We start from the raw sequence: 57,671 nt of genomic DNA, 5'->3' as shown, positions 1-57,671 counted from the left end.
TTCCTCTCGGGGATAAACTGAAGATTGGCAAGTTTCACGCAATAATTGGGGTTGAAAGTCATGAAATTCGTCTGGCAAACCTGGTTCCTCCGGATTTTCACTGGGTAGGTCATACATGGTGGGCAAGGTTTCCCAGGGTGGACGGGGATGAATTGTAGAGTCTAATTCTTCATCAATATCCTTATCAATATCCTGACTGGGTAAATCCGTGGATATGGTTTTTAGTGGAGGTGCTTCACTTTGATACATGATTCATTATCTCCTTATTTAGAACTCTTGTGTAGACTTTGTATGTATGGTCTCTACAAAATTTCTATGGTCGTTATCAACACTATACTGTATTATACCGTAGGTTGAGTTTAATAACCCAACATTTGTACACCTGATAATTACCACATTTTTTTGAGTCACACATTAAGCGATCGCATTTTATTTTAACTTGAATCAAGTTGGTTTCTACCCCACTCAACTACTGAGGTTGTTTATGTAAGTTTATTGGCGATCGCACATTTCAAAGATTCAACTGCTTCATTCATCGCACGGTGTCCATTGATTGTGGGAACATCATCTGGGTCAGTTTTGCCAAAATTGAGTTAATTGGGGGTAGTGGATATTCATTAAGGTCTATAGTTACGGTTTGCTCCTGTAATTTGAGAAATCGCCACACTGTGCCAGTGGTTACGACACCATAAATGCAACTGATGGTACTGTTGCGCTCTGTATTAAACTTCCAAGCGGCAACCATTTCAGCAATACACTGCCCTAATCCCCCTTTGAGATTTTCCTTTTTCGCTTCCACCACCATTGTTACAGGAGCAGTAACATACAACTGCTCGGCGGATTGGCTCAAAATGTAATCACAAACCCCATTTAAACCTAAATCGGCATCAACGTTAAATTCTTCCCCAGAAAAAAAGCTAATACTGGGTAAGGTTTCTTTGATTGCTAACAAAACAGGGCAAATAATTAATTCAGAACGGGCTTTTTCGGTATTCAGCGCAATGGCGAGTTGTAAATTTTTAGTAATAAATTCCTCAAGATAAGGACTGAGGGTGACAGTTTGAGTTGCATTGAGAAATGCCCCACTTTCAATCAAGGTGAGTCCAAAATCTTCCACAACTTTAGGGATTGTAAACTGGCTATATGGCATAAGTAAAATTCCACAATCAAAAATCTTTCTCTGACTTAATTAGACTCACAAATACACTAATAATTTTTTCTGGTTGATTTATATAGTACTCATCTAAATCAACTACTACTAGATTACCAGTTAATTGCAAGAACACCCACTGATTACCATTGGTAACACAACCATAAATATTTTCCACATTATTTCCCTCCGATTGATTTAATTGGGCAGCAGCAATCATTTCCGCAATACATTGAGCGAATCCTTGTTTAAGATTATCATTTTTCGCTTCCACCAAAGCAATCACAGGAGCTGTTACATATAACTGTTGAGATGATAACCCAATTAAAAAATCACAAAATCCATTTAAACCCTGCTCAATATTAACATTAAAATCAATTCCTGAAAATAAACTAATTTTATTATTTAATAATCTTCTTACTTCAATCAAAACGGGCGCAATAATCATTTCTGATTTAGCTTTTTCTGTACCAATTGCTTGCGCTAAGGGAATATTATTTTGTAAGTATTTGATAAAAAAATCATCAACTCTTAACTGGTCAAAGGCCGTAAAAACATTTGTTCTTTCTTCAATGTTAATGCCAAATATTTTTGTGATTCTTTCTAGAGTAAAGTCACTATAAGCCATTTTTTATAACCCTTTTTTTAGAATGAAATAGCCCTCACATTAGCCTAACACTGAAGTCTTGCTGCTTAATCTGTGCTAGGGTTAAATATAACCAAGGGCGTTTATACCATTGTGTATGCTTACTGTCATAGTATAAATTTAATTCACTACCTATGAATACATTATCTTTTGGATAAGAATGTGGACAAAAGGTGCTACGCAATAATTCTGGTTGTAAAAGGTGAAATTCGTCTGGCAAGCCTGGTTCCTCCGGATATTCGCTAGGTAGCTCATACATTGTTGGTAATGTTTCTTGAGGAGGTAAGGGCTCATAGCTGGGTTTGCTATACACATCACTTTGATACATTATTAAACATCTCCTGTATTTAATCGCCGTTACCAAGATTCAATTATCTGCTTGTCTCTTCTAAGGAAATTGTAACATCCTAGCGAGGATAATGTTCACGCATTTTTATTAAATCAGAATACTGTGAGAAAAATCTAGAGGAAATCGGTTAACCTATGGTAAAAATAGATCACTGAGCAATTGTTCTGGACTGTAGGGGCAATCTTCAGGATAGTTAGACAGGCCCGTTTCTCTCTCGGCACTTATTACTGCTAAAGGATAGGCTGACAAAATAATCTCCGCCACCATGGGTTTTAAACTGGGGTTTTCTTGTAAAAGCTTGCCTAGTCGTAGGCGCTGTTCTTGGATAGTTAACTGGCAACTTCGAGATCTGAAATTGGGCTGATATTGCCACTTTAGCAGATGCATGATGAGCACCTCTAAGCGACTGGCAAGCTGACGTTTTTCTGAACGACCCATTGCTTCGATTTCTTCAGCGAGATTCATCCAGTCTAAATGATTTCCTTGCTGTTGTCGCAGAAGTTCTGCCTGCTGGTTAGCCCAAGCATAAAAGTCCGCCTCATAATCGACAATTCGCATTGTGTATACCTCAAAAATAAGAGGGGTTGAGAAAACCCACTATCCGTACTTACAAATTAATTCCTTGTTTTGCTAGTTACTTAATACTTGATTAACACTTTCAGAAAAAATAAAATCAATTACTCCCATTAATTCTAGTAAGTTTTCTAAAACATAATATTTGATATTTTTAGTAAAAATATCGTTCTGTAATTGTCCAAATTCCCAAAGTTTACCATTAGAAACAACACCAAATATTTTATGTTGTTGATTATTGTTTAGTTTTTGTGCTGCAATTAATTCAGCTAAACATTGTCCCCAGCCTTCATCAAAGTTATCTTTTTTGGCTTCAACTAAAATTAAGTAGGGTTGATATAATATCACTTTTCCTCTAGGAGAACGTTGAGCAATAATATAATCAGGCGTTCCTGATAACTTTTCATCATAATTTAAAGCCTGATGACTCCAAAGTAACAATTTATCTTTGTATTTGAGCCAAATTTCTACTAAAATTGGAGAAATAATATTTTCACAGATAGCATATTCTGAATTAAATACTACTCCCTCTTTGAGTATTAATTGTAATCGCTCAATGAAGTAAGGACTAATTTCGGAGACATTTTCTTTGATGAAAGTTTCCTCTTGATATATCAGAGGAAACTCATTTAAAACATCTGCAATACTTTTATAGTTATTAAAGGACATTATTCACCTTTCGCAACTAAATAATTTAGATTTTTTAATGGTAGCATTATTCTGAGATTTATTATAAATCAAGAGAGCGATTGGGAAGCGAAGACAGGGAATGAATTGTCTCAAAGCCTAATTCGGTTTTCAACCGACTGGTTTTATCGTGAGTGATTATATTTATCTTAATTTATTCCCAATCTGCTTGGATGAGGTTACGTTTGCTGCGACTGAAAACCAAGCCTACTTCATGAACGGTTTTACCTGGTTCTCCTCTATACTTTTGTGCATAGTTACATTCCCGTATTTGCTTTAGGGCTAGGTTCTCTTTTACGTTCTCCCCATCTACTACTTTGATTTCTATCACGTAAATATGATTACCCAAGATGGCTGTTATGTCCGCTTGACCGTAATTGGTGATATCTTCGGGAATGATGCGCGCATTTAAGGAACTCAGGAAAGCATATAGCACAGAAGCGTAGTAGCCCTCGAAATTAGCCAGGTTATTGTTGGTAAAATTACGCCAAGGGATAGAAGCAAACAGGCTTCTTACTGTGTCTATAAATCTACTAACATCACCTTGAAATAAGTTTTCATACAAGGGTCTCTGAATACCCAATTTCTCTTCAACGAAGTCAGTGTAGGCGTTGACTAATTGATCTCCCAAGGCGACTTTCACTTCCTGGTTGGGAATTTTCAGTCGGAACATGTAACGTTCCATAGCAGTAAAGGTGCTCTCAATGGTCAAATACCCAGATTGAAATAACAGGGTGACTGGATTAATTCGTTCTATTTCAAAGGACTTTAAAATCTCTTCGGTTACTTCTAGATGCTCTAATTTGGGGAGGAAGTAGCAGTTGGTCTGAAATAGCTTAATTAAGAAGGTGGGGTTTCCTGTCTCAAACCAGTAGTTGCCATACTCCATTCCCTCACGGATAAACAGTAAGATATCGTAGGGGTTATAAACGGAATCGCCACGCCACGAGTATCCATTATACCAGAGGCGCAGTTTATCCCAGTCTACCCCTTGCAAGTGCTGGGCAAAGGTTTGCTCCAAATCTTCCTGGGTGTACCCACAAATGGTGGAAAAATCCCTACTGATGGTAATGTCCGTGAGTTGATTTAACCCGCTAAAAAGGCTGACTTTGGAGAATTTGGTGACTCCAGTCATGAAGATGAACTGGATGTTGGCATCCTGTTGCTTGAGAACCGAGTATAGGTTCTTGAGTCCCTCTCTCATTTCAGCAGCAATAGGCGGGTTGTCGATGTTGTCTAGGATGGGTTTATCGTATTCATCCACCAGCACCACCGCACGTTCTCCATATTTTGCCATGGCCTTACGAATCAAAGTTCCTAATTTTCCTGGTATATCAATTGACTCGTAGGACACACCCAGATACTCCGCATTGTCGTGTAAAATATCCAGTATGCGCAGATCCAGTTCTTGTCGGTTTTTTAATACCCCACCAGCAAAGTCTATTTTAATCACTGGGAATTTTCTACTCCAGTCCCATTGATCATGGATATAAAGCCCCTCAAATAATTTTTGATTCCCCTCAAAAATCTCCTTGAGGGTATCTATAAACAAACTTTTGCCGAAACGTCGAGGACGAGATAGAAAGAAGCGTCCAGGAATGCGTATCAGACGGTGAGCTATTTCGGTTTTGTCCACATAGACACAATTGTTTTCCCGTAGCATACTCAGGGTGTTGATTCCCAACGGGAGATTTTTGGGGTTCATACTAATGCTTATTATCCTAACTCTAGTTTATCTCTAATTCAATCACCGGGGTTATTTATGTGAATTTATTTTAAATTAAAAGTGATTGCGAAGCACTCCTTATGGGATTAACTATAATTGTTTGAATTAACCCACATCTGGAGACTGTCCGTGGGAGAGCTTCGTAGGTTGGGTTGAGGAACGAAACCCAACAAACCCACAGGATATATATAAACGCGATTGCAAAGGATTACCCGTGATTTAGTTGAATTAACCCCTACCTGGAGACTGTTCGTGGGAGAGCTTCGTAGGTTGGGTTGAGGAACGAAACCCAACAAACCCACAGGATATATATAAACGCGATTGCAAAGGATTACCCGTGATTTAGTTGAATTAACCCACATCTGGAGACTGTCCGTGGGGGAGCTTCGTAGGTTGGGTTGAGGAACGAAACCCAACAAACCCACAGGATATATATAAACGCGATTGCAAAGGATTACCCGTGATTTAGTTGAATTAACCCCTACCTGGAGACTGTCCGTGGGAGAGCTTCGTAGGTTGGGTTGAGGAACGAAACCCAACAAACCCACAGGATATATATAAACGCGATTGCAAAGGATTACCCGTGATTTAGTTGAATTAACCCCTACCTGGAGACTGTCCGTGGGAGAGCTTCGTAGGTTGGGTTGAGGAACGAAACCCAACAAACCCACAGGATATATATAAACGCGATTGCAAAGGATTACCCGTGATTTATTAACCCCCTACCTGGAGACTGTCCGTGGGAGAGCTTCGTAGGTTGGGTTGAGGAACGAAACCCAACAAACCCACAGGATATATATAAACGCGATTGCAAAGGATTACCCGTGATTTAGTTGAATTAACCCCTACCTGGAGACTGTCCGTGGGAGAGCTTCGTAGGTTGGGTTGAGGAACGAAACCCAACAAACCCACAGGATATATATAAACGCGATTGCAAAGGATTACCCGTGATTTAGTTGAATTAACCCACATCTGGAGACTGTCCGTGGGGGAGCTTCGTAGGTTGGGTTGAGGAACGAAACCCAACAAACCCACAGGATATATATAAACGCGATTGCAAAGGATTACCCGTGATTTAGTTGAATTAACCCCTACCTGGAGACTGTCCGTGGGGGAGACAGGGAATTAATTGTCTCAAAGCCTAAGCCGGTTTTATCGTGACTGATTATGTTTATCTTAATTTATTCCCAATCTGCTTGAATGAGGTTACGTTTGCTGCGACTAAAAACCAACCCCACTTCATGAACGGTTCTCCCCGGTTCTCCTCTATACTTTTGCGCATAGTTACATTCCCGAATTTGTTTTAGGGCTAGGTTCTCTTTTACATTCTCCCCATCTACTACTTTGATTTCTATCACGTAAATATGATCACCTAAGATGGCCGTTATGTCCGCTTGACCATAGTTGGTGATATCTTCGGGAATGATGCGCGCATTTAAGGAACTCAGGAAAGCATATAGCACAGAAGCGTAGTAGCCCTCGAAATTAGCCAGGTCATTGTTGGTAAAGTTCCGCCAGGGAATCCCTGCAAATAGACGCTTTACTGCTTTCACTGTTGATTCTAAATCTCCACTACACATATACTCATATAATCTATCTTGGATAGCACTCTTTTCATTTACTATTTCCGTATACGCGTTGATAAAATGGTCATTTAATGTCAGACGAACTTCCATGTTGGGTATTTTTAGAGCAAACATGGAGCGATGGCGACGGATAAAGGTATGATCAATGGTCAAATACCCAGATTGAAATAACAAGGTGACGGGTTTATCCGTTCTACTTCAAAGGACTCTAAGATCCTCCTCAGTTACCTCTAGATGTCTAGGTTAGGGAGGAAGTAGCTGTTGGCTTGAAATAATTTAACCAGGAACGTCGGGTTCCCGGTTTCAAAACCAGTAGTGTAAAATTCGCCTATCGATAAACATGAGGATATCGTAGGGGTTATAAACGCTCTCGGAACCTGTCCAGTTATAACCATTATACCAAGAGCGTACTGCTTCTCGATCTGCTCCTACAAGATGTTCTCCGAAGGATTCGGTGAGGTCAGTTTCCGTGTAACCACAGATGGAGGAGTATCTAGTATCAATGGTGATGTCCGTGAGTTGGTTTAAACCGCTAAAAAGGCTGACTTTGGAGAATTTGGTGACTCCAGTCATGAAGACGAACTGGATGTTGGCATCCTGTTGCTTGAGGACGGAGTATAGGTTTTTGAGTCCCTCTCTCATTTCAGCAGCAATAGATGGGTTGTCGATGTTGTCTAGGATGGGTTTGTCATATTCATCCACTAGCACCACCGCACGTTGTCCATATTTTGCCATGGCCTTACGAATCAAAGTTCCCAATTTTCCCGGTATATCAGTTGACTTATATGACACATCCAGATGCTCTGCGTTTTCGTGCAAAATATCCAGTATGCGCAGATCCAGCTCTTGTCGGTTTTTTAATACCCCACCAGCAAAGTCTATTTTAATCACTGGGAATTTTCTACTCCAGTCCCACTGGTCATGGATATAAAGCCCCTCAAATAATTTCTGATTCCCTTCAAAAATCTCCTTGAGGGTATCTATAAACAGACTTTTGCCAAAACGTCGGGGACGAGATAGAAAGAAGCGTCCAGGAATGCGTATCAGACCGTGAGCTATTTCGGTTTTGTCCACATAGACACAATTGTTTTCCCGTAGCATACTCAGGGTGTTGATTCCCAACGGGAGATTTTTGGGGTTCATACTAATGCTTATTATCCTAACTCTAGTTTATCTCTAATTCAATCACCGGGGTTATTTATGTGAATTTATTTTAAATTAAAAGCGATTGCGAAGCACTCCTTATGGGATTAACTATAATTATTTGAATTAACCCCTACCTGGAGACTGTCCGTGGGGGAGCTTCGTAGGTTGGGTTGAGGAACGAAACCCAACAAACCCACAGGATATATATAAACGCGATTGCAAAGGATTACCCGTGATTTAGTTGAATTAACCCCTACCTGGAGACTGTCCGTGGGAGAGCTTCGTAGGTTGGGTTGAGGAACGAAACCCAACAAACCCACAGGATATATATAAACGCGATTGCAAAGGATTACCCGTGATTTAGTTGAATTAACCCCTACCTGGAGACTGTCCGTGGGAGAGCTTCGTAGGTTGGGTTGAGGAACGAAACCCAACAAACCCACAGGATATATATAAACGCGATTGCAAAGGATTACCCGTGATTTAGTTGAATTAACCCACATCTGGAGACTGTCCGTGGGGGAGCTTCGTAGGTTGGGTTGAGGAACGAAACCCAACAAACCCACAGGATATATATAAACGCGATTGCAAAGGATTACCCGTGATTTAGTTGAATTAACCCACATCTGGAGACTGTCCGTGGGGGAGCTTCGTAGGTTGGGTTGAGGAACGAAACCCAACAAACCCACAGGATATATATAAACGCGATTGCAAAGGATTAGCCGTGATTTAGTTGAATTAACCCCTACCTGGAGACTGTCCGTGGGGGAGACAGGGAATTAATTGTCTCAAAGCCTAAGTCGGTTTTATCGTGACTGATTATGTTTATCTTAATTTATTCCCAATCTGCTTGGATGAGGTTACGTTTGCTGCGACTAAAAACCAACCCCACTTCATGAACGGTTATCCCCGGTTCTCCCCTATACTTTTGCGCATAGTTACATTCCCGAATTTGTTTTAGGGCTAGGTTCTCTTTTACATTCTCCCCATCTACTACTTTGATTTCTATCACGTAAATATGATCACCTAAGATGGCCGTTATGTCCGCTTGACCATAGTTGGTGATATCTTCGGGAATGATGCGCGCATTTAAGGAACTCAAGAAAGCATATAGCACAGAAGCGTAGTAGCCCTCAAAATTAGCCAGGTCATTGTTGGTAAAGTTACGCCAAGGTATAGAAGCAAATAGGCGTCTTACTGTGTCGATAAATCCATTAACATCACCTTGAAATAAGTTTTCATACAAGGGTCTCTGAATACCCAATTTCTCTTCAACGAAGTCCGTGTAGGCGTTGACTAATTGATCTCCCAAGGCGACTTTTACCTCCCGGTTGGGGATTTTCAGTCGGAACATGTAACGTTCCATAGCGGTAAAGGTGCTCTCAATGGTCAAATACCCAGATTGAAATAACAAGGTAACTGGGTTTATCCGTTCTACTTCAAAGGACTCTAGGATCTCCTCGGTTACCTCTAGATGCTCTAGGTTGGGGAGGAAGTAGCACTTGGCTTGGAATAGCTTGACTAGAAAACTGGGACTACCTGTCTCAAACCAGTAGTTGCGAAATATCTTCCTCTTATCGATAAACATGAGGATATCGTAGGGGTTGTAAACGCTCTCGGAACCTGTCCAGTTATAACCATTATACCAGGAGCGTACTGCTTCTCGATCTGCTCCTACAAGATGTTCTCCGAAGGATTCGGTCAGATCGGTTTCCGTGTAACCACAGATGGAGGAGTATCTGGTATCAATGGTGATGTCCGTGAGTTGGTTTAAACCACTAAAAAGGCTGACTTTGGAGAATTTGGTGACTCCAGTCATGAAGACGAACTGGATGTTGGCATCCTGTTGCTTGAGGACGGAGTATAGGTTTTTGAGTCCCTCTCTCATTTCAGCAGCAATAGATGGGTTGTCGATGTTGTCGTAGGATGGGTTGTCATTCATCCACTGACCATCGACGTTGTCCATATTTTGCCATGCCTACGAATCAAAAAGTTCCCAATTTTCCCGGATATCAGTTGACTTATATGAACATCCAGATGCTCTGCGTTTTCGTGCAAAATATCCAGTATGCGCAGATCCAGCTCTTGTCGGTTTTTTAATACCCCACCAGCAAAATCTATTTTAATCACTGGGAATTTTCTACTCCAGTCCCACTGGTCATGGATATAAAGCCCCTCAAATAATTTCTGATTCCCTTCAAAAATCTCCTTGAGGGTATCTATAAACAGACTTTTGCCGAAACGTCGGGGACGAGATAGAAAGAAGCGTCCAGGAATGCGGATCAGACCGTGAGCTATTTCGGTTTTGTCCACATAGACACAATTGTTTTCCCGTAGCATACTCAGGGTGTTGATTCCCAACGGGAGATTTTTGGGGTTCATACTAATGCTTATTATCCTAACTCTAGTTTATCTCTAATTCAATCACCGGGGTTATTTATGTGAATTTATTTTAAATTAAAAGTGATTGCGAAGCACTACTTATGGGATTAACTATAATTATTTGAATTAACCGAAACCTGGAGACCGTCCGTGGGAGAGCTTCGTAGCTTCGTAGGTTGGGTTGAGGAACGAAACCCAACAAACCCACAGGATATATATAAACGCGATTGCAAAGGATTACCCGTGATTTAGTTGAATTAACCCACACCTGGAGACTGTCCGTGGGAGAGCTTCGTAGGTTGGGTTGAGGAACGAAACCCAACAAACCCACAGGATATATATAAACGCGATTGCAAAGGATTACCCGTGATTTAGTTGAATTAACCCACACCTGGAGACTGTCCGTGGGAGAGCTTCGTAGGTTGGGTTGAGGAACGAAACCCAACAAACCCACAGGATATATATAAACGCGATTGCAAAGGATTACCCGTGATTTAGTTGAATTAACCCACACCTGGAGACTGTCCGTGGGAGAGCTTCGTAGGTTGGGTTGAGGAACGAAACCCAACAAACCCACAGGATATATATAAACGCGATTGCAAAGGATTACCCGTGATTTAGTTGAATTAACCCACACCTGGAGACTGTCCGTGGGAGAGCTTCGTAGGTTGGGTTGAGGAACGAAACCCAACAAACCCACAGGATATATATAAACGCGATTGCAAAGGATTACCCGTGATTTAGTTGAATTAACCCCTACCTGGAGACTGTCCGTGGGAGAGCTTCGTAGGTTGGGTTGAGGAACGAAACCCAACAAACCCACAGGACAATATATAAACGCGATTGCAAAAGGATTACCCGTGATTTAGTTGGAATTAACCCACACCTGGAGACTGTCCGTGGGGAGACAGGTGAATTAATCAGAAGCCTAATCTTTTATCGTGAGTGATTATATTTATCTTAATTTATTCCCAATCTGCTTGAATGAGATTACGTTTGCTGCGACTAAAAACCAACCCCACTTCATGAACAGTTTTACTGGTTCTCCTCTATACTTTTGCGCATAGTTACATTCCCGTATTTGTTTTAGGGCTAGGTTCTCTTTTACATTGTCCCCATCTACTACTTTGATTTCTATCACGTAAATATGATCACCTAAGATGGCTGTTATGTCCGCTTGACCATAGTTGGTGATATCTTCGGGAATGATGCGCGCATTTAAGGAACTCAAGAAAGCATATAGCACAGAAGCATAGTAACCCTCAAAATTAGCCAGGTCATTGTTAGTAAAGTTCCGCCAAGGTATAGAAGCAAATAGGCGTCTTACTGTGTCGATAAATCCATTAACATCACCTTGAAATAAGTTTTCATACAAGGGTCTCTGAATACCCAATTTCTCTTCAACGAAGTCCGTGTAGGCGTTGACTAATTGATCTCCCAAGGCGACTTTCACTTCCTGGTTGGGAATTTTCAGTCGGAACATGTAACGTTCCATAGCAGTAAAGGTGCTCTCAATGGTCAAATACCCAGATTGAAATAACAGGGTGACTGGGTTAATTCGTTCTATTTCAAAGGACTTTAAAATCTCTTCGGTTACTTCTAGATGCTCTAATTTGGGGAGGAAGTAGCAGTTGGTCTGAAATAGCTTAATTAAGAAGGTGGGGTTTCCTGTCTCAAACCAGTAGTTGCCATACTCCATTCCCTCACGGATAAACAGTAAGATATCGTAGGGGTTATAAACGGAATCGCCACGCCACGAGTATCCATTATACCAGAGGCGCAGTTTATCCCAGTCTACCCCTTGCAAGTGCTGGGCGAAAGGTTTGCTCCAAATCTTCCTGGGTGATACCCACAAATGGTGGAAAAGTCCCTACTGATGGTAATGTCGGTGAGTTGATTTAACCCACTGAAAAGGCTGACTTTGGAGAATTTGGTGACTCCAGTCATGAAGATGAACTGGATGTTGGCATCCTGTTCCTTGAGGACTGAGTATAGGTTTTTGAGTCCCTCTCTCATTTCAGCAGCAATAGCTGGGTTGTCGATGTTGTCTAGGATGGGTTTGTCGTATTCATCCACCAGCACCACTGTTCTTTCTCCAAATCGTTGGTATGCACCAGCAATGATTTCTCCGAAACGACCTTGAATGTCCTCTAGTTCATAGTCCACTCCCAGGGACTGGGCAGTTTTTAAAAAAATACCATTAATTTTTTGGTCCAGCTCTTGTCGGTTTTTTAATACTCCACCAGCAAAATCTATTTTAATCACTGGGAATTTTCTACTCCAGTCCCACTGGTCATGGATATAAAGCCCCTCAAATAATTTCTTATTCCCTTCAAAAATCTCCTTGAGGGTATCTATAAACAGACTTTTGCCAAAACGTCGCGGACGAGATAGAAAGAAGGCTCCAGGTTGTTTTATCAACTGGAGTGCAAGTCGTGTTTTGTCCACGTAAATACAGTTGCTACCGCGTAGTTTATCTAGGGTGTTGATCCCCAGGGGGAGATTTTTGGGGTTCATAATAAAGAATATGTGCTTATTATCCTAGTTTATCTTAATTTATTCCCAATCTGCTTGAATGAGGTTACGTTTGCTGCGACTGAAAACCAACCCCACTTCATGAACGGTTCTCCCCGGTTCTCCTCTATACTTTTGCGCATAGTTACATTCCCGAATTTGTTTTAGGGCTAGGTTCTCTTTTACATTGTCCCCATCTACTACTTTGATTTCTATCACGTAAATATGATCACCTAAGATGGCTGTTATGTCCGCTTGACCATAGTTGGTGATATCTTCGGGAATGATGCGCGCATTTAAGGAACTCAAGAAAGCATATAGCACAGAAGCATAGTAACCCTCAAAATTAGCCAGGTCATTGTTAGTAAAGTTCCGCCAAGGTATAGAAGCAAATAGGCGTCTTACTGTGTCTATAAATCCATTAACATCGCCTTGAAATAAGTTTTCATATAAGGGTCTCTGAATACCCAATTTCTCTTCAACGAAGTCCGTGTAGGCGTTGACTAATTGATCTCCCAAGGCGACTTTTACCTCCCGGTTGGGGATTTTCAGTCGGAACATGTAACGTTCCATAGCGGTAAAGGTGCTCTCAATGGTCAAATACCCAGATTGAAATAACAAGGTAACTGGGTTTATCCGTTCTACTTCAAAGGACTCTAGGATCTCCTCGGTTACCTCTAGATGCTCTAGGTTGGGGAGGAAGTAGCACTTGGCTTGGAATAGCTTGACTAGAAAACTGGGACTACCTGTCTCAAACCAGTAGTTGCGAAATATCTTCCTCTTATCGATAAACATGAGGATATCGTAGGGGTTGTAAACGCTCTCGGAACCTGTCCAGTTATAACCATTATACCAAGAGCGTACCGCTTCTCGATCTGCTCCTGCAAGATGTTCTCCGAAGGATTCGGTGAGGTCGGTTTCCGTGTAACCGCAGATGGAGGAGTATCTGGTATCAATGGTGATGTCCGTGAGTTGGTTTAAACCACTAAAAAGGCTGACTTTGGAGAATTTGGTGACTCCAGTCATGAAGACGAACTGGATGTTGGCATCCTGTTGCTTGAGAACGGAGTATAGATTCTTGAGCCCCTCTCTCATTTCAGCAGCAATAGGTGGGTTGTCTATATTGTCTAGGATGGGTTTGTCGTATTCATCCACCAGCACCACAGCACGTTGTCCATATTTTGCCATGGCCTTACGAATCAAAGTTCCCAATTTTCCCGGTATATCAGTTGACTTGTATGACACATCCAGATGCTCTGCGTTTTCGTGCAAAATATCCAGTATGCGCAGATCCAGCTCTTGTCGGTTTTTTAATACCCCACCAGCAAAATCTATTTTAATCACTGGGAATTTTCTACTCCAGTCCCACTGGTCATGGATATAAAGCCCCTCAAATAATTTCTTATTCCCTTCAAAAATCTCCTTGAGGGTATCTATAAACAGACTTTTACCAAAACGTCGGGGACGAGACAAAAAGAAGGCTCCAGGCTGTTTTATTAACTGGAGGGCAAGCGGTGTTTTGTCCACATAAATACAGTTGCTACCGCGTAGTTTATCTAGGGTGTTGATCCCCAGGGGGAGATTTTTGGGGTTCATACTAATGCTTATTATCTTAATTTTAGTTTATCTCTAATTCAATCACCGGGGTTATTTATGTGAATTTATTTTAAATTAAAAGTGATTGCGAAGCACTACTTATGGGATTAACTATAATTGTTTGAATTAACCCACATTTATTCCCAATCTGCTTGAATGAGGTTACGTTTGCTGCGACTGAAAACCAAGCCTACTTCATGAACGGTTCTCCCCGGTTCTCCTCTATACTTTTGCGCATAGTTACATTCCCGTATTTGTTTTAGGGCTAGGTTCTCTTTTACATTGTCCCCATCTACTACTTTGATTTCTATCACGTAAATATGATTACCCAACATGGCCGTTATGTCCGCTTGACCGTAATTGGTGATATCTTCGGGAATGATGCGCGCATTTAAGGAACTCAGGAAAGCATATAGCACAGAAGCGTAGTAGCCCTCGAAATTAGCCAGGTTATTGTTGGTAAAGTTACGCCAAGGTATAGAAGCAAATAGGCGTCTTACTGTGTCGATAAATCCATTAACATCACCTTGAAATAAGTTTTCATACAAGGGTCTCTGAATACCCAATTTCTCTTCAACGAAGTCCGTGTAGGCGTTGACTAATTGATCTCCCAAGGCGACTTTTACCTCCCGGTTGGGGATTTTCAGTCGGAACATGTAACGTTCCATAGCGGTAAAGGTGCTCTCAATGGTCAAATACCCAGATTGAAATAACAGGGTGACTGGGTTAATTCGTTCTATTTCAAAGGACTCTAAGATCTCCTCGGTTACCTCTAGATGCTCTAGGTTGGGGAGGAAGTAGCACTTGGCTTGGAATAGCTTGACTAGAAAGCTGGGACCACCTGTCTCAAACCAGTAGTTGCGAAATATCTTCCTCTGAGGAACGAAACCCAACAAACCCACAGGATATATATAAATGCGATTGCAAAGGATTACCCGTGATTTAGTTGAATTAACCCACACCTGGAGACTGTCCGTGGGGGAGACAGGGAATTAATTGTCTCAAAGCCTAATTCAGTTTTATCGTGAGTGATTATATTTATCTTAACTTATTCCCAATCTGCTTGAATGAGATTACGTTTGCTGCGACTAAAAACTAACCCCACTTCATGAACAGTTTTACCTGGTTCTCCCCTATACTTTTGCGCATAGTTACATTCCCGTATTTGTTTTAGGGCTAGGTTCTCTTTTACGTTCTCCCCATCTACTACTTTGATTTCTATCACGTAAATATGATTACCCAACATGGCCGTTATGTCCGCTTGACCATAGTTGGTGATATCTTCGGGAATGATGCGCGCATTTAAGGAACTCAAGAAAGCATATAGCACAGAAGCGTAGTAGCCCTCAAAATTAGCCAGGTCATTGTTGGTAAAGTTTCGCCAAGGTATAGAAGCAAATAGGCGTCTTACTGTGTCTATAAATCCATTAACATCGCCTTGAAATAAGTTTTCATATAAGGGTCTCTGAATACCCAATTTCTCTTCAACGAAGTCCGTGTAGGCGTTGACTAATTGATCTCCCAAGGCGACTTTTACCTCCCGGTTGGGAATTTTCAGTCGGAACATGTAACGTTCCATAGCAGTAAAGGTGCTCTCAATGGTCAAATACCCAGATTGAAATAACAGGGTGACTGGGTTAATTCGTTCTATTTCAAAGGACTTTAAAATCTCTTCGGTTACTTCTAGATGCTCTAATTTGGGGAGGAAGTAGCAGTTGGTCTGAAATAGCTTAATTAAGAAGGTGGGGTTTCCTGTCTCAAACCAGTAGTTGCCATACTCCATTCCCTCACGGATAAACAGTAAGATATCGTAGGGGTTATAAACGGAATCGCCACGCCACGAGTATCCATTATACCAGAGGCGCAGTTTATCCCAGTCTACCCCTTGCAAGTGCTGGGCAAAGGTTTGCTCCAAATCTTCCTGGGTGTACCCACAAATGGTGGAAAAGTCCCTACTGATGGTAATGTCGGTGAGTTGATTTAACCCACTGAAAAGGCTGACTTTGGAGAATTTGGTGACTCCAGTCATGAAGATGAACTGGATGTTGGCATCCTGTTCCTTGAGGACTGAGTATAGGTTTTTGAGTCCCTCTCTCATTTCAGCAGCAATAGCTGGGTTGTCGATGTTGTCTAGGATGGGTTTGTCGTATTCATCCACCAGCACCACTGTTCTTTCTCCAAATCGTTGGTATGCACCAGCAATGATTTCTCCGAAACGACCTTGAATGTCCTCTAGTTCATAGTCCACTCCCAGGGATTGGGCAGTTTTTAAAAAAATACCATTAATTTTTTGGTCCAGCTCTTGTCGGTTTTTTAATACCCCACCAGCAAAATCTATTTTAATCACTGGGAATTTTCTACTCCAGTCCCATTGGTCATGGATATAAAGCCCCTCAAATAATTTTTGATTCCCCTCAAAAATCTCCTTGAGGGTATCTATAAACAGACTTTTGCCGAAACGTCGGGGACGAGATAGAAAGAAGCGTCCAGGAATGCGGATCAGACCGTGAGCTATTTCGGTTTTGTCCACATAGACACAATTGTTTTCCCGTAGCATACTCAGGGTGTTGATTCCCAACGGGAGATTTTTGGGGTTCATACTAATGCTTATTATCCTAACTCTAGTTTATCTCTAATTCAATCACCGGGCTTATTTATGTGAATTTATTTTAAATTAAAAGTGATTGCGAAGCACTACTTATGGGATTAACTATAATTGTTTGAATTAACCCACACCTGGAGACTGTCCGTGGGAGAGCTTCGTAGGTTGGGTTGAGGAACGAAACCCAACTATAATTGTTTGAATTAACCCACACCTGGAGACTGTCCGTGGGAGAGCTTCGTAGGTTGGGTTGAGGAACGAAACCCAACAAACCCACAGGATATATATAAACGCGATTGCAAAGGATTACCCGTGATTTATTTGAATTAACCCACACCTGGAGACTGTCCGTGGGAGAGCTTCGTAGGTTGGGTTGAGGAACGAAACCCAACAAACCCACAGGATATATATAAACGCGATTGCAAAGGATTACCCGTGATTTATTTGAATTAACCCACATCTGGAGACTGTCCGTGGGAGAGCTTCGTAGGTTGGGTTGAGGAACGAAACCCAACAAACCCACAGGATATATATAAACGCGATTGCAAAGGATTACCCGTGATTTATTTGAATTAACCCCTACCTGGAGACTGTCCGTGGGGGAGCTTCGTAGGTTGGGTTGAGGAACGAAACCCAACAAACCCACAGGATATATATAAACGCGATTGCAAAGAATTACCCGTGATTTAGTTGAATTAACCCACATCTGGAGACTGTCCGTGGGGGAGACAGGGAATTAATTGTCTCAAAGCCTAATTCAGTTTTATCGTGACTGATTATATTTATCTTAATTTATTCCCAATCTGCTTGGATGAGGTTACGTTTGCTGCGACTGAAAACCAACCCCACTTCATGAACGGTTCTCCCCGGTTCTCCCCTATACTTTTGCGCATAGTTACATTCCCGTATTTGTTTTAGGGCTAGGTTCTCTTTTACGTTCTCCCCATCTACTACTTTGATTTCTATCACGTAAATATGATTACCCAACATGGCCGTTATGTCCGCTTGACCATAGTTGGTGATATCTTCGGGAATGATGCGCGCATTTAAGGAACTCAAGAAAGCATATAGCACAGAAGCGTAGTAGCCCTCAAAATTAGCCAGGTCATTGTTGGTAAAGTTACGCCAAGGTATAGAAGCAAATAGGCGTCTTACTGTGTCGATAAATCCATTAACATCACCTTGAAATAAGTTTTCATACAAGGGTCTCTGAATACCCAATTTCTCTTCAACGAAGTCCGTGTAGGCGTTGACTAATTGATCTCCCAAGGCGACTTTTACCTCCCGGTTGGGGATTTTCAGTCGGAACATGTAACGTTCCATAGCGGTAAAGGTGCTCTCAATGGTCAAATACCCAGATTGAAATAACAAGGTAACTGGGTTAATTCGTTCTACTTCAAAGGACTCTAAGATCTCCTCGGTTACCTCTAGATGCTCTAGGTTGGGGAGGAAGTAGCACTTGGCTTGGAATAGCTTGACTAGAAAACTGGGACTACCTGTCTCAAACCAGTAGTTGTGAAATATCTTGCCCTTATCGATAAACATGAGGATATCGTAGGGGTTATAAACGCTCTCGGAACCTGTCCAGTTATAACCATTATACCAAGAGCGTACCGCTTCTCGATCTGCTGCTGCAAGATGTTCTCCGAAGGATTCGGTGAGGTCGGTTTCCGTGTAACCGCAGATGGAAGAGTATCTAGTATCAATGGTGATGTCCGTGAGTTGGTTTAAACCGCTAAAAAGGCTGACTTTGGAGAATTTGGTGACTCCAGTCATGAAGACAAACTGCAGGTTGGCATCCTGCTCCTTGAGGACGGAGTATAGGTTTTTGAGTCCCTCTCTCATTTCAGCAGCAATAGCTGGGTTGTCGATGTTGTCTAGGATGGGTTTATCATATTCATCTACCAGCACCACAGTCCTTTCTCCAAATCGTTGATATGCACCAGCAATGATTTCTCCGAAACGACCTTGAATGTCCTCTAGTTCATAGTCCACTCCCAAGGACTGGGCAGTTTTTAAAAAAATACCATTAATTTTTTGGTCCAGCTCTTGTCGGTTTTTTAATACCCCACCAGCAAAATCTATTTTAATCACTGGGAATTTTCTACTCCAGTCCCATTGGTCATGGATATAAAGCCCCTCAAATAATTTCTGATTCCCCTCAAAAATCTCCTTGAGGGTATCTAGAAACAGACTTTTACCAAAACGTCGGGGACGAGACAAAAAGAAGGCTCCAGGCTGTTTTATTAACTGGAGGGCAAGCGGTGTTTTGTCCACATAAATACAGTTGCTACCGCGTAGTTTATCTAGGGTGTTGATCCCCAGGGGGAGATTTTTGGGGTTCATACTAATGCTTATTATCTTAATTTTAGTTTATCTCTAATTCAATCACCGGGGTTATTTATGTGAATTTATTTTAAATTAAAAGTGATTGCGAAGCACTACTTATGGGATTAACTATAATTGTTTGAATTAACCCCTACCTGGAGACTGTCCGTGGGGGAGACAGTTTCGTAGGTTGGGTTGAGGAACAAAACCCAACAAACCCACAGGATATATATAAACGCGATTGCAAAGGATTACCCGTGATTTAGTTGAATTAACCCCTACCTGGAGACTGTCCGTGGGGGAGCTTCGTAGGTTGGGTTGAGGAACGAAACCCAACAAACCCACAGGATATATATAAATGCGATTGCAAAGGATTACCCGTGATTTAGTTGAATTAACCCACACCTGGAGACTGTCCGTGGGAGAGCTTCGTAGGTTGGGTTGAGGAACAAAACCCAACAAACCCACAGGATATATATAAACGCGATTGCAAAGGATTACCCGTGATTTAGTTGAATTAACCCCTACCTGGAGACTGTCCGTGGGAGAGCTTCGTAGGTTGGGTTGAGGAACGAAACCCAACAAACCCACGGATATATATAAACGCGATTGCAAAGGATTACCCGTGATTTAGTTGAATTAACCCCTACCTGGAGACTGTCCGTGGGGGAGACAGGGAATTAATTGTCTCAAAGCCTAATTCGGTTTTATCGTGAGTGATTATATTTATCTTAACTTATTCCCAATCTGCTTGAATGAGATTACGTTTGCTGCGACTAAAAACTAACCCCACTTCATGAACAGTTTTACCTGGTTCTCCCCTATACTTTTGTGCATAGTTACATTCCCGTATTTGTTTTAGGGCTAGGTTCTCTTTTACACTGTCCCCATCTACTACTTTGATTTCTATCACGTAAATATGATCACCCAAGATGGCTGTTATGTCCGCTTGACCATAGTTGGTGATATCTTCGGGAATGATGCGCGCATTTAAGGAACTCAAGAAAGCATATAGCACAGAAGCATAGTAACCCTCAAAATTAGCCAGGTCATTGTTAGTAAAGTTCCAGGAATCCCTGCAAATAGACGCTTTACTGCTTTCACTGTTGATTCTAAATCTCCACTACACACATATACTCATATAATCTATCTTCTTGGATAGCACTCTTTTCATTTACTATTTCCGCTATACCGTTGATAAAATGGTCATTTAATGTCAGACGAACTTCCATGTTGGGTATTTTAGAGCAAACATGGAGCGATGGCGACGGGATAAAGGTATGATCAATGGTCAAATACCCAAGATTGAAATAACAAGGTGACGGGGTTATCCGTTCTACTCAAGGCTGACTCTAAGATTCCGGTTACCTCCTAGATGCTCTAGGTTAGGGAGGAAGTAGCTGTTGGCTTTGAAATAATTTAACCAGGAACGTCGGGTTCCGGTTTCAAACCAGTAGTTGTGAAATATCTTGCCCTTATCGATAAACATGAGGATGTCGTAGGGGTTATAAACGCTCTCGGAACCCGTCCAGTTATAACCATTATACCAAGAGCGTACCGCTTCTCGATCTGCTCCTGCAAGATGTTCTCCGAAGGATTCGGTGAGGTCGGTTTCCGTGTAACCGCAGATGGAAGAGTATCTAGTATCAATGGTGATGTCCGTGAGTTGGTTTAAACCGCTAAAAAGGCTGACTTTGGAGAATTTGGTGACTCCAGTCATGAAGACAAACTGCAGGTTGGCATCCTGCTCCTTGAGGACGGAGTATAGGTTTTTGAGTCCCTCTCTCATTTCAGCAGCAATAGCTGGGTTGTCGATGTTGTCTAGGATGGGTTTATCATATTCATCTACCAGCACCACTGTTCTTTCTCCAAATCGTTGGTATGCACCAGCAATGATTTCCCCGAAACGACCTTGAATATCCTTTAGTTCATAGTCCACTCCCAGGGATTGGGCAGTTTTTAAAAAAATACCATTAATTTTTTGGTCCAGCTCTTGTCGGTTTTTTAATACCCCACCAGCAAAATCTATTTTAATCACTGGGAATTTTCTACTCCAGCCCCATTGGTCATAGATATAAAGCCCCTCAAATAACTTCTGATTCCCCTCAAAAATCTCCTTGAGGGTATCTATAAACAGACTTTTACCAAAACGTCGGGGACGAGACAAAAAGAAGGCTCCAGGCTGTTTTATTAACTGGAGGGCAAGCGGTGTTTTGTCCACATAAATACAGTTGCTACCGCGTAGTTTATCTAGGGTGTTGATCCCCAGGGGGAGATTTTTGGGGTTCATACTAATGCTTATTATCTTAATTTTAGTTTATCTCTAATTCAATCACCGGGGTTATTTATGTGAATTTATTTTAAATTAAAAGTGATTGCGAAGCACTACTTATGGGATTAACTATAATTGTTTGAATTAACCCCTACCTGGAGACTCTCCGTGGGAGAGTTTCGTAGGTTGGGTTGAGGAACGAAACCCAACAAACCCACAGGATATATATAAACGCGATTGCAAAGGATTAGCCGTGATTTAGTTGAATTAACCCACATCTGGAGACTGTCCGTGGGAGAGCTTCGTAGGTTGGGTTGAGGAACAAAACCCAACAAACCCACAGGATATATATAAACGCGATTGCAAAGGATTACCCGTGATTTAGTTGAATTAACCCCTACCTGGAGACTGTCCGTGGGGGAGCTTCGTAGGTTGGGTTGAGGAACAAAACCCAACAAACCCACAGGATATATATAAACGCAATTGCAAAGGATTAGCCGTGATTTAGTTGAATTAACCCCTACCTGGAGACTGTCCGTGGGGGAGACAGGGAATTAATTGTCTCAAAGCCTAATTCGGTTTTATCGTGAGTGATTATATTTATCTTAACTTATTCCCAATCTGCTTGAATGAGATTACGTTTGCTGCGACTAAAAACTAACCCCACTTCATGAACAGTTTTACCTGGTTCTCCCCTATACTTTTGTGCATAGTTACATTCCCGTATTTGTTTTAGGGCTAGGTTCTCTTTTACACTGTCCCCATCTACTACTTTGATTTCTATCACGTAAATATGATCACCCAAGATGGCTGTTATGTCCGCTTGACCATAGTTGGTGATATCTTCGAATGATCGCGCATTTAAGGAACTCAAGAAAGCATATAGCACAGAAGCATAGTAACCCTCAAAATTAGCAGGTCATTGTTAGTAAAGTTCCGCCAGGGAATCCCTGCAAATAGACGCTTTACTGCTTCACTGTTGATTCTAAATCTCACTACACAATACTCATATAATCTATCTTGGATAGCACTCTTTTCATTTACTATTTCCGTATACGCGTTGATAAAATGGTCATTTAATGTCAGACGAACTTCATGTTGGGTATTTTTAGACAAACTTGGGCGATGGCGACGGATAAAGGTATGATCAATGGTCAAATACCCAGATTGAAATAACAAGGTGACGGGGTTTATCCGTTCTACTTCAAAGGACTCTAAGATCTCCTCGGTTACCTCTAGATGCTCTAGGTTAGGGAGGAAGTAGCTGTTGGCTTGAAATAATTTAACCAGGAACGTCGGGTTCCCGGTTTCAAACCAGTAGTTGTGAAATATCTTGCCCTTATCGATAAACATGAGGATGTCGTAGGGGTTATAAACGCTCTCGGAACCCGTCCAGTTATAACCATTATACCAAGAGCGTACCGCTTCTCGATCTGCTCCTGCAAGATGTTCTCCGAAGGATTCGGTGAGGTCGGTTTCCGTGTAACCGCAGATGGAAGAGTATCTAGTATCAATGGTGATGTCCGTGAGTTGGTTTAAACCGCTAAAAAGGCTGACTTTGGAGAATTTGGTGACTCCAGTCATGAAGACAAACTGCAGGTTGGCATCCTGTTGCTTGAGAACGGAGTATAGATTCTTGAGCCCCTCTCTCATTTCAGCAGCAATAGGTGGGTTGTCTATATTGTCTAGGATGGGTTTGTCGTATTCATCCACTAGCACCACCGCACGTTCTCCATATTTTGCCATGGCCTTACGAATCAAAGTTCCTAATTTTCCCGGTATATCAGTTGACTCGTAGGACACACCCAGATACTCTGCGTTTTCGTGTAAAATATCCAGTATTCGCAGATCCAGCTCTTGTCGGTTTTTTAATACCCCACCAGCAAAATCTATTTTAATCACTGGGAATTTTCTACTCCAGTCCCATTGGTCATAGATATAAAGCCCCTCAAATAATTTCTGATTCCCCTCAAAAATCTCCTTGAGGGTATCTAGAAACAGACTTTTACCAAAACGTCGGGGACGAGATAGAAAGAAGGCTCCAGGCTGTTTTATTAACTGGAGGGCAAGCGGTGTTTTGTCCACATAAATACAGTTGCTACCGCGTAGTTTATCTAGGGTGTTGATCCCCAGGGGGAGATTTTTGGGGTTCATACTAATGCTTATTATCTTAATTTTAGTTTATCTCTAATTCAATCACCGGGGTTATTTATGTGAATTTATTTTAAATTAAAAGTGATTGCGAAGCACTACTTATGGGATTAACTATAATTGTTTGAATTAACCCCTACCTGGAGACTGTCCGTGGGAGAGCTTCGTAGGTTGGGTTGAGGAACGAAACCCAACAAACCCACAGGATATATATAAACGCGATTGCAAAGGATTACCCGTGATTTAGTTGAATTAACCCCTACCTGGAGACTGTCCGTGGGAGAGTTTCGTAGGTTGGGTTGAGGAACGAAACCCAACAAACCCACAGGATATATATAAACGCGATTGCAAAGGATTACCCGTGATTTAGTTGAATTAACCCCTACCTGGAGACTGTCCGTGGGAGAGCTTCGTAGGTTGGGTTGAGGAACGAAACCCAACAAACCCACAGGATATATATAAACGCGATTGCAAAGGATTACCCGTGATTTAGTTGAATTAACCCCTACCTGGAGACTGTCCGTGGGAGAGCTTCGTAGGTTGGGTTGAGGAACGAAACCCAACAAACCCACAGGATATATATAAACGCGATTGCAAAGGATTACCCGTGATTTAGTTGAATTAACCCCTACCTGGAGACTGTCCGTGGGGGAGACAGGGAATTAATTGTCTCAAAGCCTAATTCGGTTTTATCGTGAGTGATTATATTTATCTTAACTTATTTCCAATCTGCTTGAATGAGATTACGTTTGCTGCGACTAAAAACTAACCCCACTTCATGAACAGTTTTACCTGGTTCTCCCCTATACTTTTGTGCATAGTTACATTCCCGTATTTGTTTTAGGGCTAGGTTCTCTTTTACATTGTCCCCATCTACTACTTTGATTTCTATCACGTAAATATGATCACCCAAGATGGCTGTTATGTCCGCTTGACCATAGTTGGTGATATCTTCGGGAATGATGCGCGCATTTAAGGAACTCAAGAAAGCATATAGCACAGAAGCATAGTAACCCTCAAAATTAGCCAGGTCATTGTTAGTAAAGTTCCGCCAGGGAATCCCTGCAAATAGACGCTTTACTGCTTTCACTGTTGATTCTAAATCTCCACTACACATATACTCATATAATCTATCTTGGATAGCACTCTTTTCATTTACTATTTCCGTATACGCGTTGATAAAATGGTCATTTAATGTCAGACGAACTTCCATGTTGGGTATTTTTAGAGCAAACATGGAGCGATGGCGACGGATAAAGGTATGATCAATGGTCAAATACCCAGATTGAAATAACAAGGTGACGGGGTTTATCCGTTCTACTTCAAAGGACTCTAAGATCTCCTCGGTTACCTCTAGATGCTCTAGGTTAGGGAGGAAGTAGCTGTTGGCTTGAAATAATTTAACCAGGAACGTCGGGTTCCCGGTTTCAAACCAGTAGTTGTGAAATATCTTGCCCTTATCGATAAACATGAGGATATCGTAGGGGTTATAAACGCTCTCGGAACCTGTCCAGTTATAACCATTATACCAAGAGCGTACTGCTTCTCGATCTGCTCCTGCAAGATGTTCTCCGAAGGATTCGGTGAGGTCGGTTTCCGTGTAACCGCAGATGGAAGAGTATCTAGTATCAATGGTGATGTCCGTGAGTTGGTTTAAACCGCTAAAAAGGCTGACTTTGGAGAATTTGGTGACTCCAGTCATGAAGACAAACTGCAGGTTGGCATCCTGCTCCTTGAGGACTGAGTATAGATTCTTGAGCCCCTCTCTCATTTCAGCAGCAACGGGTGGGTTGTCTATATTATCCAGGATGGGTTTATCATATTCATCTACCAGCACCACAGTCCTTTCTCCAAATCGTTGATATGCACCCGCAATAATTTCCCCGAAACGACCTTGAATATCCTTTAGTTCATAGTCCACTCCCAGGGATTGGGCAGTTTTTAAAAAAATACCATTAATTTTTTGGTCCAGCTCTTGTCGGTTTTTTAATACTCCACCAGCAAAGTCTATTTTAATCACTGGGAATTTTCTACTCCAGTCCCATTGGCCATAGATATAAAGCCCCTCAAATAATTTCTGATTCCCCTCAAAAATCTCCTTGAGGGTATCTATAAACAAACTTTTGCCGAAACGTCGGGGACGAGATAGAAAGAAGCGTCCAGGAATGCGTATCAGACCGTGAGCTATTTCGGTTTTGTCCACATAGACACAATTGTTTTCCCGTAGCATACTCAGGGTGTTGATTCCCAACGGGAGATTTTTGGGGTTCATACTAATGCTTATTATCTTAATTTTAGTTTATCTCTAATTCAATCACCGGGGTTATTTATGTGAATTTATTTTAAATTAAAAGTGATTGCGAAGCACTACTTATGGGATTAACTATAATTGTTTGAATTAACCCACATCTGGAGACTGTCCGTGGGAGAGCTTCGTAGGTTGGGTTGAGGAACGAAACCCAACAAACCCACAGGATATATATAAACGCGATTGCAAAGGATTACCCGTGATTTAGTTGAATTAACCCCTACCTGGAGACTGTCTGTGGGAGAGCTTCGTAGGTTGGGTTGAGGAACGAAACCCAACAAACCCACAGGATATATATAAACGCGATTGCAAAGGATTACCCGTGATTTAGTTGAATTAACCCCTACCTGGAGACTGTCTGTGGGAGAGCTTCGTAGGTTGGGTTGAGGAACGAAACCCAACAAACCCACAGGATATATATAAACGCGATTGCAAAGGATTACCCGTGATTTAGTTGAATTAACCCCTACCTGGAGACTGTCTGTGGGAGAGTTTCGTAGGTTGGGTTGAGGAACGAAACCCAACAAACCCACAGGATATATATAAACGAGATTACAAAGGATTACCCGTGATTTAGTTGAATTAACCCCTACCTGGAGACTGTCTGTGGGAGAGTTTCGTAGGTTGGGTTGAGGAACGAAACCCAACAAACCCACAGGATATATATAAACGAGATTACAAAGGATTACCCGTGATTTAGTTGAATTAACCCCTACCTGGAGACTGTCCGTGGGAGAGTTTCGTAGGTTGGGTTGAGGAACGAAACCCAACAAACCCACAGGATATATATAAACGCGATTGCAAAGGATTACCCGTGATTTAGTTGAATTAACCCACACCTGGAGACTGTCCGTGGGGGAGACAGGGAATTAATTGTCTCAAAGCCTAATTCAGTTTTATCGTGACTGATTATATTTATCTTAATTTATTCCCAATCTGCTTGGATGAGGTTACGTTTGCTGCGACTAAAAACCAACCCCACTTCATGAACGGTTCTCCCCGGTTCTCCTCTATACTTTTGCGCATAGTTACATTCCCGAATTTGTTTTAGGGCTAGGTTCTCTTTTACGTTCTCCCCATCTACTACTTTGATTTCTATCACGTAAATATGATTACCCAACATGGCCGTTATGTCCGCTTGACCATAGTTGGTGATATCTTCGGGAATGATGCGCGCATTTAAGGAACTCAGGAAAGCATATAGCACAGAAGCGTAGTAGCCCTCAAAATTAGCCAGGTCATTGTTGGTAAAGTTCCGCCAAGGTATAGAAGCAAATAGGCGTCTTACTGTGTCGATAAATCCATTAACATCACCTTGAAATAAGTTTTCATACAAGGGTCTCTGAATACCCAATTTCTCTTCAACGAAGTCCGTGTAGGCGTTGACTAATTGATCTCCCAAGGCGACTTTCACTTCCTGGTTAGGAATTTTCAGTCGGAACATGTAACGTTCCATAGCGGTAAAGGTGCTCTCAATGGTCAAATACCCAGATTGAAATAACAGGGTGACTGGGTTAATTCGTTCTATTTCAAAGGACTTTAAAATCTCTTCGGTTACTTCTAGATGCTCTAATTTGGGGAGGAAGTAGCAGTTGGTCTGAAATAGCTTAATTAAGAAGGTGGGGTTTCCTGTCTCAAACCAGTAGTTGCCATACTCCATTCCCTCACGGATAAACAGTAAGATATCGTAGGGGTTATAAACGGAATCGCCACGCCACGAGTATCCATTATACCAGAGGCGCAGTTTATCCCAGTCTACCCTTGCAAGTGCTGGCAAAGGTTTTTGCTCCAAAATCTTCCTGGGTGTACCACAAATGGTGGAAAAATCCCTACTGATGGTAATGTCCGTGAGTTGATTTACCCGCTAAAAAGGCTGACTTTGGAGAATTTGGTGACTCCAGTCATGAAGATGAACTGGATGTTGGCATCCTGTTGCTTGAGAACCGAGTATAGGTTCTTGAGTCCCTCTCTCATTTCAGCAGCAATAGGTGGGTTGTCGATGTTGTCTAGGATGGGTTTATCGTATTCATCCACCAGCACCACCGCACGTTCTCCATATTTTGCCATGGCCTTACGAATCAAAGTTCCTAATTTTCCTGGTATATCTGTTGACTCGTAGGACACACCCAGATACTCTGCGTTTTCGTGTAAAATATCCAGTATGCGCAGATCCAGCTCTTGTCGGTTTTTTAATACCCCACCAGCAAAGTCTATTTTAATCACTGGGAATTTTCTACTCCAATCCCATTGGTCATGGATATAAAGCCCCTCAAATAATTTCTGATTCCCTTCAAAAATCTCCTTGAGGGTATCTATAAACAGACTTTTGCCAAAACGTCGGGGACGAGACAAAAAGAAGGCTCCAGGCTGTTTTATCAACTGGAGGGCAAGTCGTGTTTTGTCCACGTAAATACAGTTGCTACCGCGTAGTTTATCTAGGGTGTTGATCCCCAGGGGGAGATTTTTGGGGTTCATACCAATGAATATGTGCTTATTATCTTATCCTAGTTTATCTCTAATTCAAGAGGGCGATCGCGAAGCACTCTCTATGGGATTAACTATAATTGTTTGAATTAACCCCTACCTGGAGACTGTCCGTGGGGGAGACAGGAAATTAATTGTCTTAAAGCTTCCTAGGTTAAAAACCGACTGGCTTTGTCGTGGGTAATTGTAAGGTGTAAAATTTTTCATTTTTCACTTATGCTTGACAAGTCGAAAAGATTTACAAATTTTATTAATTTTTTTCTATAAACCCCTTGCATATTTATTTGACTAGCTGTTATACTTAAAAGTAAGGTGATCTGGATTTCTGATCAGGAAGGGCCCGATCACCTTACACCCCTTTACTCAGAGGTAATGAAATTATGGCACAAACCAGGAATTTTATCGGGAATGTTAGTGACACTACAGTAGTTGGCACTAAAATAGTTCCAGAAGGCGATCGCAGGGAACCATTAAAACACCTGTTAATTGGATCGAAGAAAACAGTTATCAGTACGATTCATTATTTACATGTGCTTGGTTATGCTCATGCAACTGATTGGAGTGATTTGATGCCAACTAGTAACCCGGGAGAGGTGATGAGTATATTGGTAAGGGAGATAGTGATTAAATAGAGGGAGGAAATGGGGACAATAAGTAACAATAAGTGGTTTTTATGAATCGTTTAAAATCCTGGCAATGGTTAGTATTAATCTCGCCTATAGTATTAATCATTGCTTTCATACTTGTATTGGCTGGGATACAAATTAACAGTTGGGGGTTAAATTGGATTTGGGGTATATTTATACTAATATTGACTGGATGGCGTTGGCTGTTGGTGAAATTGACCAAACCAATGATTAATCAAATTGAGAGTGTGTTTGATCAGGTTAAAGAAGAATTGGCATGGAGTGAGGAGAAAGATGTGAATTTCTCTTTAGAGAAAGAAAAAAGCGAGCAGGTAGAAAGGATATTACAAAAAGTTCTAAATGATGGTAAAAATGATCTTGCCATTTGGGAGGACTTACAAACTTTCTGGCAAAGATGTGAAGATTTAGTAGTGGGGATTGCCCATATATATAACCCAGAAGTGAAATATCCCTTGTTAAGTATTTACATTCCCCAAGTATATGGATTAATTCGTGGTACGGTGGATGATATGGATAAATGGATGCAAAAATTATCCCCGTTTTTAAATCAAGTTAGTGTGGGACAAGTTTATCAAAGCTATGAAGTTTATCGTCAATTAGAACCTGCTGCCAAGAAACTTTTTCAGGTGTGGGATATTGCCCAGTTGTTTTTAAATCCTGTGGGAGCTATGGCCAAAAAAGCCACTGATAATCTCAATAATAGGGCTACACAAGAATTATTAATTAATCTGAATCAAATATTAAGAGAAGCCACCTTGAGGAACTTATGTCAACAAGCAGTTGTTCTATATGGTGGGGTAAAAATGGAATTAATCGTATCTGAATTACCAGAAGCTAAAACTCAAACCTTGCGGGATATTATTCAGCAAGCTCAGCCACCAGAAAAGCTAGAAAAAACCCCTCTGAATATTTTGATTGCGGGGCGTAATGGTGCTGGAAAAAGTAGTGTAATTAATACCATTTTTGCCAGTGAAATAGCTGAAGTTGATGTTTTGCCAAGTACGGATAAAATAACAACTTATAATTGGCAAACAGAAAGTGGTGAAATAGTCGAACTTTGTGACACTCCTGGTTATGAACAGGTAAACCGTCAAGATTTTCGCAACTTAGTGATGGATTACGGAAAAAAAGCAGATTTACTTTTATTAGTAACTCCTGCACTGGATCCTGCTTTGCAGATGGATGTAGATTTTTTGGAAGATATGCAAAAGCAAATGACTGACTTACCAATTATTGCTGTGGTTACTCAAGTGGATAAACTACGTCCAATTAGAGAATGGCAACCTCCCTATAATTGGCGCAGTGGAAATAAACTCAAGGAAATGGCAATTAGAGAAGCGGTATTATACCGAGAAGAGAAATTCAAACCAGTCTTGATTAATAGCTCTCATTTAGTTTTACCATTGGTGACTGATGACCCCAAAACTAAACGTTGTGGTTGGAATTTAGAAGAATTGTCTGGTGGACTGCTATCAGTTCTAGACCCAGCAAAGCAGTTAAGATTATCCCGCTTTTTGCGTAACTTAGATATCCGGATTGCCCAATCGGCAAAAATTATTGATCACTACAGCTTTCAAATGACAACTACCCAGGGAATTACCAGTTTATTAAAAAACCCTATTTTGCAATTTGTTGCTACCTTATCTACAGGTTCACCTGCTCTAGCTTATATTCTAGCGGAAAAAATTCCCGTGGAACAATTACCTGTGGTAATTGGTAAATTACAAATGTCTTATGATTTATTTAAACTACTTAATACATTCCAAGAGGATGGAAGAAAAACAACCGAATTTGATTTATTATCCCTTTGGCCTTTCTTAGTAGAAAATTCTGGCACACCCCAGCAAGGTGCTTGGTCTTTAGGTTATTCTTTAATAGAATACTGGACTCAAAATTTAACCATAGAACAGTTGGGAGAGAGATTTGAGTTTTGGCAAAGAACTAATAATAACTAATGGGAATTCAGCTGCACATCCGTGATAATTAAAACTCCTCTACTCTTCTATTTCCAATTGTGCAACCGTAACTGCATCAAAAGCAAAAGCAACAACTAAGGGCATGGGGGATACACAAATAAATGCCCAACTTATGCACAGAAGAGTAATAACTAATGCAATAACTGATATTAATCTTTCCTCATTGGTAGCACCCTTTTTCTGTTTAATTAATTTCAAAGTGTCCATGGGAATGGGCTCTGGAATTACACAACCTGGGGGAAAAGCCCAATAATTACCACGACGTTCTACAAATAAATCAGTCCAACCATTTTCCGTGCACCAGTCCTCAATCCATTCAATATAGTAATGATTGATAATCAACATAACAGTTAGGTTTTAATAGGTTTTAAGTTAGGATATCTAATTGACCGCACCCGCATACTAACAACCAAAAATGATCCCTGGCTAAAAAGTACAAAAAACTTTACGGTGGGTGAATCCCCCCATACATTAACGGTTAATGTCAATTAACAATTCTAAACGTCAAGTTGATTCTAGATTGAACTTTTTTAGCTGTTTTCCCAACTTGATGTTGCCAAAAGTGCTGTGTCTGGTCTTGCATTAACAGTAAACTACCATTTTCTAAGTCAATAACAGTCTTTTGACTCTTGTCATATTTGTGTCGTAAATAAAACCGACGAGTTGCACCAAAACTAAGGGAAGCAATCAGAGGATTCTTACCCAATTCTGGTTCATCGTCACTGTGCCACCCCATACTATCCTTACCATCTCTATATAGATTTATTAAAACACTATTAAACCTAACTGGTACAATTTCCTCAATTTTAGATTTAATAAACTTCAATGTAGGATTCCAAGATTCTGGGTGCTGTTCTATTCCAGAGTAGGTATAGGATTTACCCTCATCCCCATACCATGCAGTCAGTCGTGGAATGGGCATTTTTTTGCCAAACAAATGAATAATTTCTTGTTTCCACTTAATATTACCATATAACTCGCAAAACAACTGGTTAGACTGTTCCACACTGAAAAACTCAGGATACAGTATTACATTGCCATCAGTAGCAATAATTACTTTATGCTCAAACAGATTTTTTTCAGTCAAGTGGTGATTATGATACAAACAGCACCTTCCTTATAAATAATTTAACTTAATTAGGTGAGGTCTAAAATGAAAGTAGGTTGGGTTGAAGCATGAAACGGAACACCCCATCGGTTACCCTACCTAAGTGGGTGAGTAGAATTAAATATAAGATGAAAGTAGGTTGGGTTGAAGCATGAAACCCAACACCCCCATGGGTCTCGTTACTCGACCCACCCTACAAAATAATTGTGCCTCCCTAAATTAATAGTGAGTCGGAATTTGAAAAAGTCTTGCTAAATCATTAAGATTTGCTAATAATGGTTACGTTTTTTATATCATTTTGTTTCAGTTCCAGAGGAAAACTCCCACTCAACCCGGGTTTTCTGGTACAAAACTCTTAATTGCCTAAGAAAATGGAAGAGAAGAACTTCCAACAGACCACACGCATCAAAGGAGCTTTTCTAAATGTTCACCCAGGTGAAATCCACAATTAGACATATTGAACCTGATAATTTAGGGGACCGTACTCTCATCAAGGTCGTTTATGTTGTCCTTGAGTCTCAATATCAAAGTTCCTTATCTCAAGCAGTAAGGCAAATTAATGCCAAACATCCCTCCATAGGGATTGAAATTAGTGGCTATTTAATTGAAGAACTGCGCAATCCAGAAAATTATGAAGAATTCAAACGTGATATAGCTAGTGCTAATATATTCATTGCCTCTCTGATATTTATTGAAGATTTAGCACAGAAACTGGTTACTGCTGTGGCACCACACCGGGATAATTTCGATGTAGCGGTTGTTTTTCCATCTATGCCCGAAGTAATGCGCCTGAATAAAATGGGTAGTTTTTCCTTGGCACAGTTGGGACAATCTAAAGGGGTTATCGCCAACTTCATGAAAAAGCGCAAGGAAAAATCTGGCGCGGGGTTTCAAGATGGAATGCTCAAGTTATTACGTACCCTCCCCCAAGTGCTGAAATTTCTTCCTATGGAAAAAGCCCAGGATGCAAGAAATTTCATGCTGAGTTTTCAATATTGGTTGGGTGGTTCAGCAGAAAATCTAGAAAACTTTTTGCTGATGTTGGCAGATAAATATGTTTTGAAAGGTGAAGACAAAACAAATCTGGCTAAATCTGAATATCAAGCACCCATAGTTTATCCAGATATGGGGATTTGGCATCCTTTAGCTCCTACCATGTTTGAAGATGTGAGGGAATATCTCAATTGGTATAATAGTCGTAAAGATATTCCCAAAACCTTAAAAGACCCTTTAGCACCCTGTGTGGGTTTAGTGTTGCAGCGAACTCACCTGGTTACTGGGGATGATGCTCATTATGTGGCCATAGTCCAAGAATTAGAGTCTTTAGGTGCTAAGGTTCTCCCGGTATTTGCTGGAGGATTGGACTTTTCTAAGCCTGTGAATGCCTATTTCTATGAGCCCACAAGTCAAAGACAGTTAGTGGATGGGGTGGTATCTTTAACTGGATTTGCTTTAGTAGGTGGACCTGCAAGACAAGACCATCCCAAAGCCATAGAAGCATTAAAACGGCTCAACCGTCCTTATATGGTGGCTCTACCCCTAGTGTTTCAAACCACGGAAGAATGGTTAAATAGTGATTTGGGTTTACATCCTATTCAAGTAGCTCTACAAATTGCCATACCTGAATTAGATGGTGCAATTGAGCCAATTATCCTCTCCGGTAAAGATGGTGCTACAGGAAGGGCGATCGCACTGCAGGATAGGGTGGAAATAGTTGCCCAACGTGCCTTAAAATGGGCTAGTCTCCGTCGTAAACCAAAATTGGATAAAAAGATTGCCATTACGGTTTTTAGCTTTCCCCCTGACAAAGGTAACGTGGGAACTGCTGCTTATTTAGATGTATTTGGTTCTATTCATGAAGTTCTCAAAGGATTGAGAAATAATGGATATGACGTACAGAATGTTCCTGACACTGCTAAGGAACTGATGGAACAAGTGATTCATGACGCACAAGCACAGTATGCCAGTCCCGAACTGAATATTGCTTATAAAATGTCTGTGTCAGAATATGAGACCCTCACACCTTATTCGGAACGTCTAGAAGAAAACTGGGGACCACCACCAGGACATTTAAATAGTGATGGACAAAACTTATTAATTTACGGTAAAGAGTTCGGTAATGTTTTTATTGGTGTCCAACCTACCTTTGGTTATGAAGGTGACCCAATGCGCTTACTATTTTCCCGTTCCGCTAGTCCTCACCATGGTTTTGCCGCTTTCTATACCTACCTAGAAAGAATTTGGGGTGCTGATGCGGTTTTGCATTTTGGTACCCATGGTTCCCTAGAGTTTATGCCCGGTAAACAAATGGGCATGTCGGGAGATTGCTATCCAGATCAACTAATTGGCACAATTCCCAATCTGTATTATTACGCAGCTAATAATCCCAGTGAAGCCACAATTGCCAAACGTCGCAGTTATGCAGAAACTATTTCTTACTTGACCCCACCTGCAGAAAATGCTGGTTTATACAAGGGGTTGAAGGAACTGAGTGAGTTAATTGCTTCTTATCAAACCTTGAAGGATAGCGGAAGGGGAGTTTCTATTGTCAACGCGATTATTGACAAGTGTCGGATTGTTAACTTGGATAAGGACATAGACCTTCCCGAAAGCGATGCTAAGGATCTCTCCCCAGAAGACAGGGATAATGTGGTGGGGATCGTCTACCGCAAGTTAATGGAAATAGAATCTAGGTTACTACCTTGTGGTTTACATGTGATTGGTAAACCACCAACCGCGCAAGAAGCTGTTGCTACCCTAGTTAATATTGCTAGTTTGGATCGGACAGAAGAAGAGATTCTCAGCTTACCTCGGATCATTGCCCAAAGCTTAGGAAGGGACATTGAAGAGATTTACCAAAATAGCGATCGCGGTATTTTGAGTGATGTACAGTTACTACAGGATATTACCATGGCTACCCGTGATGCTGTGGGGTCTTTAGTACAAGCACAAACAGATGCGGAAGGTAGAGTTTCTCTAGTTTCTAAGTTAAATTTCTTCAACATGGGTAAAAAAGAACCCTGGGTCGAGTCCCTACATAACTCGGGTTACACCAAAGTAGATGTATCCGCACTCAAACCCCTATTTGAGTATTTAGAATTTTGTCTCAAACAAGTGTGTGCAGATAACGAATTAGGAGGTTTATTACAAGGACTGGAAGGGGAATATATATTACCGGGACCGGGAGGGGATCCAATTCGCAATCCGGACGTATTGCCAACGGGTAAAAATATACACGCCCTAGATCCACAAGCTATTCCCACAACCGCAGCTGTGCAGTCAGCGAAAATTGTAGTGGATAGATTGTTAGACAGGAATAAGGCGGAAAATAATGGTCAATGGCCAGAAACCATCGCTTGTGTGCTGTGGGGTACGGATAATATTAAAACCTACGGAGAATCCCTGGCGCAAATCATGTGGATGGTAGGGGTAAGACCCATTCCTGATTCCTTGGGGAGGGTGAACAAATTAGAATTAATTCCCCTGGAAGAATTGGGGAGACCCAGGATAGATGTGGTTATTAACTGTTCTGGAGTATTCCGAGATTTGTTCATCAACCAAATGAACCTGCTTGACCAAGGGGTAAAAATGGCCGCTGAAGCTGATGAACCCCTGGAGATGAACTATGTAAGGAAACATGCTCTACAACAAGCCCAAGAAATGGGTATAAACCTACGTCAAGCTGCGACTCGGGTGTTTTCTAACGCTTCCGGTTCCTATTCCTCGAATATTAACCTAGCGGTGGAGAATAGCACTTGGGATAGTGAAGCAGAATTACAAGAAATGTATTTGAAGCGCAAGTCCTTCTCTTTCAATTCTGACAATCCAGGAGTGATGGATGAATCTCGTCAGTTATTTGAAAACACCCTGAAAACTGCTGATGCAACTTTTCAAAATCTGGACTCTTCAGAAATCAGCTTGACTGACGTTTCTCATTATTTTGACTCTGATCCCACCAAGTTGGTAGCTAGTCTGCGGGGAGATGGAAAGAAACCAGCATCCTATATTGCTGACACAACCACTGCGAATGCACAAGTGAGAAGTTTATCGGAGACCGTGCGTTTAGATGCGCGGACAAAACTGCTCAATCCTAAATGGTATGAGGGAATGTTATCTCACGGTTATGAAGGAGTGCGGGAGCTTTCTAAACGGTTAGTAAATACCACTGGTTGGAGTGCAACTGCTGGCGCTGTGGATAATTGGGTTTATGAGGAAACTAATGAGACGTTTATTAAGGATGAGGAAATGCAAAAACGTCTACTCAACTTGAATCCTCACTCTTTCCGCAAGATAGTTTCTACCCTATTGGAGGTCAATGGTCGTGGTTATTGGGAAACCAGCGAGGAAAATTTAGATAGGTTACGAGAGTTGTATCAGGAGGTGGAAAACCGCATTGAAGGTATAGATTAGGGTTATTAGTGGCGATCGCTCGGGGTAGACTCTAGGCGATCGCTATGATTTCTGCACATGGCAATATAGATAAGCCAGATGAATGCGGTCTTGTGGAATATCTCGAGAAACAAGGAAAGACAAAAAAAAGACCAATTGCCATGGATTTATTTTCCGGAGCAGGTGGACTTTCTCTGGGAATTCTGCTGGCTTTGATGTGGTGATATCCATTGAAATTGATACTTTTGAATCTAAATACTAAGTAGGGAGGCACAATTATTTGTAGGATTGGTCGAGTAACGAGACCCGTGGCGTTGGGTTTCATACTTCAACCCAACCTAAGTTCATCTTATATTTAATTCCACCCACCCACTTAGTCAAATCTATTTTTACTATTTACAAAAACTCTGGAGATCTGTATAAAATCTTCTGAATAGGGGACATTTTCCCATCAGCTGACTAGGTTGTATTTCTAGTAATAGTGAAGGGGTATGATAACCTTCTAAATCATCAAATACTAAGATTAAACTACATACTTTAGGTTCATTTTTTAGAGCGATCGGCAATTCTTGACTTATTTGATTAATTAGTCCTTGACCCGTTCTACCATAAGCTGTCGTTTTAACACCTGGTTTGGGACCAGGTTTACGCCTTGCGGGTGTTTTGCGTTGAAATTTACAATTAAAGTTCTTCTCAAGAAACGGGATCAGTGATTGAACTTCTGTCTCCCCACCACCAGCAAAAACCCAAACTACCATGGCCACCCTCCAATAGTTGGATCGCCAACTCGATATAAGTCACCTAATTGCCATCCTTCTTCTAATTTATCAGCAAGCATTTCTTGGGTAAGTTTTTTGATCGAAAAATGACTTTTACCATAGGAATCAAAACAATAAACCTTCTCTAAACAGTCAGTAAAATGATCTAAAAGATCGGGACTGTGGGTAGCAATTATGATCTGAGTTTTATGGGCAGCCATTTTAATCCACTCGGACAAAATTCTCATCCACGCAACGTGCAAACCTAATTCTGGTTCATCAATAACCAGTAAAGATGGTAACACAGGTGAATGTAGTATAATCGCCCAACATAACATTCTTATGGTTCCATCAGATAGTTCCTTTAAACATAAAGGGTTCTTTGTATCCAACGAATACCATTCCATGACCAATGATAACTCTTGAGAACGAACACAACGAATACGATATGTTCTAGGTAAAACTAATGTCATGGCTTTATTGATGGTTTCTTCAAAAAATATGTCTTCCCTGATTAAGTTTTCAAAAACTAAGGCTAGATTATCCCCTGATGCTGATACGTACTTGTCTGGACTTGTTATTTTGGTCTCTGAGGTTTTAATTTTTTCTAAGTCAAAACTATTGGCATTATAAAACTGCCACTGTGAAACAAAATCAAGGAGTTTTCTTGCATCTTCAATTACATTACTAGCAGGTTCATAAAGATAAAGATGTGGAAAATCTATTATGACTTTGTCTCCCACTTTTAATGATTCTTGATCAATAACTACTGCTTGTTTTCTATCTTCCTTTCGGTTCACTAAAAGACTCAATTCCAGGATGTGGTTTTTTGACGTAGAATCGGAGGATAATCCTGCAAAACAATAAACAAAGTAAACACTAGCTGGGTCTTCTATGGTATTGTCTAAAATCCCAGCACCTCCGATTTTATTGACCGCATCCTCAAAACCATTTATTTCCAGAGCATACTTCGTTGGATATAAACAGTCTCTAAGGAATTTTAAAGAGTTAATATAATTACTTTTACCTGAACCATTAGGACCAAGTAAAATGTTTAAATTATTGAACTCGACTGGATCTGGTAAATAGAGATTCTTGTAGTTTTTAGTAGCGATGTATTGCAAAACAGGCTGACTCATATTTTTTTCCCTTATATGGGTTAATTATATGGTACTATGAGAGAGTAATAATTATTCTAATTATTCAACAACTTCCACAACAAAAAAATTTGTGGCGCAGCAATAAAACTGCGATCGCTCTCCACTCCTCTAATAATATTGGTCTAGCATACCTCTGACTCAATAGTATTGTTCGCCTTCCTCAAGTTCCGGAAACCAGTTTTCCGTTAGTATGCGATCGCCATCCCAGGGGAATTGTTCAGGGAGCTGGTCATAAGCAATAGAGGTTTGTTGGCTTGCAGCATCTTTTGCATCTGCCCAAGCATCTAACCACCACTCTGGGTCTTGTAAACAAGTTTTTAAGCTAGGCGTTTTCTGCAAGCGACATCTAATACGGTCCCGTTGGGTTCTAATTGTTGCTTGCCAACTGGACCCCCTGAGCAAAGGTTGATACTGCCATTTAAGGAGATGACATAACAAGACAGCCATGCGACTACCTAGTTCCCTTTGTTCGCTCTTACCCACATCCTCTATTTCCTCCGCAATATGCTCCAGGTCAAGCAAGTGAAATTGGCGACTGCGTATAAATTTAGCCTGTTGATTTGCCCAAGCGACAATATCCTCATCATAGTTGGTAGCATTCATCCTAATTTCTCCTTTTCGCCAGCGATCGCTATTCCTCCTATCTCCTAAATTATATCGCTACAGAATTTTTCCCATTTTTCCCTTTGACCACAAAAAACTTAATTTTTTCTTATTGTTCATCTTTTATATACAAATCTATGGGTTAATAGGATTGTACAACCATTTTAAGTTATACAACCCCAAATAATTTGGTCACGTTTGGTAAATTGTCTGTTGGGTTTTCTCCACCCAATAATAATGGAAATCTATATCCCGCTGGTGTTTCAATACTACTAATATTTGATATTCCCCTCGCGAAAGAGCGATCGCTCTCCTTTGTAGGTAGGCACAATTATTTGTAGGATGGTTTATCCATGAGGGCGTTGGGTTTCATCCTTCAACCCAACCTACATTGTCTTATATTTAATTCCAATCACTAGTATTTGATGTTCGCGAGCGATCGCTACTCCTTCCATCTCCTGCAGGATTTTTCCCATCTTTGGTAATTACACCGGAAATCCTATAAAATAGCGATCGCAGTTAATTTCAATTACCCCCGCGCCCATTTTTTTCTCCATCGGGGGGGTTGACTATTGTCTCTTGGAGATGATACCCTGACAATGGAAATCTGTGCACTTTTTTTGCGAATGCTTACACTCCATTATACTCAACTCTCATAATACCACATTTTTATCCCTTCGACCACAAAAAAACTTATCTCAACCCCCTATAAATATAATTTTTTCTTATTGTTTATCTTTTATATACGAATTTATGGGTTAATACGATTGTACAACCATTTTAAGTTATACAACCCCAAATAATTTGGTCACGTTTGGTAAATTGTCTGTTGGGTTTTCTCCACCCAATAATAATGGGAATCGCTTTTCAACACTACCCACTAATATTTGATATTCCCTTCGCGAAAGAGCGATCGCTTGTAGGTAGGCACAATTATTTGTAGGATGGGTTGGGGGTGTTGGGTTTCATCCTTCAACCCAACCTACGTTAATCCTATATTTAATTCCACTCACTAGTATTTGATGTTCGCGAGCGATCGCTTGTAGGGAGGCACAATTATTTGTAGGATGGTTTATCCATGCGGGTGTTGGGTTTCATACTTCAACCCAACCTACATTGTCTTATATTTAATTCCACTCACTAGTATTTGATATTCGCGAGCGATCGCTACTCCTTATCTATCTCCTAGCAGGATTTTTCCCATCTTTGGTAATTACACCGGAAATCCTATAAAATGGCGATCGCAACTAATATTTGATATTCCCCTCGCGAAAGAGCGATCGCTCTCCTTTGTAGGTAGGCACAGGTTTATCCATGCGGGTGTTGGGTTTCATCCTTCAACCCAACCTACATTGTCTTATATTTAATTCCACTCACTAGTATTTGATATTCGCGAGCGATCGCTACTCCTTATCTATCTCCTAGCAGGATTTTTCCCATCTTTGGTAATTACACCGGAAATCCTATAAAATGGCGATCGCAACTAATATTTGATATTCCCCTCGCGAAAGAGCGATCGCTCTCCTTTGTAGGTAGGCACAGGTTTATCCATGCGGGTGTTGGGTTTCATCCTTCAACCCAACCTACATTGTCTTATATTTAATTCCACTCACTAGTATTTGATATTCGCGAGCGATCGCTACTCCTTATCTATCTCCTAGCAGGATTTTTCCCATCTTTGGTAATTACACCGGAAATCCTATAAAATGGCGATCGCAACTAATATTTGATATTCCCTTCGCGAAAGAGCGATCGCTCTCCTTATGTAGGTAGGCACAGGTTTATCCATGCGGGTGTTGGGTTTCATCCTTCAACCCAACCTACGTTAATCCTATATTTAATTCCACTCACTAGTATTTGATATTCGCGAGCGATCGCTACTCCTTCCATCTCCTGCAGGATTTTTCCCATCTTTGATAATTACACCGGAAATCCTATAAAATAGCGATCGCAGTTAATTTCAACTACCTCCGCGCCCATTTTTTTCTCCATCGGGGGGGTCGACTATTGTCTCTTGGAGATGATACCCTGATTTCCGCCATTTTGGGATGTCCCTTGGGTTCTCTTAGCATATTTGCAGACGATTCTCCAAATCCCGCCCGTTGCATCTTTTCTATGAGCGCTTCCATATTTTTATGCTTACCTCGAGAACTCTGCTTTTGTCTCATCAAATCCTTAAAATCCTTAGAATTTCTAGCCATGGTGTCTGTTGTAATTATTACTTAGTTTAGCTTCTAATCAATACTATTACCAATTTTCCCAAAAATGTCTAAAACCTGACTCATATCATCAGGATTTTATTCCTGGTCTCCCACACAGACATTCTCCAGGTTGCTAGTCCTTCGCGAGATCTCACCCCAGCGGTGTAACCCATGGGGGTTTCGTTTCTCAACCCAAGCTCAACCTACGTTCATCTTGCGTTTAATTCCTCCAAAGTTGTCGCCATCAGCTACTCTGGTTAATAACCATTTCCTCTTTTGTCATGAGTCAAGTTTTTAAAAATTGGATAGTTCGTATTTCCAGTATTCTACTGAGTACTTTATTTTGGTCTGCTTTCATACTACCGACCTATGCCCAAACTCAAATAGATCCAAAACTAGAACAACAAGTACTAGAAATTATCCGTCGTAACCCGATAACTATTATCGAAAGTGTTCAAGCATACCAAGAGGAACAACAGCAAAGAGTTATCACCAGGAGACAAGAGTTTATCAAGAAATTCAGCCAAAACCCACAGGATGTTATTGGTAACTCCCCTACTATCGGTTCATCAAAACTACAAACTGTTCTTTTAGAGTTTTCTGACTTTCAGTGCCCTTATTGCAGTGAAGCACATAAAACCCTCAAGGATTTATTGAAAAAGTATCCTAACCGATTTACCCTGGTTTATAAACATTTTCCTCTTTTTCAAACCCATATTCAAGCATTACCAGCTGCTAGGGCTGCCTGGGCTGCACATCAACAAGGTAAGTTTTGGCAGTATCACGACACCTTGTTCACTAAACAAAACCAGCTAGGGGAAAGTCTATACATAGAAACTGCGAAAAGTCTCAAATTAGATCTAGGCAAGTTTAATCAAGATAGACAGCTAGCAGACAAAGCAATTCAAAAAGACCTAGATTTGGTCAACAATCTCAACCTTTCTGGTACCCCCTCTTTTATTATCACTAGTCCAAATTTTACTGGACCTATCCAGCTATCAGAGCTGGAAACATTTTTGGCAGCTGCTAGAAATTAAATAAGCACAAATGAGCATAACTCCCCGCTTTACCAGCGTAGGAGTTTTGCAGCCAATAATTTCTAAACCTGACCGCTAAAGACAGGCTTTACTTTGCGGTCAATCTTTCCCCCCAGGTCTTCAATGGTCAGATTATCAGGTTTGCAACGTTTAACGTTGATTGTAATCCCCTGCGCCCCTTCTGCTTCCAAGTCCTCTACATAGCCATTACTGGCAGATGTGGCCTCGGTCACGCTTAAAAAAGGCCCAAAGTAATAGGTACAACGGGGATTCTGAGTGACAATCTCCACCCACCAAGCCAAACCCAAATTGTTATTTAGGTTGATTAAGGACTCTTTAAGGTTTTGCCAAATATTTTTCATGGTTTCCACCAATTTATAAATGTGTTAACAGGTCACAGAACAAAATTAAAACAGATTAGGTTTTACATTTCTTTATACTCTGTTAGGTTGATTTTTTCAAAGTTTTTTCCCAGAAAATGTATGTAATTTATCAAGATAATGAGTATTTGACAAGCGTTGGCGATAAATTTCATAAAGTGCCATACCAGTTGCTACGGAGGCATTGAGGCTAGGGGTCTTACCCTGCAAGGGAATAGAGACTAGAACATCACAGGATTTTTGTGTCAACATACTCAGACCTTCGCCCTCGGATCCAACTACTAAAACTGTAGAGCCTGTGAACCTAACGCTATGTAGAGGTTCACTGCCGGTAGCAGCAGTTCCATAAATCCAAAATCCGGACTCTTTTAGCTGTTCTAAAGCGCGACTTAAATTAACAACTCTAGCCACAGAAAAGTTTTCTAAAGCCCCAGCAGCGACTTTCACTACGGTGGAGGTAATGCCAACAGCTCTTCTTTGAGGAATTACTAGTCCCTGGGCGCCAATGGCCTCAGCAGTGCGAATAATTGCTCCCAGGTTGTGGGGATCGGTAATCCCATCAGCAACAACTATCACTGGTTCTGATACAGTCTGGGCCTGACTAATTAAGTCCTCTAATTCAGTGTAGGTATAGGGAGCAATTTGAGCAGCTACACCTTGGTGATTTCCACCATTGGTAATTTGGTCTAAACGCTTGGGGTCAACTTCGTCAATTACAGTGCCATTATCTTTGGCTTGGAGAACTAGATGATGAAATCTGGGATCATACCTTAACCGGGAAGTAATCCAAAGACGGTTAAGATTACGATGACTTTCCAAAGCACTTAGGACAGGATGGCGTCCATAAATAAGGTCATTATCTTGCTCTTCAGAGTTTTTAGTTTGTACCGGTTGGTCTAGGAGGCGAGGTTTAGGGGGTATAACCTCTGCTTTCTTGTGGGTGCGAATGGGATGACTTAGGACGCGCTTACCTTTGATCTTTATTGGTTGCGGACGTTCCGATTCCCTGGTGTGATTGTTCTTTTTAGGTTGGTAGCTCATGGTTATTTATTGTAGTAAGTATGTGAACAAACGATTCCATCTGGCTTCATCAACCATAACTATTTTGCTATGACACAAGTAAGCTAGTTAATTATTTTTCCAGAGGGAGTTTTTGTAGCAATTCTGTTAAACGGGGGTAATCCGTGAGATATAAATAGCCAACTAAAGTTTCTAAACTGGTGGCCTGCTGGTAAATTTCGGGATCTAGTCGTTTGGGACGCCCTGTGGCTGCATTGCGCCCCCTGCGAACGATTTCTAATTCATGATTCCTCAGTTCAGGAATCAAAGAGCGTAAATGTGAGGCCTGTTTTTCTGCTCTCACTTGCGCTACTACCAAGCTATGATAAATCTCCGGTCTTTGCTGTGGCCACAGATAAAACATTCTAACATAAAGTTCATAAATTGCATCACCTAAATAAGCTAAGGCTGCAGGAGAGATTTTTTTTACTTGGGCTTCACATAGAAACTGGGGAGATTGACCAGGCAATGCCAGAATTTGAGATGATTGCTCTGTGGCAATTTCATCTTCGGTTTGGGAATCTTCCTCCTGGGGTTTCACCTGTTAATTATTCCTTGGCTTGAAATTTGGCAGTGCTTTTGTGTTCTCGGGAAATAGGTTCAGTCAGATGAGGAAGGGAAAAACTGGGACTTTTTCCACTTCCTCATCATCAACTGGGGAATGTTTTTGGGGATCTGTCACGATTTAATGTTTTCTAGAGCCCTCTCAACCGAAGTTTGTAAGGAGAGAAATTTTTCCAACCGCACAAGCTTGACTGTTTGAGTCACCCGGGCATTAGTGACAATTTGGAAACTTCCCTGATTTTCGCCTAACTTGGCTATCTTGGCTAATTGCACCAGGGCACCCAAACCCGAACTGTCTATAAAGTCAATCTGTGACAGATCCAGAATTATATTGTTTGGACCTTCCCCAATTTTACCCTCTAGTACCTTACGAAATGTTGGCTCCGAAAAGGCATCTAACAATCCTGTGAGACGGAAAAGCTGGTAGTTATCCTTATCCCTAACTTCCAGAGTGCCCCTCAGGCTCACGGTTAAATTTAGTACTTCTGCAATAACTCCCTCCTGTTCCTATTAACTAAAATAACTAAACGATAAAACGCTTGTTGGGGATCAAATTTCCCCCTTTTGACGTGCTGTTTGCATTTCTAGCACAAATTGCTCAAATAAGTAATCAGCATCGTGGGGACCGGGACTGGCCTCGGGGTGATACTGGACGGAAAAAATAGGTAGGGATTTGTGACGCACTCCAGCAACCGTTTGATCATTTAAGTTCAGATGACTAACCTCTACCACTGCTGATGGTAGAGAATCCGGATCAATAGCAAAACTATGATTCTGGCTGGTAATTTCTACTCTTGTTTGTAATCCAGCTGGTTGATTTAAACCCCGATGCCCAAATTTTAGTTTAAAGGTTTGGGCCCCCAGGGCATGACCTAATATTTGGTGACCCATACAAATCCCAAACATGGGTTTTTTGCTCCCTAGCAGGCTTTTGGCAGTGGTGATCCCTTCTGTTACTGCTGCTGGATCCCCAGGACCGTTAGAGAGAAAAATACCATCTGGATTATATGCCAAAATTTCTTCGGCGGTTGTGTGGGCGGGAACAACTATTACTCTACAACCATAACTGGCCAAACGTCTAAGAATATTTCTTTTTACCCCAAAATCTAATGCTACTACCGTTAGGGCTTCCCCTTTGCTGGCGCTGGACTGGGAATTAAATTCCCATACTTCCGGGGTCGGTTCTGACCATTCATAGACTTTTTTTGTGGTTACCTGCTTCACTAAGTTTAGTCCAGTCATACTTGGTGCTGCTTGTACTAGCTCTAGTAATTCTGTTTCCTCTAAAATGGTTGTGGAAATCCCCCCATTCATTGCTCCATCAATTCTAATTTTCCGGGTTAGGGCTCTTGTGTCTATTCCAAATATACCAGGAATTTGCTGCTGTTTCAAGTACTCTGTTAGGGGTTGGGTTGAACGCCAGTTACTGGGTTGATGACATATATTGCGGGCAATTACTCCCTTTATATGAGGTCTTACCGATTCCTCGTCCTCGGGATTAACTCCTGTGTTTCCCAATTCTGGATAAGTAAAAATTACTATTTGTCCTGTATAACTAGGATCGGTTAGCACTTCTTGATATCCAGTCATACCAGTGTTAAATACTACTTCTCCTACTGTTGTTCCCAGCGCTCCAAAAGACCAGCCACGATATGCGGATCCGTCTGCTAGAACTAAAAGGGCAGGTATTGTTTCAGATATAGCCATAAGTAATTAGTGACCTATTTTGTTAGTTATGATAGAAATTGTTAAATCTCAAGTATGTTTGAATTGTTGAAAGGTTAAAATGGGAGATGGTCAGGTGGTTAATCTGTAAGAAACTATGTTAGATTCTATTTTGCCACGCACAACTGTGATTGTCATGACTAGTGCTTTAGCAACTTTGATAGTTGCCTGTACTGGTCATCAACAGAGCAATCAAAGCATAAACCACTCCAGGGACGTGGGTAATTTAGCAGCAGTACAACCACCTAAAAGACTGCCACACAGTCAAGAAGTCAGTGTGCTGGAATTGGCTTTAGACAAAGGTGCTAGTGCTGTCAGGATTGGTCAGTGGGCCCAATCTGCTGAGGATTGGCAATTGGTGGAGAGTAATTTTAACCGAGCGATCGCCCTATTAAAACAAATCAGACCCAATAGCCCCAATTTTGCTTTTGCTCAAAAAAAGATTATCGAGTATAAGGGTCAACTCCAACTGGCTCGTCAACAGGGTAATCCTAGCAGAGGATCCTCCTTATCACCAGATTCCCCGGTGGTAAACAGGTCAAACCCAGGGAGAAAAATACTTTATTCCCCCCCCGTGAGGGAAACGCCGACCATACCAGATTTCCAATCACCTTCACCAGACATTGCCACTAAGAAGATTCCAAGGGAGAATACTAACGACCAAGATCAAGTATACATTGTACCCATTAAGCGACGAATTGGTGGTACTCCTATTGTGGAAGTAACTTTTAATGGCAAAAGTCGTTTTGAAATGATTGTGGATACGGGTGCCAGTGGTTCTGTAATCACCCAAGAAATGGCTCGCTCTTTAGGGGTTGTCCCCGTTGGCGTGGCCAGGGCTAATACGGTCAGTTCCCAAGGACTAGAATTTCCCATAGCCTATGTTGACTCTATGGAGGTGGGGGGGGTGATGGCAAAAAGGGTGCCTGTGGCTATTGCTGGGTTAGCACTAACAACTGGTTTGTTAGGACATGATTTCTTTGGCAATTATGACATCACTATTAAGCGGAATGTGGTGGAATTCCGTCCCCAAAACACAGCTCCTACCCCCGTAAAAATTCCACCAGCTGTTCCAACTTTTCCCAAGGACTACCAGTTGCCAGAATTTCCCTAGCCATGTTTACTCCCTGATGATGATGGAACAAAGGAACCACACCAGCGACTTGTAATGCTAGGGAGGCATTTAATGCTACTACATCTTGTTGAGCTGTAGTGCCTTTGCCCTGTAACACCCTAGTTAAAATATCAGCATTTTCGGCTACACTACCACCTTTTAAAGCGGTAATGGATGCTGGTGTAACTCCTGCTTCCTCGGGGTTGAGGGTAGTAATTTGCACTTCCCCTTGATTCAAAACCGCCAGGTCGGTGATTCCCCCCAATCCTGCTTCATCTAATTTTTCCCTACCGTGTAATACAATTGCCATTTGTGTCCCCAAATTATTTAGGGTTTGGGCCACAGTCCCAATCAAGGTAGGATCAAATACCCCTATGATTTGTCCTGTGGGTGCCATGGGATTAACTAATGGACCTAACAAATTAAATACAGTTCTAATTTTTAAACTGCGTCGTAATGGAGCTACGGCTTTCATGGCCGGATGCCATCCCGGAGCAAAGAGAAAGGTAATTCCCACTTCCCTGACTGCAGCTTGTATTTTTTCAGCAGGTGCATTTAGGTTCACTCCTAAAGCTTCTAAAACATCTGCGCTACCGGTTAAGCTAGAAGCAGAACGTCCGCCGTGTTTAGCTACCGGTACACCAGCAGCAGCAGCGACAAAAGCCACCGCTGTAGAAATATTAAAGGTAGCTGCTCCGTCTCCACCAGTACCACAAGTGTCAATAAGGGGGGTATTTTCTGGCTTGGTTTTCAGACATAAACCTTTTAGGACCCCCGCCATACCAGTCAATTCCTCTGGAGACACCCCTTTGAAATGGAGTGCGGTTAATATTGCCCCGGACAGTTCGGGGGGAATCTTTTCCTGAATCCACCCTTCCATAAGGATTGCTGCTTGATTGCGGGATAATGATTGGCGGTCTAATAGCTGTTTGAGTAAGTTTGACCAGGTATCATCAGAAACTGGGTTTATCATGATTGGATAATTTCCTCTTCGACAATTCTTTTTGCCGCTTCTAACAGGTATTCATAATAAGTACGAGCGACGATGGACAACTGCTTACCGGAAGGATGAACTATATACCAGGTACGTTTGATAGGAAAATGTTGTGCGTCCAAAATACTAAATTGGTGGGCATCACCCAGTAAGGTATGACGGGATAAAACCGATATGCCTAAACCTCCAGCAATAGCTTGCTTAATTGCTTCATTACTACCCAGTTCTAATTTAACCTTGACTTTAATACCATTTTCCTCTAATAAACTCTGGATGGCACGGCGAGTACCAGAACCAGGTTCGCGCATAATAAATGGTTCCTGTGCCAATCTTTCCAAAGAAATGTTGGTTTCCGTAGACAAAGGATGATTCACAGGTGCAAAAACCACTAGGGGATTCTCTAAAAAAGGTTGAAACTGAATATCCAAATGCTCTGGCAGTTGACTCATAATATACAAGTCATCCAAATTGGCAGTCATCCGTTCCAAGATGCCTTCATGGTTTGTTACCTGTAGGGAAACATCAATTCCTGGATAAAGTTCACAAAAAGGTCCCAACAAACGGGGAATAATGTATTTGGCAGTAGTAATGACTGCCAAACGTAAGCTACCTTGTTTTAGTCCTTTAAGATCTGCTACAGTTATTTCAAACTGGGAAATAACATTAAAAATCTCACGACAGGTGGCAAATAATTCCCTTCCAGCTTCAGTCAAAAATAGGCGTTTACCCACCTGTTCAAACAATGGTAGACCCACGGATTTAGTCAGTTGTTTGATTTGCATGGAGACAGTAGGTTGGGTAAGAAATAGTTCCTCTGCAGCACGGGTAAAGCTACCGTGTCTTGCAGCGGCCTCGAACACCTTCAACTGGTGCAGTGTCGCTTGGTTCAAGGTGATTCTCCTCTAACAGCAGTTCTTAATATATTTAGTAAACACTATTCGTCCACCAGTAATTCTTCCTTAATTTTAACCGGCAATTTGGCTAGATCAGGTAACTCTACGGCTTGGGCGTCAACAATTTTCTCTTTGACATGTAGGGGTATATCTAAAGGTCGATGTTCTTCTACCCAACAACTAGCAATGGGTAGGGTCTGCTCCAGTTCGTCTAGGGGACGAGGAATCACCATGACGGCATTTAATTCCCCTATTCTTTCTGCTTCATACATTCCCGCTTCTACGGCTACAGCTACGTTAGCCACCGTGCCTCTAATAATGGCAGTGCAGAGTCCCGCACCAATTTTCTCGTAAGAAGCTAAATGAACTTCTGCTGATTTGAGCATAGCATCACAAGCACCTACCATGGCAGGGAAGCCACGGGTTTCTACTAAACCTATAGCTTGATTACTTAGACGACTATAAGTGCCATCCGCCATAATTTGGGTTAGACGATTAATTGGTAAAACTATGTCCAGATTAGGATAGGGTCTAGGAATAACTAGACTTGACACCAACTGTCCAAACTGTTCCGCCGTTTGCACCCCCGCCTCTACAGCTAGACGCACATCCGCAATATTACCCCGCACAATAGCTGTACAGTGACCACTACCAATTTTCTCATAGCCTACCAGATGCACTCCAGCAGACTTTAACATCATGTCAGCTGTCCCCACTATGGCAGGGAAGCTCAAGGTCGAAACTAAGCCCAAGGCAGTATCCTTGAGATTATTGTGGCGACGAGGTGATTGAATAGTACTAAGAGTAGGTTGACTGTATGTTTCCATATTTATTCACCAGCATAATCGCAAAAATGACGACTGACCATACAACTAACAATTAACATTTACTCCACACCATTGTTAGCATCCTGGTCACTCAGAGACTGCCGATGGGGAAACAACGTACTTAAAAGTCGGTTAATGCTTCCTTGCCCGTAGATTTGCGTTCCTAAGGGATGGGGCTCAGTGGGATCTCTACTATGGGGTTTACCATCACTTGTCTCTTGCGACTCAGTACTAGATTCTGTTTCCGGGGGTGACTGGCTTTTTGGCGTGGGAGAAGGTGGGGAAGTAGACTGTTGGCGACTGCTATCTCCCAAAATCGAACCTGCTGGTATTACTTGTTGAGCAGCTACAGAATCGTTAAATACTGTAGTGCCCGCACCAATACAAGCATTAGCCCCTATTTTACCTTCCCCAACCATCAAAAAACCGGCCCCCAGATTGGCCCCCATTTCGATTTCTAGAATGCCGTGACTCACCTGGAGAATTGATCCCATGCCAATACAAACCCCAGGACCAATAATAATTTTGCTGTTAAGGCCCGCCTGGAGTATTACCCCCGGTGCTATTACGGCACTAGGATCAATATTCACCTCGCCACTAATATAAGGGTCAAATTTGTCGCTGAGGCGAAGCAACGGCACAGAAGACATGACTTTTACTACCTCGGAAGCCGGAATAATGATTTCACAAAAAATTGGTAAGTGATAATTGGCCAAACCTACCAGCCTATAAGCTATTACCCGCCTATTATGGACGTTGGATAATTACTTCTAGTACCCGACGCTTCACTTGGGGATCAATACCTATTAGTCTTACATACTCACCTGGATACTCAGATAGATAGGATTCTACAGTGGCGATCGCCTCTCTTTCACTTCTAGCTTCAATGAGTCCCGCACTAGACCAGGTTCCCGTCCGGAAGCGTCTTTGGTCTACGTGTTCTAGACTAATTTTCAGTCCACCGTTGACTAATTGTCTGAGATGGTCTATAATTTCTCCACCTAGATGGTTACTAACAGCTGTGGTGCCACCAGTGGGGGAAACTTTGCCGTTACCAGATGTGACTACCTGTCCATTAGGGCGCTGCACAATACTTTCCAACACTCGGCGTTTAGCCTTGGTATCAATACCAATGAGTCGAACATACTCACCTTGATGAGAGTTTAAGCATGACTCCAGAGCCGCCACTACTTCCTGAGTCGAGGTAGAATGAATAGGTTCACAGCTTTGCCAAGTCCCAGTCCGGAATCTTCGTTCATCTACATGCTCTGTTGCAATCTTATAACCATTGTTCAAAAGCTGATTAATCTGATTGATGATTTGGGTGTCAATACCACCAAACTTGCCATTACCATTATAGCTGGTTGGGGATGGTCCCTTAAAGCTAGGGGAAGTAGCTACCACCACACCATCAGGACGTTGAATAATGGTTTCCAAAACCCTCTTCTTACCACCATCAATCCCAAATAAACGCACGTACTCACCAGCGTGGTCCACTAAACAAGTTTCTAAAGCACTAATTGCCTGTCCCAAGGAGCGGGTTTCGATGGGCTGGCAACTTTGCCAGGATCCTGTGCGAAACCGTCTTTGATCCACATGCTCTGTACCAATTTTATAACCTTGCTCCAGTAGATACCGTAGCTGTTCTACTGTATCTGCACTCAATTTGCCTGCCACTTCACTACTCCTATCTAACTCTTCAACTGTGATGCTTGTATAAGTTTTTTCTTCGTGATCTTTTAACTCATCCCGAATGGGGGTAATACATTTGAGATCTTCCGCGCAGCGATAACCAGCTCGTAAAGCCTGATTTATCCCCACAACATGGTGGGCAAACTGCTGATCTTGAGCCTGCACCTCTGGTAAGCGATCAGCTTGCTGCTGTGTTGTAATAATTGAACCGGAAGCTATGTATTTACCCGGGGGTATTTCCACATCTTGTATTAAGGCGTGCATCATGACGATGCAACCCGCTCCGACTCTGGCATTAAAGACCGTGGAGCGAAAACCTATAAAACAGTTGTCCCCTACATAAGCTGGTCCATGAATCAGCGCCATGTGGGTGATGGAAGCGTTTTTACCAATCCATACGGAATATTTCTCGCCGTCATCCCCGACTACTCGGCCCTGCTCCAAACCATGAATAACCACCCCATCCTGAATATTGGTATTTTCACCGATATGAAAGGGGGTTCCTTCATCTGCTCTAATAGATGTTCCCGGGGCAATAATCACATTCTGACCGAGATGAACATCCCCAATCAAGTTAGAGGAAGGATGTACATAAGCAGTTTGATGAACGTCCGGTTCGGCTAAACTCTTTGACCACGGGGTTGGGGGTGCCGCCGTGCTGCGGACTACCATTGTGGGATTCCTCCTGAAATAATCTTGTTGTCAGTGGTCGTGACCTCCTGACTATTTATACTGGTCTTTTTTGCTGTAAACTAAACGATCTTCGACGTGAATAGTATCTATTATCGCCACCACTGCCGCATCTAGGGGTCGCTGTTCATTGCCAAGAACTTGACGGGCGGCACTACCTCGACTAAATAGTACCCACTCATCTACTCCTGCTCCCACACTGTCAGCTGCTACCTCATATTTTGGGAGAAGATTACCGTTCTCATCTACTAGCTGTACCATGAGTAGTTTCACACCCCTGAGACTGGGATCTTTTTGGGTGCTGACTACTGTGCCACGCACCTTCGCAATTTGCATTCTTAATTACGGTCTCCTAAAGGGGCGAATCCCACTTACCCCTTCCCGGAATTGTTCTACGTCTTCTGTATATCGAATTGGCAGTACATACTCTAGGTTTTCGTGAGGGCGAGCAATAATATGGGTAGACAATACCTGTCCACCATTGACTCGCTTCACGTTTTCTACTCCTGCTGCTACTGAGGCTTGAACTTCGGATACGTCACCACGCACAATTACTGTTACGCGACCACTGCCGATCTTCTCGTATCCTACTAAGGTAACACGGGCTGCTTTTACCATCGCATCAGCAGCTTCTACCACTGCGGGAAACCCTAAGGTTTCTACCATTCCCACTGCAATTGACATTTTCTCTATCCTTACTTACAATCGTGATTTTACATTGTTGACTATACAAAAGTAAAAAGTTATTCCTTTTTACTGTTGGGCAAGTTGTGGAACTAGATACCCGTTTAAGTTCGGAACTGCTCTACTGCCTCTGTATACCTGATGGGTAATACATATTCTAGGTTCTCATGGGGACGGGCGATGATATGAGTTGATAATACTTCTCCGCCATTTACCCTTCTAGCTGCTTCAATACCCGCTGCTACTGAGGCTTGAACTTCGGATACGTCGCCTCTCACAATCACGGTAACGCGTGCGCTGCCGATCTTTTCATACCCTACTAAGGTGACACGGGCTGCTTTTACCATCGCATCAGCGGCTTCTACTACTGCTGGAAACCCTTTTGTCTCAATCATTCCTACTGCAATTGGCATCGCAGAACTCCTCAAAATTAAATAGGACTTTTGTACTGTGGTTGATTAGAAATTTTTGACGGGGATGCTCATTGTGAGCGAAGCAAATACTTCTAGATCTAAGGATATGAGACCTGGGCACCCCTGGCAACATAAATTACTATAATAGTTTGTGATAAAATAGTTTTAGAAAACTTAACAAAATTTAACTGCCCAAAATACTATAAACCGTAATAAATATATTCACATCTATAGTGACTTGATAAGGGCGCGTATAATCTAAGTTATCCTCACGGAAAAATTTCCCAGGTACTAGGATTGACATGGCAAATTGTGGTAACTGTATAAACAATAGGGAAGAAAGATGAAAAAAATATTAAAAAAACTTGATTGTGGTCAGGTTGACTTACTCTAAACCGAGATTTGTTTTAAGCCTGTTTAAGAAAGAAAAATTGGAGTCCGATGATTTAGATGAATGAGGTCTTATTATTCACAAGTTGGTTTGTGCCGTTTTATAGCCTATTGGGGGCAATTCTCAGCCTACCCTGGTGTGTGGGAATAGTTAAAAGTACGGGTCCTAGACCTGCTGCTTATCTGAACTTGTTAATGACTATATTGGCTTTTTTCCATAGTCTGCTTGTATTTAAAAATTTGGGGGGTACGGATTCACAAAGCTTAGTAATTAACTGGTTTGAGTTCGGCGATTTTCAGTTGAATTTTGCTTTAGAATTATCCCAGGTGAGTGTGGGAGCATTAGTGTTAATTAGCGGATTAGGTCTATTAGCTCAAACCTATGCTCTAGGTTATATGGAAAAAGACTGGTCTCTAGCACGCTTTTTTGCTCTCTTGGGATTTTTTGAAGCAGCTTTGAGTGGATTAGCTGTAAGTGATTCTTTATTTCTTAGTTATGCTCTCTTAGAGGTTCTTACTCTTTCTACCTATCTACTGGTGGGTTTTTGGTATGCCCAACCTCTAGTGGTAACAGCAGCGAGAGATGCTTTTTTAACTAAACGAGTGGGGGATTTATTACTACTTATGGCTGTGGTTATACTTTCCACTAAAGCTAATAGCCTCAACTTTTTGGACCTTTATGAGTGGGTACAAGGGGCAAATTTAAACCCTCTGACCTCTACCTTGCTGGGTATAGCCCTAATTGCTGGACCTGCTGGTAAGTGCGCCCAATTCCCCCTCCATTTGTGGTTGGATGAGGCTATGGAAGGCCCAAACCCAGCCTCTGTCATGCGCAACTCTCTGGTGGTCGCTGGTGGGGCCTATGTTCTATATAAAATTCAACCAATCCTCAGCCTATCGCCCGTGGCTTTGAATGCCTTGATCATTATGGGTACTGTTACAGCAGTGGGAGCAACTTTAGTTTCAATAGCTCAAATTGATATTAAACGCGCCCTATCTCATTCTACAAGTGCCTACATGGGATTAGTGTTTTTGGCGGTGGGAATGGAGCAGGGAGGTGTGGCTCTGATGCTGTTGTTAACCCATGCGATGGCCAAGGCTCTATTATTTATGAGTTCTGGTTCTGTTATATATACCACCCAAACTCAAGATCTGACGGAAATGGGTGGTTTGTGGACAAAGATGCCAGCAACAACAACGGCTTTTTTAGTGGGTGCAGCGGGAATGGTCACCTTATTACCCCTGGGAAGTTTTTGGGCCATGTTAGCGTGGGCTGATGGTTTAGTGAAGATTAGTCCCTGGGTGATTGTAGTGTTAATTTTAGTCAATGGCCTAACCGCCCTAAATTTAACTAGGGTTTTTCGTCTGATCTTTTGGGGACAACCCCAACAAAAAACCCGTCGCGCCCCGGAAGTGGGTTGGCCCATGGCTCTCCCCATGGTTACCCTAACAATTGTAACCCTAATATTGCCGGTCATGCTTCAGCAATGGTACTTACTTCCTGACTGGGAAGATGTTGATTGGTACATAGCTGTGGCATTAGTAGGTTCCACTGTCTTGGGGGTGGTAATCGGCTCTACCATACATCTACACAAGGGTTGGTCGAGATCAAGGATTTTGGCATGGAGATTTGTTCAAGATTTCCTAGGATACGATTTTTACATTGATAAGATATATCGGTTAACCATAGTCGGTGTGGTAGCACTCTTATCTAAAATATCCTCCTGGTGCGATCGCTATTTAGTAGATGGTCTGGTTAACCTGGTGGGATTTGCAGCTATGTTTGGTGGACAAAGCCTAAAATATAGTGTTTCTGGTCAGTCTCAGGGTTATATGTTAACGATTCTGGTGGTGATCAGTCTACTTGGTTTCTTGATTAGTGGTTACTTAGGTTTACTAAATAGGTTACCCTTCTAGTCGTAGTGAATAACCGCCTAAATGCCAAATTAGCAATAATGAACTAATGATGTTAAGTACCCTAATTTTGCTACCTCTAATTGGTGCAGCTGTGATTGGTTTTTATCCAACATCGATAAGTGGAAAAACTGCCCGTCAAATCTCTTTGGCCATTGCTGGGATGATTTTTTTGTGGACTGTTTTGTTAACAATTAGGTTTGACCCTAACCAGGGAAATGTACAATTTACCGAATCCCTGATTTGGATAGATGTGTTAGGGTTAAACTATCGTTTGGGTGTGGATGGTTTATCCTTACCTTTACTATTGTTGAACGGAATTTTGACTGTTATTGCCATTTACAGTACTGATGAGTCAATCCAGCGTCCCAAGTTTTATTATTCCTTAATTTTTTTACTGAGTACTGGAGTAATTGGAGCTTTTTTAGCCCAAGACCTATTATTGTTCTTCCTGTTTTATGAATTGGAACTGATTCCCCTATACTTACTAATTGCTATTTGGGGAGGAATACGAAAAGGTTATGCAGCTACTAAGTTTCTCATTTATACCGCCCTCTCAGGAATCCTAATTCTGGCCAGTTTCTTGGGAATGATTTGGTTGAGTCATTCCCCTAGTTTTGCCCTAGAAACTGTCAATGCTCACACTCTACCTTTAACCACCCAACTGTTGTTATTGGCTGGAATCATCATCGGATTTGGCATTAAAATCCCCCTTGTTCCTTTTCATACCTGGTTACCCGATGCTCACGTGGAAGCATCCACTCCCATTTCCGTACTTTTAGCGGGAGTACTGTTGAAATTGGGAACCTATGGTCTGGTTAGATTTGGTATGAACTTATTACCCCAAGCCTGGGAATATGCAGCACCTACCTTGGCAACATGGGCTGTAATTAGTGTACTATTTGGAGCATCCTGTGCGATCGCTCAGAAGGACATGAAAAAAATGGTAGCCTATAGCTCTATTGGACACATGGGGTATATACTGTTAGCAACAGCAGCGGCCACACCTTTAAGTGTACTAGGTGCTATTATGCAAATGGTGAGTCACGGGCTGATTTCAGCCATGTTGTTCTTACTGGTAGGTGTAGTATACAAAAAAGCTGGTAGTCGTGATTTAGAGGTACTGCGGGGGTTATTAAATCCAGAGCGGGGAATGCCAGTGGTTGGCACACTAATGATTTTAGGAGTCATGGCCAGTGCAGGTATACCGGGGATGGTAGGTTTTATTTCAGAATTTATTATCTTCCGGGGTAGCTATGAGGTTTTTCCAGTACAAACCCTATTATCCATGGTGGGAACTGGTTTAACAGCAGTTTATTTCCTAATTTTGGTAAATCGGGCCTTCTTTGGCAGATTATCACCACAAGTAGTTAGACTACCTCGCGTATACCTGAGCGATCGCTTGCCTGCTGTAGTATTAGCGGGATTAATTATTATTTTGGGAATTCAACCGTCATGGTTAACCCATTGGAGTCAAGCAACAGTGCAGGTCAGTGTGCAAAAACCAGCAAGCCAATTAACTCAAGTAAGTAAATGAAACAGATTGAAAACAGGGTCCATCCCCTACATGAATTCATCGAGCAATTGCAAACCGGAAAGGCCCTACTCAAAGACAGTCCAGAAAATGTCTTAGAAGTTGTAGGGATTCTCAAAAGTTATGGTGTGGTACTAGATGCTTATTCTCAAAACCTGATCTACATAGCAGATCATCAATTTTTAGTATTCTTCCCATTTTTCAAATATTTTAACGGCAAAATCTCCCTTCCCCAATTATTCCGTCATTGGTGGCACGATCGCATTAACTTTGAATATGCAGAATACTGCATGAAAACCATGATGTGGCATGGTGGTGGGGGGCTAGATTCCTATTTAGATAGCCCTGAATTTGCCCACAGAGCCCAGGCCGTAATATCAGCTAAATTCAAATACAACCTAGGGGTTATAGGTCTTAAC

The 57,671-nt window shown here is 41.7% G+C and carries 50 protein-coding genes and 1 pseudogene (2 of these 51 cut by a window edge); 9 read left to right on the top strand and 42 right to left on the bottom strand.

Annotated features, from left to right (window positions below; all coding sequences use genetic code 11):
• From C6N34_RS13370 to C6N34_RS13255, 24 genes and pseudogenes are all read right to left on the bottom strand, one after another.
• A protein-coding gene (locus C6N34_RS13370; RefSeq protein ID WP_115538214.1) for a Uma2 family endonuclease crosses the window boundary here: on the bottom strand, positions 1-249 show its beginning. The gene continues 651 nt to the left of window position 1, outside the view; only the first 249 of its 900 coding nucleotides appear in the window; the start codon lies at positions 247-249; its stop codon lies beyond the left edge, outside the window.
• 283 nt (positions 250-532) lie between these two features.
• Positions 533-1,150 carry a hypothetical protein gene (locus tag C6N34_RS13365; RefSeq protein ID WP_057176827.1) on the bottom strand — a complete coding sequence of 206 codons (618 nt, stop codon included), beginning with the start codon at positions 1,148-1,150 and terminating at the stop codon, positions 533-535.
• A 16-nt stretch (positions 1,151-1,166) separates the two neighbouring features.
• The gene (locus tag C6N34_RS13360; protein ID WP_057176826.1) at positions 1,167-1,778 is read right to left on the bottom strand and encodes a hypothetical protein; all 612 of its coding nucleotides are present in this window, start codon (positions 1,776-1,778) and stop codon (positions 1,167-1,169) included.
• A 94-nt stretch (positions 1,779-1,872) separates the two neighbouring features.
• A pseudogene (locus C6N34_RS13355) lies at positions 1,873-2,124 on the bottom strand (Uma2 family endonuclease); the annotation flags it as partial.
• A gap of 153 nt (positions 2,125-2,277) precedes the next feature.
• Positions 2,278-2,703 (bottom strand): DUF29 domain-containing protein, encoded by a 426-nt coding sequence (locus C6N34_RS13350; RefSeq protein WP_115538213.1) that lies wholly within the window; start codon positions 2,701-2,703, stop codon positions 2,278-2,280.
• A gap of 72 nt (positions 2,704-2,775) precedes the next feature.
• Positions 2,776-3,387: a hypothetical protein gene (locus C6N34_RS13345; RefSeq protein ID WP_115538212.1), complete on the bottom strand. Its 612-nt coding sequence runs from the start codon at positions 3,385-3,387 to the stop codon at positions 2,776-2,778.
• 172 nt (positions 3,388-3,559) lie between these two features.
• Positions 3,560-5,110, bottom strand: a complete 1,551-nt coding sequence (locus tag C6N34_RS13340; RefSeq protein WP_236107081.1) for an ATP-binding protein — start codon at positions 5,108-5,110, stop codon at positions 3,560-3,562.
• A gap of 1,202 nt (positions 5,111-6,312) precedes the next feature.
• Positions 6,313-6,891 carry a PD-(D/E)XK nuclease domain-containing protein gene (locus C6N34_RS13335; RefSeq protein WP_236107079.1) on the bottom strand — a complete coding sequence of 193 codons (579 nt, stop codon included), beginning with the start codon at positions 6,889-6,891 and terminating at the stop codon, positions 6,313-6,315.
• Positions 6,892-7,020: 129 nt separating this feature from the next.
• A complete protein-coding gene (locus tag C6N34_RS13330) occupies positions 7,021-7,860 on the bottom strand; it encodes an ATP-binding protein (RefSeq protein ID WP_236107077.1) in 840 nt (279 codons plus the stop codon).
• Positions 7,861-8,698: 838 nt separating this feature from the next.
• Complete coding sequence (locus C6N34_RS17025; protein ID WP_268906682.1) at positions 8,699-9,829, bottom strand: PD-(D/E)XK nuclease domain-containing protein; 1,131 nt, start codon at positions 9,827-9,829, stop codon at positions 8,699-8,701.
• Positions 9,802-10,245: an AAA family ATPase gene (locus tag C6N34_RS17020; protein ID WP_268906681.1), complete on the bottom strand. Its 444-nt coding sequence runs from the start codon at positions 10,243-10,245 to the stop codon at positions 9,802-9,804. Before C6N34_RS17020 ends, C6N34_RS17025 begins: the two co-directional genes overlap by 28 nt.
• A 955-nt stretch (positions 10,246-11,200) precedes the next feature.
• Positions 11,201-12,052 carry a PD-(D/E)XK nuclease domain-containing protein gene (locus C6N34_RS13315; RefSeq protein WP_236107075.1) on the bottom strand — a complete coding sequence of 284 codons (852 nt, stop codon included), beginning with the start codon at positions 12,050-12,052 and terminating at the stop codon, positions 11,201-11,203.
• Positions 12,040-12,762 (bottom strand): ATP-binding protein, encoded by a 723-nt coding sequence (locus C6N34_RS13310; RefSeq protein WP_236107073.1) that lies wholly within the window; start codon positions 12,760-12,762, stop codon positions 12,040-12,042. Before C6N34_RS13310 ends, C6N34_RS13315 begins: the two co-directional genes overlap by 13 nt.
• A 39-nt stretch (positions 12,763-12,801) precedes the next feature.
• Positions 12,802-14,355, bottom strand: coding sequence for an ATP-binding protein (locus C6N34_RS13305; protein ID WP_236107066.1), 1,554 nt, complete (start codon positions 14,353-14,355; stop codon positions 12,802-12,804).
• A 137-nt stretch (positions 14,356-14,492) separates the two neighbouring features.
• Complete coding sequence (locus C6N34_RS13300; protein WP_236107064.1) at positions 14,493-15,317, bottom strand: PD-(D/E)XK nuclease domain-containing protein; 825 nt, start codon at positions 15,315-15,317, stop codon at positions 14,493-14,495.
• A gap of 86 nt (positions 15,318-15,403) precedes the next feature.
• On the bottom strand, positions 15,404-16,954 hold the full coding sequence (locus tag C6N34_RS13295) for an ATP-binding protein (RefSeq protein WP_236107062.1): 1,551 nt from the start codon (positions 16,952-16,954) through the stop codon (positions 15,404-15,406).
• Positions 16,955-17,749: 795 nt separating this feature from the next.
• Positions 17,750-19,303, bottom strand: a complete 1,554-nt coding sequence (locus tag C6N34_RS13290; protein WP_236107060.1) for an ATP-binding protein — start codon at positions 19,301-19,303, stop codon at positions 17,750-17,752.
• A 718-nt stretch (positions 19,304-20,021) separates the two neighbouring features.
• On the bottom strand, positions 20,022-20,303 hold the full coding sequence (locus C6N34_RS13285) for a PD-(D/E)XK nuclease domain-containing protein (protein ID WP_236107058.1): 282 nt from the start codon (positions 20,301-20,303) through the stop codon (positions 20,022-20,024).
• A gap of 318 nt (positions 20,304-20,621) precedes the next feature.
• The gene (locus C6N34_RS13280) at positions 20,622-21,575 is read right to left on the bottom strand and encodes an ATP-binding protein (RefSeq protein ID WP_236107056.1); all 954 of its coding nucleotides are present in this window, start codon (positions 21,573-21,575) and stop codon (positions 20,622-20,624) included.
• Positions 21,576-22,167: 592 nt separating this feature from the next.
• A complete protein-coding gene (locus C6N34_RS13275) occupies positions 22,168-22,446 on the bottom strand; it encodes a PD-(D/E)XK nuclease domain-containing protein (RefSeq protein WP_236107055.1) in 279 nt (92 codons plus the stop codon).
• Entirely contained in the window at positions 22,428-23,711 is a 1,284-nt protein-coding gene (locus C6N34_RS13270) for an ATP-binding protein (protein WP_236107053.1), read from the bottom strand. The genes C6N34_RS13275 and C6N34_RS13270 overlap by 19 nt, the downstream gene beginning before the upstream one ends.
• A gap of 715 nt (positions 23,712-24,426) precedes the next feature.
• Entirely contained in the window at positions 24,427-25,980 is a 1,554-nt protein-coding gene (locus tag C6N34_RS13265; RefSeq protein WP_236107051.1) for an ATP-binding protein, read from the bottom strand.
• Between the two features lie 961 nt (positions 25,981-26,941).
• The gene (locus C6N34_RS17290) at positions 26,942-27,793 is read right to left on the bottom strand and encodes a PD-(D/E)XK nuclease domain-containing protein (RefSeq protein ID WP_456264037.1); all 852 of its coding nucleotides are present in this window, start codon (positions 27,791-27,793) and stop codon (positions 26,942-26,944) included.
• Positions 27,794-27,873: 80 nt separating this feature from the next.
• On the bottom strand, positions 27,874-28,491 hold the full coding sequence (locus C6N34_RS13255; protein WP_268906680.1) for an AAA family ATPase: 618 nt from the start codon (positions 28,489-28,491) through the stop codon (positions 27,874-27,876).
• Between the two features lie 389 nt (positions 28,492-28,880).
• Between C6N34_RS13255 and C6N34_RS13250 the strand changes: the two genes are divergently transcribed.
• On the top strand, positions 28,881-29,132 hold the full coding sequence (locus C6N34_RS13250; protein WP_115538732.1) for a hypothetical protein: 252 nt from the start codon (positions 28,881-28,883) through the stop codon (positions 29,130-29,132).
• A 41-nt stretch (positions 29,133-29,173) separates the two neighbouring features.
• A complete protein-coding gene (locus tag C6N34_RS13245; protein ID WP_115538731.1) occupies positions 29,174-31,102 on the top strand; it encodes a GTPase family protein in 1,929 nt (642 codons plus the stop codon).
• Between the two features lie 39 nt (positions 31,103-31,141).
• Here the strand turns inward: C6N34_RS13245 and C6N34_RS13240 are convergent, their stop codons facing one another.
• Together C6N34_RS13240 and C6N34_RS13235 are read right to left on the bottom strand one after the other, a co-directional pair.
• A complete protein-coding gene (locus tag C6N34_RS13240; protein WP_006277543.1) occupies positions 31,142-31,468 on the bottom strand; it encodes a slr1957 family protein in 327 nt (108 codons plus the stop codon).
• A 139-nt stretch (positions 31,469-31,607) separates the two neighbouring features.
• A complete protein-coding gene (locus tag C6N34_RS13235; RefSeq protein ID WP_236107049.1) occupies positions 31,608-32,210 on the bottom strand; it encodes an alpha-ketoglutarate-dependent dioxygenase AlkB family protein in 603 nt (200 codons plus the stop codon).
• Between the two features lie 444 nt (positions 32,211-32,654).
• Here C6N34_RS13235 and C6N34_RS13230 point away from each other — a divergent pair, with 444 nt between their 5' ends.
• Together C6N34_RS13230 and C6N34_RS13225 are read left to right on the top strand one after the other, a co-directional pair.
• Positions 32,655-36,641, top strand: coding sequence for a magnesium chelatase subunit H (locus tag C6N34_RS13230; protein ID WP_115538729.1), 3,987 nt, complete (start codon positions 32,655-32,657; stop codon positions 36,639-36,641).
• Between the two features lie 44 nt (positions 36,642-36,685).
• On the top strand, positions 36,686-36,844 hold the full coding sequence (locus tag C6N34_RS13225; protein ID WP_220272387.1) for a hypothetical protein: 159 nt from the start codon (positions 36,686-36,688) through the stop codon (positions 36,842-36,844).
• A 168-nt stretch (positions 36,845-37,012) separates the two neighbouring features.
• Here the strand turns inward: C6N34_RS13225 and C6N34_RS13220 are convergent, their stop codons facing one another.
• The 3 genes from C6N34_RS13220 to C6N34_RS13210 all read right to left on the bottom strand — a co-directional run bounded on the left by C6N34_RS13220 (position 37,013) and on the right by C6N34_RS13210 (position 39,141).
• Positions 37,013-37,378: a hypothetical protein gene (locus C6N34_RS13220; protein WP_115538728.1), complete on the bottom strand. Its 366-nt coding sequence runs from the start codon at positions 37,376-37,378 to the stop codon at positions 37,013-37,015.
• Positions 37,372-38,517, bottom strand: a complete 1,146-nt coding sequence (locus C6N34_RS13215; RefSeq protein WP_115538727.1) for an AAA family ATPase — start codon at positions 38,515-38,517, stop codon at positions 37,372-37,374. Before C6N34_RS13215 ends, C6N34_RS13220 begins: the two co-directional genes overlap by 7 nt.
• 159 nt (positions 38,518-38,676) lie before the next feature.
• Complete coding sequence (locus C6N34_RS13210; protein WP_236107047.1) at positions 38,677-39,141, bottom strand: DUF29 domain-containing protein; 465 nt, start codon at positions 39,139-39,141, stop codon at positions 38,677-38,679.
• A gap of 2,482 nt (positions 39,142-41,623) precedes the next feature.
• Here C6N34_RS13210 and C6N34_RS13205 point away from each other — a divergent pair.
• Positions 41,624-42,379 (top strand): DsbA family protein, encoded by a 756-nt coding sequence (locus C6N34_RS13205; RefSeq protein ID WP_065180044.1) that lies wholly within the window; start codon positions 41,624-41,626, stop codon positions 42,377-42,379.
• 62 nt (positions 42,380-42,441) lie between these two features.
• Here C6N34_RS13205 and C6N34_RS13200 read toward each other — a convergent pair whose 3' ends face one another.
• From C6N34_RS13200 to carA, 5 genes are all read right to left on the bottom strand, one after another.
• The gene (locus tag C6N34_RS13200) at positions 42,442-42,741 is read right to left on the bottom strand and encodes a DUF1816 domain-containing protein (protein WP_057178343.1); all 300 of its coding nucleotides are present in this window, start codon (positions 42,739-42,741) and stop codon (positions 42,442-42,444) included.
• Positions 42,742-42,837: 96 nt separating this feature from the next.
• On the bottom strand, positions 42,838-43,800 hold the full coding sequence (gene rlmB, locus C6N34_RS13195; RefSeq protein WP_006276515.1) for a 23S rRNA (guanosine(2251)-2'-O)-methyltransferase RlmB: 963 nt from the start codon (positions 43,798-43,800) through the stop codon (positions 42,838-42,840).
• 91 nt (positions 43,801-43,891) lie between these two features.
• The gene (locus tag C6N34_RS13190; RefSeq protein ID WP_115538724.1) at positions 43,892-44,359 is read right to left on the bottom strand and encodes a Mini-ribonuclease 3; all 468 of its coding nucleotides are present in this window, start codon (positions 44,357-44,359) and stop codon (positions 43,892-43,894) included.
• Positions 44,360-44,496: 137 nt separating this feature from the next.
• Positions 44,497-44,850 (bottom strand): STAS domain-containing protein, encoded by a 354-nt coding sequence (locus C6N34_RS13185; protein ID WP_057178344.1) that lies wholly within the window; start codon positions 44,848-44,850, stop codon positions 44,497-44,499.
• Between the two features lie 81 nt (positions 44,851-44,931).
• Complete coding sequence (carA, locus tag C6N34_RS13180; protein WP_057178345.1) at positions 44,932-46,089, bottom strand: glutamine-hydrolyzing carbamoyl-phosphate synthase small subunit; 1,158 nt, start codon at positions 46,087-46,089, stop codon at positions 44,932-44,934.
• Between the two features lie 115 nt (positions 46,090-46,204).
• Here carA and C6N34_RS13175 point away from each other — a divergent pair, with 115 nt between their 5' ends.
• The gene (locus C6N34_RS13175) at positions 46,205-47,221 is read left to right on the top strand and encodes a retropepsin-like aspartic protease family protein (RefSeq protein WP_057178346.1); all 1,017 of its coding nucleotides are present in this window, start codon (positions 46,205-46,207) and stop codon (positions 47,219-47,221) included.
• On the opposite strand, the gene trpD is transcribed toward C6N34_RS13175, so the two are convergent.
• The 8 genes from trpD to C6N34_RS13135 all read right to left on the bottom strand — a co-directional run bounded on the left by trpD (position 47,151) and on the right by C6N34_RS13135 (position 53,414).
• A complete protein-coding gene (gene trpD / locus C6N34_RS13170) occupies positions 47,151-48,194 on the bottom strand; it encodes an anthranilate phosphoribosyltransferase (protein WP_057178347.1) in 1,044 nt (347 codons plus the stop codon). The genes C6N34_RS13175 and trpD overlap by 71 nt on opposite strands.
• On the bottom strand, positions 48,191-49,105 hold the full coding sequence (locus tag C6N34_RS13165; protein WP_115538723.1) for a LysR family transcriptional regulator: 915 nt from the start codon (positions 49,103-49,105) through the stop codon (positions 48,191-48,193). The genes trpD and C6N34_RS13165 overlap by 4 nt, the downstream gene beginning before the upstream one ends.
• A gap of 44 nt (positions 49,106-49,149) precedes the next feature.
• Positions 49,150-49,935, bottom strand: a complete 786-nt coding sequence (locus C6N34_RS13160; RefSeq protein WP_057178348.1) for a carbon dioxide-concentrating mechanism protein — start codon at positions 49,933-49,935, stop codon at positions 49,150-49,152.
• A gap of 59 nt (positions 49,936-49,994) precedes the next feature.
• Positions 49,995-50,585: a hypothetical protein gene (locus tag C6N34_RS13155; protein ID WP_057178349.1), complete on the bottom strand. Its 591-nt coding sequence runs from the start codon at positions 50,583-50,585 to the stop codon at positions 49,995-49,997.
• Between the two features lie 97 nt (positions 50,586-50,682).
• Positions 50,683-52,299 (bottom strand): ribulose bisphosphate carboxylase small subunit, encoded by a 1,617-nt coding sequence (locus tag C6N34_RS13150; protein WP_115538722.1) that lies wholly within the window; start codon positions 52,297-52,299, stop codon positions 50,683-50,685.
• Between the two features lie 51 nt (positions 52,300-52,350).
• Positions 52,351-52,653: a EutN/CcmL family microcompartment protein gene (locus C6N34_RS13145; RefSeq protein ID WP_006276525.1), complete on the bottom strand. Its 303-nt coding sequence runs from the start codon at positions 52,651-52,653 to the stop codon at positions 52,351-52,353.
• Between the two features lie 6 nt (positions 52,654-52,659).
• On the bottom strand, positions 52,660-53,001 hold the full coding sequence (locus C6N34_RS13140) for a carbon dioxide-concentrating mechanism protein CcmK (RefSeq protein WP_006276526.1): 342 nt from the start codon (positions 52,999-53,001) through the stop codon (positions 52,660-52,662).
• Positions 53,002-53,105: 104 nt separating this feature from the next.
• Entirely contained in the window at positions 53,106-53,414 is a 309-nt protein-coding gene (locus C6N34_RS13135) for a carbon dioxide-concentrating mechanism protein CcmK (RefSeq protein ID WP_006276527.1), read from the bottom strand.
• Between the two features lie 450 nt (positions 53,415-53,864).
• On the opposite strand from C6N34_RS13135, the gene C6N34_RS13130 reads away from it, so the two are divergent.
• The 3 genes in view from C6N34_RS13130 to C6N34_RS13120 are tightly spaced (at most 49 nt apart) and all read left to right on the top strand, a layout consistent with a single transcriptional unit that may run on beyond the window.
• Positions 53,865-55,721: an NAD(P)H-quinone oxidoreductase subunit F gene (locus C6N34_RS13130; protein WP_115538721.1), complete on the top strand. Its 1,857-nt coding sequence runs from the start codon at positions 53,865-53,867 to the stop codon at positions 55,719-55,721.
• 49 nt (positions 55,722-55,770) lie between these two features.
• Positions 55,771-57,255, top strand: a complete 1,485-nt coding sequence (locus tag C6N34_RS13125; protein WP_115538745.1) for an NADH-quinone oxidoreductase subunit M — start codon at positions 55,771-55,773, stop codon at positions 57,253-57,255.
• A protein-coding gene (locus C6N34_RS13120) for a CO2 hydration protein (protein ID WP_115538720.1) crosses the window boundary here: on the top strand, positions 57,252-57,671 show its beginning. The gene runs 705 nt beyond the window's last position; 420 of the gene's 1,125 nt are visible here — the first part of the coding sequence; it begins with the start codon at positions 57,252-57,254; its stop codon lies beyond the right edge, outside the window. The genes C6N34_RS13125 and C6N34_RS13120 overlap by 4 nt, the downstream gene beginning before the upstream one ends.

The organism is Cylindrospermopsis raciborskii Cr2010 (genome assembly GCF_003367075.2).
GTDB lineage: Bacteria > Cyanobacteriota > Cyanobacteriia > Cyanobacteriales > Nostocaceae > Raphidiopsis > Raphidiopsis raciborskii.
This window is presented reverse-complemented; position numbering and strand designations above follow the sequence as displayed.

Excerpts from the sequence above, each read along its gene's own strand:
- C6N34_RS13365 (WP_057176827.1), bottom strand. The coding sequence starts at position 1,150 with ATGCCATATAGCCAGTTTACAATCCCTAAAGTTGTGGAAGATTTTGGA.
- C6N34_RS13360 (WP_057176826.1), bottom strand. The coding sequence starts at position 1,778 with ATGGCTTATAGTGACTTTACTCTAGAAAGAATCACAAAAATATTTGGC.
- C6N34_RS13350 (WP_115538213.1), bottom strand. The coding sequence starts at position 2,703 with ATGCGAATTGTCGATTATGAGGCGGACTTTTATGCTTGGGCTAACCAG.
- C6N34_RS13345 (WP_115538212.1), bottom strand. The coding sequence starts at position 3,387 with ATGTCCTTTAATAACTATAAAAGTATTGCAGATGTTTTAAATGAGTTT.
- C6N34_RS13340 (WP_236107081.1), bottom strand. The coding sequence starts at position 5,110 with ATGAACCCCAAAAATCTCCCGTTGGGAATCAACACCCTGAGTATGCTA.
- C6N34_RS13330 (WP_236107077.1), bottom strand. The coding sequence starts at position 7,860 with ATGAACCCCAAAAATCTCCCGTTGGGAATCAACACCCTGAGTATGCTA.
- C6N34_RS17025 (WP_268906682.1), bottom strand. The coding sequence starts at position 9,829 with ATGGACAACGTCGATGGTCAGTGGATGAATGACAACCCATCCTACGAC.
- C6N34_RS17020 (WP_268906681.1), bottom strand. The coding sequence starts at position 10,245 with ATGAACCCCAAAAATCTCCCGTTGGGAATCAACACCCTGAGTATGCTA.
- C6N34_RS13310 (WP_236107073.1), bottom strand. The coding sequence starts at position 12,762 with ATGAACCCCAAAAATCTCCCCCTGGGGATCAACACCCTAGATAAACTA.
- C6N34_RS13305 (WP_236107066.1), bottom strand. The coding sequence starts at position 14,355 with ATGAACCCCAAAAATCTCCCCCTGGGGATCAACACCCTAGATAAACTA.
- C6N34_RS13295 (WP_236107062.1), bottom strand. The coding sequence starts at position 16,954 with ATGAACCCCAAAAATCTCCCGTTGGGAATCAACACCCTGAGTATGCTA.
- C6N34_RS13290 (WP_236107060.1), bottom strand. The coding sequence starts at position 19,303 with ATGAACCCCAAAAATCTCCCCCTGGGGATCAACACCCTAGATAAACTA.
- C6N34_RS13280 (WP_236107056.1), bottom strand. The coding sequence starts at position 21,575 with ATGAACCCCAAAAATCTCCCCCTGGGGATCAACACCCTAGATAAACTA.
- C6N34_RS13270 (WP_236107053.1), bottom strand. The coding sequence starts at position 23,711 with ATGAACCCCAAAAATCTCCCCCTGGGGATCAACACCCTAGATAAACTA.
- C6N34_RS13265 (WP_236107051.1), bottom strand. The coding sequence starts at position 25,980 with ATGAACCCCAAAAATCTCCCGTTGGGAATCAACACCCTGAGTATGCTA.
- C6N34_RS13255 (WP_268906680.1), bottom strand. The coding sequence starts at position 28,491 with ATGAACCCCAAAAATCTCCCCCTGGGGATCAACACCCTAGATAAACTA.
- C6N34_RS13250 (WP_115538732.1), top strand. The coding sequence starts at position 28,881 with ATGGCACAAACCAGGAATTTTATCGGGAATGTTAGTGACACTACAGTA.
- C6N34_RS13245 (WP_115538731.1), top strand. The coding sequence starts at position 29,174 with ATGAATCGTTTAAAATCCTGGCAATGGTTAGTATTAATCTCGCCTATA.
- C6N34_RS13240 (WP_006277543.1), bottom strand. The coding sequence starts at position 31,468 with ATGTTGATTATCAATCATTACTATATTGAATGGATTGAGGACTGGTGC.
- C6N34_RS13230 (WP_115538729.1), top strand. The coding sequence starts at position 32,655 with ATGTTCACCCAGGTGAAATCCACAATTAGACATATTGAACCTGATAAT.
- C6N34_RS13225 (WP_220272387.1), top strand. The coding sequence starts at position 36,686 with ATGATTTCTGCACATGGCAATATAGATAAGCCAGATGAATGCGGTCTT.
- C6N34_RS13220 (WP_115538728.1), bottom strand. The coding sequence starts at position 37,378 with ATGGTAGTTTGGGTTTTTGCTGGTGGTGGGGAGACAGAAGTTCAATCA.
- C6N34_RS13215 (WP_115538727.1), bottom strand. The coding sequence starts at position 38,517 with ATGAGTCAGCCTGTTTTGCAATACATCGCTACTAAAAACTACAAGAAT.
- C6N34_RS13210 (WP_236107047.1), bottom strand. The coding sequence starts at position 39,141 with ATGAATGCTACCAACTATGATGAGGATATTGTCGCTTGGGCAAATCAA.
- C6N34_RS13205 (WP_065180044.1), top strand. The coding sequence starts at position 41,624 with ATGAGTCAAGTTTTTAAAAATTGGATAGTTCGTATTTCCAGTATTCTA.
- C6N34_RS13200 (WP_057178343.1), bottom strand. The coding sequence starts at position 42,741 with ATGAAAAATATTTGGCAAAACCTTAAAGAGTCCTTAATCAACCTAAAT.
- rlmB (WP_006276515.1), bottom strand. The coding sequence starts at position 43,800 with ATGAGCTACCAACCTAAAAAGAACAATCACACCAGGGAATCGGAACGT.
- carA (WP_057178345.1), bottom strand. The coding sequence starts at position 46,089 with ATGGCTATATCTGAAACAATACCTGCCCTTTTAGTTCTAGCAGACGGA.
- C6N34_RS13175 (WP_057178346.1), top strand. The coding sequence starts at position 46,205 with ATGTTAGATTCTATTTTGCCACGCACAACTGTGATTGTCATGACTAGT.
- trpD (WP_057178347.1), bottom strand. The coding sequence starts at position 48,194 with ATGATAAACCCAGTTTCTGATGATACCTGGTCAAACTTACTCAAACAG.
- C6N34_RS13160 (WP_057178348.1), bottom strand. The coding sequence starts at position 49,935 with ATGGAAACATACAGTCAACCTACTCTTAGTACTATTCAATCACCTCGT.
- C6N34_RS13155 (WP_057178349.1), bottom strand. The coding sequence starts at position 50,585 with ATGTCTTCTGTGCCGTTGCTTCGCCTCAGCGACAAATTTGACCCTTAT.
- C6N34_RS13150 (WP_115538722.1), bottom strand. The coding sequence starts at position 52,299 with ATGGTAGTCCGCAGCACGGCGGCACCCCCAACCCCGTGGTCAAAGAGT.
- C6N34_RS13145 (WP_006276525.1), bottom strand. The coding sequence starts at position 52,653 with ATGCAAATTGCGAAGGTGCGTGGCACAGTAGTCAGCACCCAAAAAGAT.
- C6N34_RS13140 (WP_006276526.1), bottom strand. The coding sequence starts at position 53,001 with ATGTCAATTGCAGTGGGAATGGTAGAAACCTTAGGGTTTCCCGCAGTG.
- C6N34_RS13135 (WP_006276527.1), bottom strand. The coding sequence starts at position 53,414 with ATGCCAATTGCAGTAGGAATGATTGAGACAAAAGGGTTTCCAGCAGTA.
- C6N34_RS13130 (WP_115538721.1), top strand. The coding sequence starts at position 53,865 with ATGAATGAGGTCTTATTATTCACAAGTTGGTTTGTGCCGTTTTATAGC.
- C6N34_RS13125 (WP_115538745.1), top strand. The coding sequence starts at position 55,771 with ATGTTAAGTACCCTAATTTTGCTACCTCTAATTGGTGCAGCTGTGATT.